A 57,671-nucleotide genomic window follows, 5' to 3' on the forward strand; every position below is an offset into this window, starting at 1 on the left:
TTCAAAAGCATCAACGACCGGTACGGGCATCACTATGGCGACATGGCGTTGCAGCATATTGTGAGTGTGTGCAGCAGGCATTTGCGGGAGGGGGATATTTTCGGACGGTACGGGGGCGAAGAATTTGTCCTGTGTCTCCCGGGGACTCCATTGAAGCAGGCTGCTGCGCTCTCCGAGACCATTCGCGGGGATATAGAGCGCAGCCCGCTCCAGACCATTTCCGGGGCAATAAATGTAACTGCAAGCTTTGGGGCCGGGGAAGCCTTTCGCAAGAACATCTCACTCGAAGAGCTGCTCTCCGAAGCGGATCATGCGCTCTACACCTCGAAGCGTAATGGACGCAATGCCGTGCATATTTCCAGCGGCTCGTCGATCACTCACTACACACCAGTATGATTCGAAAAAAACAGCCCCGCTCCAAAAGGCCTCAGGCCGAATGGAAACGGGGCTTTTCTTAAATTCACTTGCCTGTTCACTTGCTGCCGGCCATAAAATATTCCACGCCCCGCAGCAGGTCGCCCGGCAGCTCTTCAAGCTGCATATAGTCCTTCAGCTCCAGCACTACCCGTTCCCGGTTGTGTCCGAACACGTCCACGATCCGGGCCAGCCGCTCCCACGGAGCCAGATCCTCCCGGAATTCCGCCGCGCTCATCGGCACACCGTGCGACTCCACGTACCACTGTGCCTCGTAGCCGTAGGCAAGCCCCAGCATTTTGAGGAAGCCGGTGCTGCTGTATTGCTGCGGGCCGCCATAGACGGAAGGACCCAGGGCATCGCCCAGAAACAGAACATTGTCTTCCTTAACGAACAGAACGCAGGAGTCTGCCGAATGGTCGCCGCCCACATGGGTCAGCTCACAGGTCACTCCCCCCAGATCTATGGAGATGGAACCCGTGAATACAATATCCGGCTTCACCACCGTTACCGCACTGGTATCGCCGTATTCCAGGCGGATATGCTGCGCGCTCGCCTCACTGAGGGTGCCAGCGCAGACAAGCGCCCGCAGCTCCTCCTCAGACCAGCCCAGACCGCTCAGTCCCGCAAGCGCTTCTGCCGTTCCCTCATGGGCAATTGCAGGCACATTCCAGGCGGACATGCCAAAGCTGTGATCCCAATGCCAATGGGTCAAGACCAGGATATCTGGCTGCCTGTAGCCTCGTCGTTCCAGCTCCTCCCGGAACAGCCCGGCATGGGCAGGCGAATTCCCGGCATCCATTAGCAGCGTGCGCCGCTCCCCCATAATGGCCGCCAGGATGGGACGGTCGGTTTCATGCTCCGCGTGCATGATCAGAATATGCGGACTAAGCTGCTGATATTTATGCTCCATATGTAGCTCCCTTCCCGTATGTAAAGCCCCAAGTGCTGGATAAAGATCGTATAGCAACGTATATCTGCTGCTTTTTTGGGTCATAACAGCACCCATAGCCGCTCGTTAAGGCTACCGCTGCACTTTTCATGTTGCAACAATTCCATGCATTAATCAACTGCCTTTGTTTGCGGATATCAGGTTTCAGTTTATATAGGGCATATATGAAGGAGGCCAACCAAAATGAAGAGAAATCATACGATGATGCAATTCTTTGAGTGGCATATCGCAGCAGACGGGGAGCACTGGAAGCGGCTGTCCGCCATGGCCGCGGAGCTGAAAGCCATCGGTATTGATACCGTGTGGATTCCTCCGGTAGCCAAGGCCGTCTCCGCCGAAGATACAGGGTATGGCGTGTACGATCTGTACGATCTTGGAGAGTTCGATCAAAAAGGGACCGTACGCACGAAGTACGGCACGAAGCAGGAGCTTATCGACGCTATCGCCGAGTGTCAGAAGCACGGCATCGCCGTGTACGTTGACCTCGTCATGAATCATAAGGCGGGAGCGGATGAGACAGAGATTTTCAAGGTGGTTGAGGTTGACCCGCACGACCGCAACAGGGAAATCTCGCAGCCGTTCGAAATCGAAGGCTGGACCAAGTTTTCTTTTCCGGGACGCGGGGGTGCGCACTCCTCCTTCAAATGGAACCATGACCACTTCAACGGCACCGATTTCGATGCCAAGGTGGGGCGCAGCGGCGTATTCCGGATTATCGGGGAGAATAAGACCTGGAATCAGAACGTGGATAACGAATTCGGAAACTATGATTATCTGATGTTCGCCAACATTGATTACAGCCATCAGGATGTCAGAACCGAAATGCTGGAGTGGGGCAAATGGCTGGTGGATACCCTGCAATGCAGCGGCTACCGCCTTGATGCCATCAAGCATATCAATCATGAGTTTATCAAGGCATTCGCGGCGGAAATGAGCAAAAAGCGCGGCGAGGATTTTTATATGGTCGGTGAATTCTGGAACCCGAATCTCGAAGCCTGCCGAAAGTTTCTGGATACGGTTGACTATCAAATTGATCTGTTCGATGTGTCGCTGCATTATAAGTTCTACGCGGCCGCGCTTGGGGGCAGGAACTTTGATCTGACGCATATTTTTGACGACACTCTGGTTCAGACCCATCCCGGGAATACGGTAACCTTCGTGGACAACCATGACTCACAGCCGCGTGAAGCGCTGGAATCCTGGGTCGGCGACTGGTTCAAGCAGAGCGCTTACGCCCTGATCCTGCTTCGGCGCGACGGGTATCCTGTTATCTTCTACGGGGATTATTACGGCATAGGCGGCCCGGACCCGATTGGCGGCAAAAAAGATGCTATCAATCCCCTGCTCTATGCCCGCCATCACAAAGCCTACGGAGAGCAGAATGATTATTTCGATCACGCCAATACCATCGGCTGGGTGCGCCGCGGTGTGCCTGAGATTGCAGACTCCGGCTGTGCGGTCGTAATCTCTAACGGAGACAATGGAGAGAAAAGGATGTTTGTCGGAGAAAATCGCGCCGGAGAGGTGTGGACAGATTTCACTCATAACCGCGGGGAATCCATCACGATTGGCGGGGACGGCTGGGCGGTTTTCACGGTCAACGGCGGAAGTGTGTCCGTCTGGGCGCTCCCGAATTCGGAGGCTGTAGAAGAAGATCGGCCCTGAAGCTGCCAGTCCTGCAGATTGTCAGTTTATCAAATAAATACCGGCATATTAAAGAGGTGAACCCTGGCCATCGGCTGCGGATTCACCTCTTTGCTGTATAACGCAAGCTGTCTTAAGACATTATTAACGGCCAACCGCCGAATTGTTCCCATCCGCCCAGACGCCATTGTCGCTGTTCAGGATGCGCTCGATCGGATATACCCGCCACACGGCAGTTACAACGCCCGCACATAACACCGCTTTGATCAGGTCCCCCGGAATGAAAGGCCACATGCCTGCGGTCAATGCCTTGGACAGAGAGGTCATGCCCGTGGAATGGGCCAGCCACCATACACCGCCAGGATACACCAGGAGTACTCCGCAGATGATATTCACCGCCAGCAGCTTCACGAACGTATATTTATTCTGCCCTATGCGCTCGGCGAACAGGCCGATCAGATAAGCCACCACCGGCCAGGAGAAGATATATCCTGCGGTAGGTCCAACCAGCACCGACAAGCCGCCGCTCCCTCCCAGCACCGGGAATCCGGCAGCCGTCAGACCGATCACAATAAGCACAGCCAGACTGCCGTAGCGTGCTCCGAGAAGAGAGCCGGCCAGCATGACCGCCAGTGTCTGCATAGTAATAGGCACGGTAGAGAAAGGCAGAGAGATTCTTAGAAAACTTAAGGCTATAATGACTGCGGCAAACAATGCACTGAAGATCAGACCGCGAGTCGTCCATTTTTTCATGAGCAGGATTACCTCCCAATTTTTTAGGATCACTATACCATTCCGCACCAGATACATCAATCTTTAAATGTCTGCTATAATGGGTAACGATTATTGACTACATTTGTTCGGGAAGCAGGCATGTAATGATCAGGGCCAATAATTTAACCTTATCCTTACGGGACGGCCAGCGCAAGCTGCCGATATTGCAGGAAATTTCAATACATATCGGGCGGGGTGAATGGGTGGCCCTTACCGGAGCCAACGGCTGCGGCAAATCATCTCTGATCCGCACGCTAATCGGTCTGAACCTTCCTACGGGGGGCAGTCTGTCCGTTGCCGGTCTGGATCTGCGCTCACCGGAGAACCGTACAGCCGTTAAGCGGCATATCCAGCTCGTATTTCAGAATCCCGAAGCGCAGACTGTCGGGTCTACGCCTTTTGAGGATGTTGCGTTTGGGCTGGAGAACCGTGGACTAAGCCGAAGCAGTATGTTAGCCCGGATTGCGACCGTTCTTCAGCAAGTAGGGCTGGCCCACAAGGTGGAAGCGGACGTCTCCACTCTGTCAGGCGGAGAACGCCAGCGCCTGGCGGTCGCCTGCTGTCTGGCGCTTGCGCCGGAAATGATTATTTTTGATGAGGCGACCTCTATGCTGGACCCTGCCGGGCGGAGGGACATCTTCAGGCTGGCCCAAAGATTGTGGCGGCAGGGGACCACCGTGCTCTGGGTAACCCAGCGGATGGAGGAGCTGGCGGAAAGCCCGCGGATCGCTGTCATGGAGGAAGGCAGAATGCTGTACGACGGCGATCCACGCACCCTTTTCTATCAGAATGAGCTTCCGGAGCGTCTCGGCTGGGAGCCTGCTCCGGTTATCCGCATTGGACATCTGCTGCAGTCGCAGGGCTGGCCGCTCCACCGCCTGCCGCTTACCGAGCAGGAATTGGAGGCCGCCCTATGAGGCTTCAGGCAGAAGGCGTATCCTTCCAGTATGATAAGTCCCCCGCTCTCACGGATATCCATCTGGATATCCGCGAAGGCACACTGACGCTCCTGTGCGGGGTCACCGGCAGCGGCAAATCCACGCTGCTGCGCCTGCTGTCAGGACTTGCGAAGCCTGCCTCAGGCAAGGTTTCCTACGACGGAGGGGAGATGCCTCCCGGGGCAGTCGCTATGGTCTTTCAGCAGCCGGAGACACAACTGTTCGCAGGCAGCGTACACAAGGATATGGAGTACGGCCTGGAGCAGCGCGGAGTGCCGAAGCATCAGCGGCTGGAGCTGATCCGCAGCGCATTATCCGAGGTAGGACTGCCCTATGAAGAATTCGGCAGCCGTTCTCCCTTTCTGCTCAGCGGAGGGGAGAAACGCCGGCTCTGCATCGCCGGGGCCATCGCCGCCCGCCCCGGTCTGCTTATTCTCGACGAGCCGACGGCAGGACTTGATCCGAAGGCGGCCCGGAGCCTGCTGGACATGCTGCGCGGACTGCGCCGCAGCGGACTGACCCTGATCATCGGCACGCATGATCTGGACAGCTTCCTGCCGCTGGCAGACGAAGTGATTATTATGTCGCAGGGCTCCATCAGCTATAACGGACCGGCTGCTTCGCTCGCCGCCGATCCCCGGCCGCTCAGCTCCGCCGGCCTTACGCCGCCCGCCTACACGCGGATCGGACAGAGGCTCCGGCAGCAGGGGCTGTTCGATGTCCTGCCCGACAGTCTGGAGACTCTGCTGGAGGAGCTGGGCAAGCGTCCCCTGCCCGTTCCGCCGGAGGAAGGAATGTTAATTCCCGGAGAGGGCCAGCACAGCAACAGCAGACAGGACGAGCTTGCTCCTGTTGAAGCAGATTCCACCGAAGCCGGAAATGTAGAAACAGCCTCCACACGGCGATTGTGGCAGAAGCTGGACCCGCGCGTTAAATGGCTGGGGATGGTGCTGGGCACGCTGGTTATTCTGGGCATGGACTCACTTGTTCCGCTGCTGATCTCAGCAGGCCTAATTACCGGGATGATCATTTCCGCCGGCATCCCCTGGAGAAGAACGGTCCGCTTCTTCCGCCCGTTTCTCCTCATGTTCCTGTTCCTCTGGCTGCTGTCCGCACTCAGTTGGGAATTGCCGGACTACACGCTCGGTCCCATCGGCTTCAGTCTGGCGGGTATTGCGCGGGGCGGCCTGAATGTGCTCCGCTTTCTGCTGCTTATCGCCCTTGGCTTCCTGTTCACAGAGACAACTACAGGCGCGCCCTTGCGCGAAGGGCTGGAATGGGGCATTGCTCCGCTCAAAAAGCTGAGCATCCGTACCCGCAACTGGTCGCTGGCGGTATCGGTCACCCTGCAGTTCGTGCCGTGGATTATCGGCAAGCTGGCCCAGCTTCAGCTCGCACTAAGCTCACGCGGCAGAAGAACAAAGGGCCTTAGCCGCTGGACGCCACGGCAGATGGCCCTGCTGATTGTGCCGCTGCTGATTCTGGTCATCGGGATGGGCGATGAGCTGGCAACCGCTATAGAGGCACGCGGCTATGACCCCGGCAAGGAGCGCACGCCTTCCTACCAGCTGGCCTGGCAGCAACACGATACACTCGCTCTGCTCTGTATCCTGCTGGCAGCGTCCTTCTTATGGGGAGTGTCGCAGTTTACCTGAGAAGGTTGGCCTGAGCCGCTTACTCGAGCTTATAGCTCAGCATGTATTCCGTAAGCGGGCTCGGAACGTTCAGCTGGGGATCTTCCTCCGTCCAGACACCGGAAATCCCCAGCTCCCGGCAGGCCAGCTCAAAGCTGCAGGCGGCAATGCCCATGTCGATCCGCTGCATCTCAAAGCCCAGCCTGTTGCCGCTGTAATTCGGCGTAGACTGCAGATAGAAATGCACCTGCTGCAGATCCCGGGACAAAACCGCTCTCCAAGGCTGCTTGTTGGAGGCCGACGGGCCCAGCCGGAGCATCTCCAGCGGCACATCCAGCTTCCCGGCTGCTTCGCGGGTTAGCACGCGGCCGAATTCGGCATCATAGAACAGCTCCTCCCAAGGTTTCCTCTGATCCGACTTAGCGACAAAACGCATAGTGGAATCTAGCAGCCGCTGCTTTTCCCTTGGGTATCCCAGGGGTGTAATGCAGGGGATGATCTCTCCCGGCGCAAGCTCCATCTCGCGGGAGAAGGACTTGCGGCTGAACGTTCCGCCAATCCAGCAGGTTCCGAGGCCCAGGCCCGTGGCATACAGGATCAGCTTATGAAAAATATAACCAAACTCCAGCAGCGCCGTCTTCTCGTTCTGCACCGCGCCGACCAGGTAAGCCTGCGGGTTTTTGACAACTCCGTAGGTGCCAAGCTTAACGCTCTTACCTTCCGCCGCCCCGCCATCAGCCCACATCCATTCAACCTTGGCCTTACCGCCAAAAGGTCCGCGCAAATTCTCCTCCTGCGCCAGGTAATCCATCACTGCAGCATGGTCCGCTTCACTGATCGGTGTCGACTCATACGTGCGCACAGATTTGCGTCTCTCCATAATCTCGATTACCGTATTCCCCATAGTAACCCTTCTCCCCTCATATTTGGCGGACAGCTCAGAACCTAGCAAACTTGTCGTCCTTGCTCTAACAACGGCATTTTTGCCGTTGTTTCCACGCTAACCCGCCGATCCTACTTCAACAACGGCATTTCTGCTGTTATTTCCAGCCTAACTGGCCGCCCTCGCTCCAACAACGGCATTTCTGCCGTTATTTCCACGCTAACCCGCCGATCCCGCTCTAACAACGGCATTTCTGCCGTTGTTTCTGCTCAATAGCCACGACGAAAGAAAATCACAATCCCCTAAACAATCAAAAAATGGCGCCTGCACAGAACAGGAGCCATTCCAAAGTTGATGTAAATCTGGTTGCCAATTCTGCGGTTTAGATAATGGCAGATTGTATGTCTGTAACCTTTTATGTTGTGGATGGACATAGTATTACCGATTTCCGCCCAACCGTCTAGTATGTATCTCACCGGCGCCATAGCAGTCCCCACATAGTAGTCCGCGGCTACTCCTTCCCTTCCGGGTGGCGGGAGACGAGCCTTACCAGGTCAAGCGTCAGAATCGACAGCGTCATCGAAGCGGGGTAGGCAAGATAGCGCGGCTCCCACTCCGGGCTGAACTTCTCCTTGTACATCCGCAGGCCGGCGAACCCGTACCAGTGTCCGCCGCGCACAAATACCAGATGGGCCAGCTTCTCCTCCCGCAGCGCTCCGGAATTCTGGCCGACACTGGACAGAGGGGCATTGCCAAGGTTGAACCGGCGGTAGCCCTGTTCCTTCGCCCACTCCAGCAGGCGGACAAACAAATAGTCCATGGTTCCGTTCGGTGTTTTTTTTCGGTGGCGCATGAGGTCAACTGAAATCGTAACTCCCTTGTCATACCCCGGTGCAATGGAGGCAAAAGCCAGCACCTTGCCTGCCGCATCCCGCAGCAGCGCTACCTGTGCCAGCTGCAGATAAGACGGCTTGAACCAGCCGAGCGAAAAACCTTTTTCGCTGCGTCCGCTTAGCCACTCCCCGGAAACCCGGCGCAGCTCCTCAAGCAGCTCTGGGGAATGCGGCGCTTCCGCTATCTCGAACCTGTAATCCTCACGTTCGAAGCGGTTTTTCACACTCCGCAGATCTGAATTTTTTTTGCCGCTAAGTGTAAAATCAGCAAGAGAGATCATCGCCTCCTCACCGAGCTTGAAGAAGCGGTAGCCCTGCTCATGATAGACCGGCAGAAAGTCCGGGGTAGCCTGATAGAACACCACAGACAGACCGTATAAATCCGCAGCCTGCCGGAATTCGCTGATCGCTTCGCCTACTAGGGCACGGGGTCCCAGCGGATCACCCAGCACCACCAGCTTGTCCCGCGCTCTGGCAAAAGCAATCAGCACCTTGCCGCCCTGGGCCCAATAGAAGCTTTTGTCGCCCAGAAACAGCATATGGGTCAAGGCATTCCCCTCATTTCCCTCAAGAAATTGGCTTAGCCGCTTCATATCCTTGTCCGCCAGCAGTTCCTCCATCTTGTGCTGGGGCCGGAGGACTACCAGCATCGTCATCAGCAGCCAGGAGAGCACCAGCCCGCTGACCGCTGTAACCGCTACATTGCTGTGCCGGTGCAGCCACTCCGGGGGAATACCTACGGGAAGATGCTTCGGAAAGCCATGATGCACGTAACTGCCCAGCAGGAAGTAAATAAACGCAATGGAAGAAGTCAGCACCAGCCACCAGATCGTGCTTTGCTTGCTGAACGGTACGCTGATCCGGTTGAAGCGGGCCCTGGATATCCAGAGGATGAGCGCTACAACCAGCAGAAATAACGCTTCCTCGTAATCAAAGCCTTTCGTAAAGGTGAACACCGCCCCGCCAAACAGCAGCGCGCAGGTCAAGATATACGCCCGGTGGACACGCAGCGAAATCCCGCGCGACAGAAGAATAAGCATGAAGCCGATCAGAACGGATACATGATGTGAAATTCGCATCACCGGCAGAGAGAGCAGCTCCTCCGTTAACCGCAGCCGGTACAGCAGCTCAGGCGTCGCCGCCGACAGCAGCAGGATCAGACCGCTGGCCAGCACCAGCTTGCCGAGCGCCCATATGCCAAGATCGCTCAAGAATGTGTATTGGCCCGGCCAGCCCCAGATTTTCTGCCATAGATTAAGCGAAGGCTCGATGCCCACATTACTCCGGTCAGAGCTTTTTTTACTCTGCAGTCCAATTTCCAGTGCAGCCATCACAAGGCCGATCAGCCACGGAATGAGATAATAGAACAGTCTGTAAATAACCAGAACAGCCATAGCCTTATCGCTTCCATAGCCTAGCTGCGAAAGTCCGAGCAAGGCGATCAGGTCGAAGGCGCCGATGCCCCCGGGGGCCATACTCAGGATGCCTGCTATCGCAGCGATGACATAGATGCTGAAGACCGTAATGTAGCTGGCGCAGCCAAGCAGATGACTCGCAATGATGCAGAACGTGATTCCGGCGAACAGCCATTCCAGAAGCGATGCGCCGACCGAAGCCGCCACGGTGGTCCAAGGTGTTCGGCCCTGCCCCCGGTTAATCCATTTGGCAAACAGCGACGAGCGCTGGATGATGATAAAAAGCGGCAAATAAAGCGCCATACCCCACACCGCAAACACCAGCCAACGGTGCGCGCGGAGCAGCTCAGCGGCCGGAAAAAATCCGAAAATATTGCCCCAGGATAGCAGCGACAGCCCCGTGATCATAAGCGGCGAGAGAAACACTATAGCCGGGGTCAGGACGGCAGTAGGCACACCGCTTTTTTTGTAGAGGAGCGTCCGCAGCCCAACCCCCGCCAGACCGGCAAAGCCGATCAGATTATTGAAGGTATTAGCAATCCACGAATAGCGGAACGTGCTCCAGTGGCTTATCTTCAAACGAAAATGCTGGCGGATCAAATAGTCATAAGCGCTCATCACAGCCACAGCGAGCAGGGCTGCCCCCATCATCTGTGCAATGGCCGCTGCGGGTACATGCTTCAGCTCGCGGATAATCAGACGGAGGTGTACCTTCTTCAGCTCATGCTGCCCCTCCAGATATACAAAGACTATAATAACCAGCGGAAAAAGCGCTCTGACCGCCCGCAGCCGGTAGATGGATATAATCAGCCTTACAATTTTGAAGCGTTCGAGCGATTGTTTTATCGAATGCATGACTTCTTTCTCCTGCCTTTACTGCCGGCTTGCCCCTTGTCCGGAGCAACTTGCCGTGTCATTCCTCCATTATACCAACACTATGAACAGAAGGCCCGTATAATGATCATCACTTAGGTTAGACACCCGGCAAAGGGCAATTCCCTGCAGCAGCCCGAAAAAAAGAAGACCCTGAACTATTGAACCAGAGCAATAAAAAAAGGACAGTCACCACGGCAAATGGCTGTCCTTTTTCTATGTACGCTGTGCCCGGGGTTACACCCGGATGTCAAATCTGCCTTCGCTGTTCGTGGTGGCAGTAGCGATCTCCTGCGCGCTGGCTGGAGCAAGCGCATTGTCGTTAGCCGGCTTCTCAGGCGGCGGCGCACTGCTGCCTGCCGCAGAGGAACCGCTGCTGCTCTGCGATTTCTGCGCAATTTGCGCTTCGATCTGCTTGATCTGCTGCTGAAGCTGCTTGGTTTTGGTTTCCTTCGTTTTCTCGTCGTCCTTGCTGGATTGTACTTTCTCCAGGTCGGCTTCCAGCTTCGCTTTTTGCTTCTCCAGGGCGGCGGTATCGGTTGCGCTGGAGGAGGTGTACGAAGTGGAAGAGGCCGATGATACGGATGATATACTCATGCTCGTCCCTCCTTTCAAATCCAATATAACCCTTTTGAAGGAGCGGAACGTTAATTTGCGCTGAAAGTTTGCTGAAAGAACCGGGCCAATCCTTATGTACAAAAAGGAAGCGCCAGGCCAAGCTGTATAAGTTGAACTTTAGATTTTCATATTGGGCCCTGGTCGTAACTCCGGGGAATGTTTGGACTTCCGGCCGCTGTTGTTCACAGATTTCCTGATTTGAGACCGCTGCTAGCGGTTGAAATCTGTGAACAAAGGCGGACGCTATCGCTCCTACAGTTCCAAACTTCCCCTCCGCACTCCTGCCTTTTTTATGATTTTTTTAAGTTCGATTTATATAGCATCAGCAGAATGCCTGGGCTTAACAGCTCATTTGCCTTTTTTCCCGCTGCAGAGCAGCAGATAGGCCAGTATAGAGCAGATGCCCGCTGACGCGATGACTACCGCCATCGGAAGCGCGGTTTTATCGCCGCCCAGTCCGACCAGCGGAGCCACGCAGCTGCCAAGCAGCAGCGGCAGAAGTCCCAGCAGTGCCGAGGCGCTGCCTGCGGAATCCCCCTGATCCTGCATAGCCAGGGAGAAGCTGGTTGTGCCAACCATACCAACGCTTGAGACAACGGCAAACAGGCAGATCAGGATCGGCAGCAGACCGCCGCCTGTCAGCACAGTCAGCAGCAGCAGAGCGCCGCCCGCCGTACACAGCAGCAGGCCGCTGACCAGCAGCTTGCGCTCACCGACTCTTCCGGCCAATCTGCCGGCCACTTGTCCTGAGATAATAATCCCCAGACCGTTCACGGCAAAGATCAGGCTGTACATTTGCGGGGAGACGCCAAAAATATTCTGCAGCACAAACGAGGAGCCCGAAATATAAGCGAACATAGCCGCCGTAACCAATCCTTGAGTAAGCGCATAGCCCATGAACCGCCCGTTACGAAGCAGGATGCCGAAGGTGCGCAAGGTTCCTTTCAGCCCGCTCTTGGAACGCCGCTCTTTAGGCAAGGTCTCAGGAAGCCGCAGCAGAATCGTGGCAAAAAAGATCAGCCCGGCGGCAAACAGCACCACGAACACTCCCTGCCATGTTGTGAATCGCAGAAGCTGGCCTCCGATGACCGGGGCCAGAATCGGCCCCAACCCGTTGACAATCATCAGCAAGGAGAAGAATTTGGTTAATTCGGAGCCGCTGTAGAGGTCACGAACTGCCGCCCGCGAGATCACTACACCTACGGAACCGGCTATCCCCTGGACAAACCGCAGCACGATTAAAAGCCCGATTGAAGGGCTGAACGCGCACAGCAATGAGGAAACCGCATAAACGATCATACCGATGAGCAGCGGTGTACGGCGGCCATACACATCGCTTAGCGGCCCCGCCACCAGTTGCCCCGAGGCCAATCCGAGCAAAAAGAAGGTGAGGCTAAGCTGCGCCAGCGCAGCCCCGGCCCCAAAATGCACCCCAAGCTCGGGAAGCGCCGGCAAATACATATCAATGGACAACGGTCCAATCGCGGAAATGGCTCCCAGAATGACGGCGATTTGCAGCCGCTGCTTCCGCGATGGCCCCCCTGCCTCCAGCATGCGACTATCTGTTTTTGTGATCATGATAAATGACGCCAACCTTTCTGTTAACAACCCTTAGGCTCAGTATTGTGTATCCTTCATACTACCTGATGGCTGCCGGATTGTTCAATGCTTTTGTCACAGCTACGGTTACTGGTTGCACAAGAAGAAACGGCTTTGCCGTCCTCTGAAAGAGGTGGCGTCCGTTTCTCCAGAAAGATAAGGATAATTTGTAGCGTGAAACATATAAATTCTTATCTTTGCAAAAAACCGTCCGCAAGAGCTTCTAAGCGACATATATAGTCACTTATCGGCGGTCCTGCGGACGGCTGTATGATTAAGCTTTGCCTGGTGTACCCCGCCCCTGCAGCCAATCTCTGGCGGCTTCGGCTTCAGCCGCGCTCAAGCGGTGGCCCTGGTTGCCCCAGTGGGTGGTTACTTCAGCGTCAGCACCCTGCAGAAGCGACTCCAGCTCCCGGGTCTCCTCCACCCGGACGATCGGATCATTGGTCCCCGCCCCAATGAAGACTGGGACTCCCTTCAGCGAAGGCAGCTTCAGGCCACGCAGCGGAACCATCGGGTGCAGCAGCACCGCCGAGCGGAAAATTCCGCCGTAATGGAACAACAGGCTGCCGGCGATATTCGCACCGTTGGAGTAGCCTACCGCCACCAGATTACCGGGATCGAAGCCGTACTTGGCAGCAGCCTCATCCAGAAACCCTTTAAGCTCATGGGTGCGGAAGACTAGGTCCTCTTCATCGAAGATGCCTTCAGCCAGCCGCCGGAAGAAGCGCGGCATGCCGTTCTCGAGTACATTTCCCCGGATGCCCAGCACTGAAGCGCCGGGAGCGAGAAGTTCGGCCAGCGGCAGCAGATCACGCTCGTTGCCGCCGGTTCCGTGGAACAGGACAAGTGTCGGCAGACTTTCATCCGTACCCTTGCGGAAGATATGGATCATCCCTGCTTCACCTCGATTTCACGAATTTCAAAAGGAGTCAGATTTTCTTCAATCAACGCGCGGTGCGGCTCGAACCAGGCCGGAAGCATCAGCTTTTGACCGAGGGCATCCGGAGCTTCATCACGGGCAAAGCCTGGAGGATCGGTTGCGATCTCGAAGAGAATTCCGCCTTCTTCCCGGAAGTAAATAGCGTTGAAGTATTGGCGGTCCTGAACCGGAGTCGGCTGATAGCCATGACTCTGGACGCGGCGGCCCCAATCCAGCTGCTCGGCATCGTCTTTGGCCCGCCAAGCAATGTGGTGGACGGTACCCGAGCCTCCGGTGCCATGCGGAACCGGCGTTGCCTTCAGGTCAATGATATTGCCAATGTCGCTAGTGGATCTGTAGCGGATATAACCGTCACCTTCAGCAATACGTTCGAGGCCCAGCGTGCGGGACAGGGTATCTGCTGTTTTGTCCGGATCTGTGCTGTAGAGAACGGCACCTCCGAAGCCTTTGATGGCATGCTCAGCCGTAACTCCGCCGAAGGACCATGTGCTCAGCGGACCATCGGCACGTTCCACAAGCTCAATCCGCAGCCCGTCGAAATCAGCGAATGAGAGATAGTTTTCTCCAATCCGGCTTACATGGGTAACCGGAATCTGGTAAGCGGCAAGCCGCTGCTCCCAGAATCCCAAAGAGCCAACCGGCACCGCATAGGTGGTTACGCCAACCTGGCCTCCGCCGATACGGCCTTTGCGTCCTGCCGCAAATGGGAAGAAGGTAATAATCGTTCCCGGCGCACCCTGCTCATTCCCGAAATAGAGATGGTAGACCTCTGGAGCGTCGAAGTTCACTGTTTTTTTCACAAGCCGCAGCCCGAGAATTCCGGCATAGAAATCGGCATTGCGCTGCACATCTCCAACAAAAGCGGTAATATGGTGAATCCCTTGAGTTTGCATAGTCATTAGTATAACCTCCTAAGTGTGGTGCGGCAGCTTGCCGCCCTAGATAAGACCAGAACAACCTTTTTTATATTTAAGCCAAGTTATCAGTTGAAAAAGAGTGCGTCGAGCGATATCGAACCCGGACCCGCGATTGCCACGCCTACAGCTACCACCAGCAGCGTCAGAGGGAACTCAACTCCGTTAGCTGTGGACCAGAATCCGTTGGGAGCATGCACCTTAACGATAGCGCCAAGCATGGCTCCGGCAATCAGTACTGCCGCTACCGGCGTCAGCAGCCCGGCTGCGAACAGCAGGCCTCCGACAAGCTCCATCAGTCCCGCCAGCACCGCCATGAATACGCCCGGTTTAATGCCGATGGATTCCATCCAGCCGCCGGTTCCTTTCGGACCGTAGCCCCCGAACCAGCCGAACAGCTTCTGTGAACCATGCCCGATGAACGCAACCCCGATAAACAATCTCATCAATAACAATCCTACACTAACCATTTTGAACACTCTCCATTCTCTTGATTTTAATTATCTTAACCTTAAGATATTAGGTAAAAAAATTTTGGACTTCCTGTGATTTGTTTGACTCCAGTTCTTAGCTGGCAGGTCTTGGGTGATCCCCTGCGTAAATCCCATTAGGCTTCCGCTTCCCGGCTCCCCGCTGCTTTGCTTTTGACCTTCGCGGGAAGCCTTATTCTACACGCCTTTGCCCAGCTTCTTCAGCAATTCAATCGCCTGGCTCTTCTCTTGCTTATTCAAACCGCCCATCAAACTATGAATGGAGCTTGCATGACGGGGGAAAATATCATCGAACAGCTCGCGGCCCGCTTCCGTGATCTCCGCATAGGTTACCCGGCGGTCTTCATTGCATGGAACGCGTCTCAGCAATCCCCGCTTCTCCAGCTTGTCGATGTTGTAGGTGATGCTTCCGCTGGTAACAAGAATCTTCCCGCCGATCTGCTGCAGCGGAATCCGGTTCCTATGGTAGAGCACCTCCAGCACCATAAATTCAGCCGAAGCGAGTCCATGACTCTTCATATCCTTCACCGCCTGATCCATCAGGCTTCGGTATGCCTTGGACAAAACCACAAACAATTTCAGTGATGTTGCCTGATCCTCATCAGCCTGGCTGTCGGCAACCGTGCTTGCTGCCTCTTTATATTCACTCATCCTGCTCACCTCCCATTCGTTTTTTCATTTGTCTTTAAGTTAATTATCTTTAAGTTAAGATAAATATAATCCATCCTTTATCCATTGTCAACACTTTCTTTAAAATTAAACAACTTTACCGTCCTCCGAAAGAGGCGGCATTCGTTTCTCCAACAATAGAAGGATAAAGGATATGTGAAACCCATGCTTTCTTCAACTTCAAAAAAATTCGCCCGGTTTGACCTGACTTCTAAAACGGCGTATCCTTTTCCTTGGAAATGCAAGATACCTTGCCCGGAGAATGCGCGCTGGCTTAACAATATTCTGCGCCAAATGAAGGGCTGACAACGCAGATTTATTGGTAAGCGGGACGCGGCTGTAAATGAAGATGCCGGCTCCAGGGCGATAGCGGATCTGCTGCATTTTGTACAGCAGAATTCCTTCAACAAAGGGCAAAATGCGGTTCTATTGCACTTTGTACAATCAAAGTTCGCGAAAAGCTTCCTTTTTACGATGATTCATTGATTCTATCCTGAAATAACGATGTCCGAACAGAGGACATTGTTATGGAAGCCTCGAATTTGGCGAAGCCAAATTGAGGGCCTTCTATGAAATTTCATCGTCTGAAGTGCCGCGAAAGAGCGGCATGGCTGTCTATTGTATGATCTGCAGCAGATTGCTTTCTTTGGGGTTTCTGGGGCTTATCTGCTGCATGTTCTGCAATAGATTTCTTTCCCTGCCCCCGCACTCAATCTTATGTAAGTCTACATAGTAGCATTGCAAGGTCACATTAGTCGGAATTCCACACTATTACACTGGAAAATCTTCGTACAAACAAGCGATATACGTACATGAGCACATTTATATAGAAGGAGGCTGAATGATGGAAGCATTCAATAGACAAGCTCCAGGTCCGCGAGGGGAAGCGGGGGAAATGCCGCAGGCGCCGCACGTCCTGATCGTAACGGCTGTCGCGGCGGAGCGGGACGCGGTCCTGCGCGGCCTGAAGGGCAGCGGCAGGTTCAACGTCATTGCGGCGGGCGCCGGTACCGCCGCAGCGGCGGCGGGAACCGCCGCGGCACTGGCAGCCGGCTCCTACGGCTGCGTCATCAGCGCCGGGATCGGCGGCGGCTTCCCGGGCCGCGCGCCCGTAGGCTCGCTGGTCGTCGCCAGCGAGATGATTGACGCGGCCCTCGGCGCAGAGACGCCGGAGGGCTTCCGCAGCGCTGCCGAGCTCGGCTTCGGCAGCGTGTCCGTGCCGGCGGAGCGCGGCACGGTGCAGGCCCTTGCGGCCGCGCTCGCAGCGGCCGGGCTTGCGGTAAGCACGGGGCCCGTGCTTACCGTGTCGACGGCGACCGGCACCGCCGGGACGGCCGCCGCTCTCGCCGCCCGCCACCCGGAGGCGGCGGCGGAGGCGATGGAAGGCCACGGGGTTGCCGTGGCCGCCCAGGCGCTGGGGATCGCGGCGCTGGAGCTGCGCGCGATCTCGAACCCGGTCGGCCCGCGCGACCGGGCCGCATGGAAAATCAATGAAGCCTTGGACATACTCGCGGCGGCAGCCGCTATACTTCAGGAGGTGCTGTAATGACAACAGGGCTGAATATTGCCTTTTCCCCTTGTCCTAATGATACATTTATTTTTCATGCCTGGGCTCACGGCCTTGTGCCGGGCGCGCCCAAGCTGAATGTGACCTTTGCCGATATTGATATTACCAATAGTCTGGCTGCGGACGGTTCCGGACCCGAAGTGCTCAAAATCTCCTACGCCGCCCTGCCCTGGGTGCTGCAGCGGTACAAGCTTCTGCCCTGCGGCGGCGCGCTCGGACGGGGCTGCGGCCCGCTGGTGCTGACCCGCAAGGGAGCGGGCGCCATCAAGCATCCGGGTGATCTGTCCGGGCGGCGGATTGCCGTTCCCAGCGAGCGCTCCACCGCGTATCTGCTGTTCCGCCTATGGGCGGCTCAGCAGGTGCCTGGCGGTCCTGCCGAAATCGTCGTCCTGCCCTTTGATGAGATCATGCCCGCGGTACGCGACGGGCAGATTGATGCGGGGCTGGTCATTCATGAAGCCCGCTTCACCTATCCCTCCTATGGCCTTAACCTGCTGACCGATCTGGGCAGCTGGTGGGAGGGCGACACCGGGCTGCCGATACCGCTCGGCGCGATTATCGCCCGCCGCGACCTCGACCACGAGGCCATTTCCGGCTGGATTCGCAGCTCGCTCCAATACGCCTGGGATCACCGGCATGATTCGCGGGAATATGTGATGGACCACGCTCAGGAGCTGTCACCGGAGGTTGCCAAATCGCACATTGATCTGTACGTCAATGAATTCTCGATGAATCTGGGCGAAGACGGCTATGCCGCCATCTCCGCCCTCCTGAACCGGGCCGCCGCTGAAGGCCTTGTTCCGCCTATAGATCCGGCGCTGCTACGGTAGCGCAGCAAGCCTATTCGAATATCAACGGCTCCTGGATAAGCTGCAACCAATCCCCGGGAGCCGGATTCTTTTACAGCAAATCTCATAGCTCAACGTTATGAAATCTACTCTATGATCCTGAACATCCATTCCCTCGTTATGCCTTAAGCCATGCTTATTTTTGGCGGCACATATTTATTTTTCCACCTTATTTATTGAATCATGCTTACTCACAAGGACAATGCTCAGTATCCGTTATCCGCTCATTAAACGCTCTTTCCCATTAAAATTTGGTACCGGGCTTCAGACCACATACAATAGACAGCCATGCCGCTCTTTCGCGGCACTTCAGACGATGAAATTTCATAGATGGCCCTTGGGTTTGGCTTCACCAAATTCGAGGCTTCCATAACAATGTCCTCTGTTCGGACATCGTTATTTCAGGATAGAAAGTAGACTAATACTCGTGAGGAGGATGTGTTGTGATTCCTAACGGCAACAGCAAGCCGAATATTGAACGCTTTTTGGGCTTTCAGGACGAATATGACCGTTACCGGCCCGAGGCTCCGCCTATGGTTATTGAATTGCTGACCACATATCTGGGCCGCAGGCCTTCCCTGGTTGCCGATGTAGGCTGTGGCACCGGCCTATCCACCTTTTTGTGGAAGGATGCAGCGGATGCTGTAACCGGAGTTGAGCCTAACCCCGATATGCTGGGCAAAGCGCTTGATAAGCTGCGTCTTCTGGAGGATTCGGGGCAATCGCTATCCTTTGTGCAGGGTTATTCGAACCAGCTTCCTTTTGCAGGGGAAAGCGTGGATATCATCACCTGCTCGCAGTCCTTCCACTGGATGGACCCGGTCAGCACGCTGCAGGAAATATCCCGCTGCCTGCGCCCTGGCGGAGTGTTCGCCGCCTATGATTGCGACTGGCCGCTGGTACTGCAGCCGGATATTGAAGCCCGCTACAATAGGCTGATCGCTGGCGCGGATGATCTGCTTGCCGGGCTCCAGCCAGTTTCCGAGCAGGCTCACAAATGGGACAAAGAAGGGCATTTAGCCAGAATAAAGGCCAGCGGGCTATTTTCTTACGCACGGGAAATTGTGTTTCATCATACAGAGAGCTGCGACGCGCAGCGTTATGTCGGACTGATGCTCAGCCAAGGCGGAATCCAGACCGTGCTGAAGCTCGCTCCCGCCGCGCTGGAACAGGACATTGCCGGATTTACGGCAGACGTTGAACAGTTCTTTCAAGGCCGGACCCTGCCAGTTGTGATCAGCTACCGGATGAGAATTGGTGTTAAGTAGCCATTTTATAGCCGGCATATCTATCCATCCAGCAATATTTACTCTATACTAAAAGCAACGAGACGAAGAACGTCCCGGTTGCCCTCCGAGAGGGAAGCCGGGGCGTTTTCTATTTTTCCGGGGAGGTTGAGAACTTGGAATTTGAAGAAGCACATAAGCAATTTATAGACGGACATTTGGCTGGCAGACCTGCGGGAGAGCGGCGGGGACGGCTGGAGAGAGGGCATCAGCATGCCGAGACTTTGTTTCTGCGCAATATCTGGTGGCCGCTGCGGGGGCATTTTACCGGGCTTCATCCTGAGTATGAGGTAACCGACTGGCGGGGAAGATCCTATTTCGCCGACTTCGCCTGGCTGCCCGGGTATGTAAAGCTGCTCATCGAGATCAAAGGCTATGCCTCACATGTACGCGATATGGACCGGCAAAAATACTGCAGCGAGCTGAACCGCGAAACCTTCCTGTATGCAATGGGTTATCATGTTATTTCGTTTGCCTACGATGATGTAGAGCAGCGGCCTGAGCTCTGCATGACCTTGCTGCGTATGGTACTTGGCAGATATCAGCCCGCTGATGCGCCTGTGTCACGCCTTCAGCTTATGGAGCAAGAATTAATCAGACTGGCCATTCAATTGGCGCGGCCCATCCGCCCGTTGGATATTGAGCAGCATTTCGAAATCACCTACAAAACAGCCATCCGCCTCCTTCGAGGTCTGACTGAAAAAGGCTGGCTGCTCCCTGCCACAGACGCTAAACAGCAGAGAATCGTCCGATATGAGCTGGCACGCGGGGTTTTGGAGTATTTTAGTTGATCCTAATAAGCAAAGCTGGCAGACCTGTGGCGGAAAGCATCTGCCGTTTGCCAGCTTTCCAGTTTCGTATGCGAGTTGCTGGTTACTCATTTCGTTTGCTGGGCTACCAGTAACACATGCCGATTACTAGCTACTCACTCCAATTGCCGAGTTTCCCAGTCACGCATACCGGTTGCTAGTTCCTCACTCCGATTGCCGGGCTACCAGTCACATGTGCAAGTTACCGCATCAGCAGCCACCAACAGAATTAGGTGGAAAAAGGAAAACTAATTCGTGCGATTTACCGTTTTTTCGATGATTAGGTGGAAAAAGGATACTTAATTCTCTACATTTTCATCAATACAGCGGTTCCGGGGTGATTTAAGTGGAGTTTTTTCCACTAACTACCTCCGGGGAGGTAACTCAGTAGAATTACATGGAGAAAATCCAACTAAGCGTCTCACTCCGATTGCCGAGTTTCCCAGTCACGCATACCGGTTGCTAGTTACTCACTCCAATTGCCGCGCTACCAGTCACATGTGCAAGTTACCGCATCAGCAGCTACTAACAAAATTAAGTGGAAAAAGGAAAACTAATTCGTGCGGTTTACTGTTTTTTCGATGATTAAGTGGAAAAAGGAAACTTAATTCCCTCCACTTTCATCAATTCAGCGGTTCCGGGGTAATTTAAGTGGACTTTTCCCCACTTGCCGGCACCGAGGAGGTTGCTTATCAGAATTACATGGACAAATTCCACCTAAAGTTACCCAGAGAATACCAAAGAGCACCTAAGCGCGGGATGCCCACGCAGAGTGCTCTTCAACCAAGTATTTACACAAAGCCGCCGGAACAGGTGCCCGCCTCACTCCCTGCACTCTCCCCGCTCCCTCACTTCTTGTTCATCTTGAACTTCAGGAACAGCTCGTTGTAGTGGGCGAGCATCCGTTTGCCGAGGTTGTCGTAGACCTCCAGGCGGTCGGTGATGTCCTTGGTCGGGTAGAAGCGGGTGTCGCCGGAGATTTCTTCCGGGAGCAGCTTCAGCGCTGGAACGTTAGGCGTGGAGTAGCCGACATACTCCGCATTTTTGGCTGCCACGTCGGGCCGGAGCATGAAGTTAATGAACTTGTGGGCTCCTTCCACGTTAGCCGCCGTGCGCGGAATGACCATGTTGTCGAACCATATGTTCGAGCCTTCTTCCGGTACCACGTAATCCAGCTTATCGTTATCGTCCATGATTTCCGAGGCATCGCCCGACCACACGATTCCAACTGCCGCCTCTTCGTTCGCGAGCATCATCTTGACCTCATCGCCGACAATCGCCTTTACGTTAGGTGAGAGCTTGTTCAGCTTGGCCAGCGCTTCCTGCAGATGCTCCTCATTCTTGTCGTTGACGGAATAGTGCAGGCTGTTCAGCGCCATGCCCATTACCTCACGGGCTCCGTCCACCAGGAAAATATTATTCTTCAGCCTGCTGTCCCACAGGGAATTCCAACTGCTGAAGTCCATGCCTTTTGTCATTTCCGGGTTGAAAATGATACCGACCGTCCCCCAGAAATAAGGCACCGAGTATTTATTGCCGGGATCAAAAGACAAATCCATAAACTGCTTGCCGATATTGGCCAGGTTCGGAAGCTTGCTTTTATCCAGCGGCAGCAGCAGATTCTCTTCCCGCATTTTGGCAATGGCATAGTCAGACGGAACCACAACATCGAAGGTGGTCCCCCCCTGCTCGACCTTGGTCAGCATGGCCTCATTGGAGTCGAAGGTCTGATAGATGACTGTAATTCCGGTCTCCTTCTCGAACTCCTTCAGCAGCTCAGGCTCAATATAGTCGCCCCAGTTATAGATAGTCAGCGTATTCCCGCCGGTATACCCCTCGGCTAAGTTCAGCCGCGAAGCGAGAAACATCAGCCCGAAGGCAACGATGAGAATCGCCAGAAAAGCATTCACAAGCTGCTTCATCTAGGCACCCCCATTTCAGCGGCGGACTCAGCAAGCGGAGCTGCCGGACGGTGTTTGCGGCGATTCAGGAAATAATACCCGATCACCAGCAGAATTGTGAATAGGAAGATCATGGTTGACAGTGCGTTAATCGACAGCGACACTCCTTGCCGCGCCCGGGAGTAAATCTCCACCGACAGTGTGGAATAGCCGTTGCCCGTAACGAAGAAGGTTACCGCAAAGTCGTCCAGCGAATACGTCAGGGCCATGAAGAAGCCGCTGAATATCCCCGGCTTGATGATCGGCAGAATAACCTTCGTCAGCACATCGCGGCGGCTGGCCCCAAGGTCGCGGGCGGCATCGGTCAGCGTCGGGCTCATCTCCTGCAGATGCGGCAGGATCATCAGCACAGCAATCGGCACACTGAACGCCACATGCGAGAGCAGCACAGAAGTGAAGCCGAGCTTGATGCCGACAATCGTGAACAGGATCAGGAACGAGGCTCCGATAATCACGTCCGGGCTGACGATCAGCACGTTGTTCAGCGAGAGCAGCGTATTTTTCGCGCGGCGGTTGCGGGTGCGCTGGATGGCTAGTGCGCCGATAATCGCAATCAGCGTGGCAATGGCCGAAGACAGCAGCGCAATCACCAGCGTATTAATGACAATAATGATCAGCCGTGTATCCTGAAGGACTTCTCGGTAATAATCCAGCGTGAAGCCTTCAAATTTATGCATCGTGCCCCCGCTGTTGAAGGAGTAGTACATCAGATACAGGATGGGTACGTACAGTACGATGAAGACCAGCACCAGATAGAGATTCGCGAACCCGTTTTTATTCCTCACTGGCGCACCCCTCTCTTCGAGCCGCCCGTCAGCACCATGAACAGCGCCATAATCACGATCAGGAAGACCGCAACCGTAGAGCCCATGCCCCAGTCCTGCGTCACAAGAAAATGTTGCTCAATCGCCGTACCCAGCGTGATGACACGGTTGCCGGCAATGAGGCGTGTGATCATAAACAGTGACAGCGCCGGGATGAACACCGCCATACAGCCGGAGCGCACCCCCGAAATCGTCAGCGGAAAAATCACCCGCCGGAACGTCGTCCACCCGGAAGCGCCCAAATCGCGCGCCGCATCCACCAGCGATAAATTCAGCTCCTCCAGGGCGCTGAAGATCGGCAGAATCATAAACGGAATAAAAATATACACCGATACAAACACAAAGCTGAATCCCGTAAAGAGGATTTGCTGTTCCCCGATGCCGAGCAGATCGAAGAAATTGTTGACCGGCCCGAAGGTGCCGAAGATGCCGATGAAGGCATACGTCTTCAGCAGCAGATTAATCCACGTTGGCAAAATAATCAGCAGCAGCCACAGCTGCTTATGCTTCGTCCGGGTCAGCAGATAGGCCGCCGGATAAGCCACGAGGAGCGAGAACAGAGTGATCAGGAACGCATACCAGAAGGAATTAAGCATCATTCTCATATACACCGGCGTAAAGAAATTCACGTAATTATCCAGTGTTAAATGCCCATCCAGGTCAAACAGGGAGTAATAGATAACGAGCAGCACCGGGGCTATGACGAACAGCGCAATCCATAAGTAATAAGGGATGAGATAATACGACCGGCCCTTATTCTTCATGGCTCTCCACCTCGCCGTAAGCTTCCAGACGTTTGTCGAACTCTTCCTCCGTCTCACCGAAACGCATAACATGAATCGCTTCCGGATCAAAATAAAGCCCGATCTCGCCGCCAACCTCCGCCTTGCGCGTGGAATGCACCAGCCATTCATGGCCGGATTCATCGTAGCAGCTGATCTCGTAATGCACGCCACGGAACAGTTGGGAGTCCACACGCACACGCAGCTTGCCCTGCTCAAGTCCGGTAATCTCCAGGTCCTCAGGGCGAATAACGATTTCTACCGCTTCATTTGGCCTAAGCCCGGCATCCACACATTCAAAGCGGTGTCCATTAAATTCCACCAGATAATCCTCAATCATTACGCCCGGCACAATGTTCGACTCCCCGATGAAGTCGGCCACGAAGCGGTTAATCGGCTCATCATAAATATCATTGGGCGTGCCGCTCTGCTCGATCAGTCCGCCGTTCATGACAAAGATCCAGTCCGACATCGCGAGCGCCTCTTCCTGGTCATGGGTTACGAAGATGAAGGTAATGCCCAGCCGCTGCTGCATTTCCCGCAGGATATACTGCATTTCCGTCCGCAGCTTCAGATCAAGCGCCGACAGAGGCTCGTCCAGCAGCAGCACCTGCGGCTCGTTGACGATGGCACGGGCAATCGCCACACGTTGTCTTTGTCCGCCAGACATTTCGGTGATGGCGCGTTGATCATAGCCGGTCAGGTTGACGAAGCGCAGCGCCTCCTGCACCTTTTGCGCGATTACATCCTTCTTCATCTTCTTGATACGCAGTCCAAAGGCCACATTCTCGAATACGTTCAGGTGCGGAAACAAGGCATAGTCCTGAAAAACCGTATTGACCTGCCGTTCGTTGGCGGGAATGTGGTTGATAAGCTGGCCGTTCATCATAATAGAGCCTTCAGTCGGCTCGGCAAAACCGGCGATCAGCCGCAGAATAGTCGTCTTCCCGCAGCCCGAAGGGCCAAGCAGCGTATAGAATTTACCGCGTTCAATTTCGAAGCTGACTCCCTTTAATACGGGCTCTTCGTCATCATATTGCTTAATAACCTTATCAAATGAAATAATAGTGCCTTCCGGGGTAGCTATAGCTAACAACCTCCCTTGTCATATGTAGTTTGATCTATTTTATCCGCTCCTTGCGGGAGATCATCCGAATGATGAACATGTCCAGCGCGTGCAAGTGACAATTCCTTCCTTGCTTCGACATTCTTTCATATTATACAGCATAAAGGTTTAGCCCCATATATGCGATAACATACTTTGTAAAAAGCCGTAGCGTAAACTTAACAAGTTCGTAAAAATTAGTGCTCTCCAGCCCTATTTTGCGGTGCTATAATGAAAACGTCTGAAAAAGAGTTTCATTTTTCTTTACAATTCCGAAATTTTCTTAATATTCCGAAAGAAGATGACGTCCATGAACGAAGGCTTACAGGACCGCCTGGAGAAATTCGGCCTGTCTTTATATGTGATACGTGTTACAGTGGCTGCCTCACTTTCCTGGCTCACCGTAAATACCCTCTATCACGACAGCTACTTATATTTCGCCCCGCTGGCCGCGATTCTGATTACGCAGGGGAGCGTCAAGGCCTCCTTTGAAAAGGGCGTTTACCGCATGACCGGCGTTGTGCTCGGCGGAATCGTCAGCATGATTGTGGGCCGCTTCTTCCATGTTAGCGCACTCTCCATTCTGCTGATGCTGCTGATCGGGATCGGGGTTGCCACAGCGTGCCGGATCAATATTCAGGCCATCTCCCAGGTCGGCGTAACTTCTGTTCTGGCACTTACCTTCTATAATGGTCATTATATCGAGTGGCGTGTAGCCGAAACGCTGATTGGAGTAGCAATTGCTCTGATCATCAATATGATTATCGTTCCGCCCAAGGGGTTCGTCAAGGTAAAAAGCTTGGCACTGGAAGCAAGCCTGCTGCTGGCAGATGCCTTGAGCGGCCAGGCGGATGGCGGAAGGGAATCAGCTCAGGCTTCAGACGCGCTGGGACGCTCCGCAACACTGCTGGGCAAGAGTGAACAGCAGCAGAAGGAGCTTCATTTTACTATTACCCATTATCAGTGCCGCAGCGAGCTGCGCGGACTATCACAGGCAACCAGGCATCTCAAGAAAATTCATTCCTATGTAAAAGAAATCCGCACAGACATCACGCTGCTGCCTTCGCATTATGCCGCAGCCGATTGGATGGCTGCGGTCGTAACAGCCACCGCAGACTGCATCGCCCTCTATGGCTCCAAGACCTTGTCGGATGCCGAATGCCAGCGTTCACTTCCCGAAGCGCTGCACAAGGCCCGCGATCTTCAGCTCTCCTGTTTCTCCGAACTGCAGGGGCAATGCTCCCTGACCACCCTGCGCGATCTGGGTGCGGTCTTCTCCCACCTGAACCGGGTGCTGGAAGAAATTGAGCAGGCTGACTATCTGGTGATGTCGGCCGCACCGGTGAAAGCCAAGTCTGAAGCCGCACAAGCCGTGCGTTTCACACAAAAGGGACTCTCCCACAAGCTGTAAGCTTAGGGAGCGTCCTTTTTTTCTTTTCCCCCCAGCTTCCTCCACCCTCCTAATTTATGTCAATAAATCAACAATTATCTGCATTTTTCATAATTTATGTCCGGATTCTATTATTTCAGTTGAAAAATAGCTACTTTAGTACTAGAATTAATGTTGTTTGAAGAAGTTATTTTTGAACTCAATACCAGTATTGACCACTTTTGTCGATAACAGTCGATTTAGTTTGCCTCATGTTGAGTGTATATCATTGATCTATTCCTAAAAGCAAACTGCCCGAAAGGACAGGACGCAAAGCTATGGGCTTAAGAATGCATCAACACTGCATTTATGGTCGCCAGGCTGCCAATAGAGACACCATCAGGTCGGCTTCACGGCTCCATGATGTTCTTTTCTGTACAGATGACATTGATTATACGAAAAGCGAGGTTACACGAATGGCGCAGCATATTATGGAACGGTCACGGTATGAGTTCTTTGCTTCCATGCTGCTTGGGAGGCCCGATCTCCTGAAACTTTACTCTGTGGATGCTCAGGCATTTACCGGGACAGACAGAGATAAGAACGGTGTCATCATCATCCAGAACAACGAAATTTTTATCACCTCACCTCTGCCTGGCGGCAAGCCGGCTGTAATCTCCGCTCTCCATCCTGTAATCTTGAAGATAAACCAGCAGACAATAACAGCTCCAACTCAAGTCACCGCCTGCGATCAAATAAGCTGGGATATTTGCGAGAAGCCGCAATACCAGATTACCGTATCCGATGACAAGCTCAAAGTATACTTTACACTTTACCGTGCTGAAAAGTACGCCTGGAACCTGGTCAACACCCCTGCCTCAGCCAATGTTACTGTGCGGGCCGAACTGAACCGTGATGTGGTGCTGTCCACACTTTCAATAGAACAGATTATAGCCGGCTTTGAGAAAAGCCCCCTCATAGGCAATCTTAACATTCCGGCACTTTACGAAGAGCTGAATAACCCTACATATCTTCCTGTATGCATTGCCGAAGGCAAAGCTCCCGTTCCCGGCACGGATGCCAGTCTCGAGCTGCTGTTCCCGGAGAACCTGGCGAATGAATTCAACCGGGGAGAGCAGACGGCAAAAGAAACCGGACACCAAGGATCACCCGCTATCCGGGAAGGTGAGGTGTTCGCCCGGAAACTGCCTCCGCAGGAGGGGTTGCCTGGCTTTGACGTGTTCGGATATGTGCTGCCGCCACCGCCGCCGCAGGACATTACACTTATAGCCGGAGCATATGCATCGCTGCAGCCAAGCGGTGAGATTACTGCCCAACGTAATGGCAGACCGCGCATAACGGGAAGCGGAAGCTTCGTCAAAACCATTGATTTTCCCGAAGCTCATATTATCCCTGAGGATGGCGAGCCTGCGGCCGGCACAATTATGTTCCCCGGTGATGTGGTTGTGCTCAGAGACATAGAACAACATACAGTGATTGAAGCGTTGGGAAACGTCTACATATATGGTAATGTTATTGGTTCTACAATCACTGCGACGGGCAGCATTTTGGTCCGGGGGAAGGTTGTGGACAGCGGGCTGTATGCAGGGGCGTTCGGTGTAATCCACAACCGCCTGTGCAGCTTCTCCAAGCTGCTCATGCAAGAGGTCGGCGGGCTTAGAGAAGCTGCCCGGATGCTGGCGGAGACCGTCGAGTCGGTGCAGCGAACCGTGAAATACGGACTGGTCGTCTTGCTCCTGCTGGAGAATAAATACAACCACCTTCCAGCTATGATCAGTAATCTGCAAGAGCTGCTTGCCGGGATGAGCCCTGCCTATCCGCAGGATACCGAACCGCTTAAGCGCATGCTGGATATTTTCCTGCATCCCGGCCGATTTACCAGATTCTTTACGGATAACGTGCTGAGTTCCTTCGAGAAGCTGCTCATGGATTTCTATGACGGAATCGCCTTTTTGCAGGAAGAGAACGTTCGTATTGATATTGCCGGGTCTCATGGCAGCATCATCAAATCCGGCGGCAATCTGCATATTCACGAGGAAGGCATTACGAAGAGCAAGCTGTTCTCCTCCGGCAATATTTATTTCGAGCGGCAAGATTCGGCCTGCGAGTACTCTACCGTGGAAGCAACAGGAGATATCACCGCACAGAGAGTTGGCCAGGATTCGGCTTCTGCATCCGCGCTGCTGGCAGGCGGGAAAATTACAGTCCGCAGAATCTGCAACACCTCAGTAACCGTTGGCGAATATTCTGCAGCGATTACTGCACCGGAGGAGGGGCTTGAGTTCACAGCAGAAAGCCTGCAGCAGAGAAATCAGGCCGACACAGCTTCCCCTGCCGCTGATTGACAAGGCCGCTTTTTCAATATGTGTGGAGGTATTTATAATGAATAATTCATGGTTTACCGTTCAGCAAATTGATGAAGCCACCTTCGCAATTAGTGAATACGGGCATTGGGAGAAGGTGCATTCCTTTCTGCTGCTGGGGCAGGAGAAGGCAGCGCTGATCGACACCGGACTCGGAATCGGCAATATCAGAACCATCACCGACACCTTGACCCGTCTGCCAGTTGAGGTTCTTACAACACATGTACATACGGACCATATTGGGAGTCACGGGGAATTTGAGCGGATTTTTGTTCATGAGGGGGATCTCGATTGGCTGATGCACGGCATCAAGGGCCTGTCCATCGAGCAAATCCGCCGGGACATCAGCAGAGATATTACCCAGCCGACGCCAGACGGCTTCGATCCGGAGACCTACAAGCCTTTTCAGGGAGAGCCTGCAGGATTATTGCACGATGGAGACAGGATTGATCTGGGCGGAAGAACCTTGACCGTATATCATACGCCGGGCCATTCTCCGGGTCATGTTGCTTTTTTTGATGAGACTCATGGATTTTTGTTTACAGGCGATCTGCTGTATGACGAGACCCCGATCTATGCTTTTTACCCTTCGACCAGTCCGGTGGATTTGGTTCATTCACTGGAACGAATAGCAGAAATTGAGGGTGTCCGCACAATCTATGGTTCACACAACACCCTTGGCCTTGACCCGGAGATTTTAACGGAAGTGAAGCGGGCGGTGCGGTTGCTGCGGGACAATGATCTGGTCCGTTTCGGTACCGGCCTCCATACATTTAATGGATTCAGCATACAGTTCTGAGTTCGTGCAGGCTCTCTAATACTGCGGTCTATCCATGTCGAACGTCCGGCCGATGGCCGCATAGGTTGCTCCAGCGAGACGGCTGACCGGCTTCAGCTTCGCTGCATCAATCCGCCCGTTATGAATCAGTTCATCCTCCACGTAGAAGCCCAGCACTTCACCGATAATCATATCGCAGTGTCCCAGCTCCACATGCCGCGTGAGGCGGCATTCCATCGCGATTTTGCACTCTGCAACACGCGGAACCTTGACCATTTGCCCCGGAACCGGTGTTAACCCGGCCAGCTTAAGCTCGCTGATGCCTTCCGGCGCGTTAATGGAGGTGTGGTTGATGGCGGCGATATTGTCCTCATCCACGATATGCACCACAAACTCCCCATTGCCAAGAATATTGCTTGCCGTGTGTTTCATCTCTCCACTAGACTTCCGCACACAAGAGAACATAATCATCGGCGGCTCATCGTTCACAATATTAAAAAAACTGAATGGCGCAGCATTCACGACCCCCTGCTCATCTATTGAAGTAACAAAGGCAATCGGTCTTGGGATAATGCTGCCGATCAGCAGCTTGTAATTGTCGTGCGCGGTTTGTTCAGCAGTGCGGATATACATAAAGCACCTCCATTTTAATTGGGTACACGTTTCACCCTTCGGCTTATCCTTACATTAACCAGAATAATGCTGCTCACGATCAGCACCATGCCGATGATCAGATTCAAGGTAATCCGCTCATGCAGCAGGACCACACTTGAACCGATAGAAATCAGCGGAATCAGAAAAGTGAACGAGCCAACCTTCCCCGCTTCTCCCTCCTTGATTAGATTGAAGTATACCATCCAGCCCAGGGCAATGACAAAAACCGAGATGAATAACGTGTTCACAATAAAAGCCATGTTCCAGGTAATCGCCGACCAGTTCTCGGTGGCTGATCCGGCTGCCAGCAGAATGATGCCGCCTATCGTAATCTGCATCGCTGTCATCCACAGCATATCAACCCGTGCGGCATTGCGTTTCGTATAGACAGTCGCCAGAGCCCAGCTTAGCGCGCTCGCCAGAGCCAGCAGAATACCCGGAACCGAGATGCTGCCGGTAAAGCCGCCGATACTGAGCGAAGCCACCCCGAGAAAGCCGAGCAATAGACCCGCCAATTTCAGCCCGTACATGCTCTCGCCCAGCCACATCCAGGCAAAGATGCCCAGCAGCACGGGCTGCAGGAAGACAATGGCCGAGAACAGGCCGGAAGGTACATACTGCAGGCCGATGGTCTGGAAGCCATAATAGAAGACAATACTGAGAAAAGCCGAAATCAAATAAACCGGCCACAGCTTGCTGAAATGCAGCTCCTTCCGCTTCGGAAACGCGGCGGCGATGAGAATCACACCGGCGATAACCGTGCGGATGCCGGCAAACAGCAAGGGCGGGGCGTAATTTAAGGCGATTTTGGAGAGAGGCCAATTGATGCCCCAGACTATGACCAGGAAGATAAGCAAAGCTATGGTTTTCTTCTGCTGCTGCATTGATTCACCTCTTGTTCTATTTTCATACCAATGATACAGTAAATATAATCATAATTGAAATGCATAATACTCATGAGGGGCATACCGAATTCGATATGAATAACAACCAAATTCGTCTGTTTGTCAAAATTGCTGAAACCGGAAGCTTCACCAAAGCCGGGCAGGACATGAATATGACCCAGCCTGCGGTTAGCAGGGCCATTTCTGCGCTCGAAGACGAGCTGGCGGTGAAGCTGCTGCTACGCGACCGTCGCAGCGGCCTTATGCTTACCGATATCGGCAAGCGTATCCTCATTATTTTCCGGGAAATTATCATCGGATATGACAAGGTGGAGCAGGAAATCGCTGCCGAAAAAGGACTGGAGAAGGGAGTGATCCGTATCGGGGCTTTTCCGGTCGCGGCTGCCCAACTGATCCCGAGAATAATCCGCTCAATCAGCGCCAGATACCCCGAGATCGAAATCAGTCTGTCCGAAGGCACGGTCGCCGAGGTGAAGGAGTGGCTGGCAGCGCGTGTGATTGATGTCGGGTTGATTATTCCGCCGGATGACGAGTTCGATACCGTCCCGCTCTTTCGTGAGAAGCTGTACGCTGTGCTTCAGGACGACCACCCGCTCCGGGATAAGCATGTCATCTGCGTGAAGGACCTTGAGGACGAGCCGATGCTGATCTGCCGATCCGGCTACGAGCCTCCGGTCGTGGACTTATTCCGCAGAGGCGGCAGCAGCCTGAAGGTGAAATATGAGGTCAGCAGCTTCCTTACGGCGCTGAATATGATCAAGGAAGGGCTGGCAGTCGGCGTAATGTCCCAGCTCTCGCTGCTCTCCTTGCCGACTAATGTGATCATCCGGGAGCTGTCTCCCTATGCTTACCGGGACATTCATCTTGCCGTTAACTCTCTGGATGAGCTTTCGATAGCCGTCAAGCTGTTCATGGACACCGCTCTGGAGCTTTCCGGGAATCCGGAGACCACCGTACCGTTTGTGACTCAGGCGAAAGACCACTAATTACAGGAAGAGGAGTGCATTCATATGAAATACAATCGTTTGGGCAACAGCGGACTGCAGGTTTCCGCACTTGGACTTGGCACCAATGCCTTTGGCAAAAGAGCCGACGAGCAGACTTCAATTGATATCGTCCATGCCTCGCTGGACCAGGGCATTAACTTTATTGATACGGCTAATATTTATGCCGGCTCCGAATCGGAGAGAATCATCGGGCTGGCGCTTGCAGGCAGACGGCAGGACGCTGTGCTCGCCACCAAAGCAGGACTGCCGAAGCACGCAGGCCCGGGGGGAAGCGGCTCTTCCCGCCACCATCTGATGCTGGAGCTGGAAGGCAGCTTGCGCCGTTTGAAGACAGACTACGTTGATCTGTACCAGATTCATACCTTCGATCCTTATACACCGCTGGAAGAGACGCTGCGCACACTTGACGATATGGTCTCCTCAGGCAAGGTGCGCTACATCGGCGCTTCCAATTACGCAGCCTGGGAGCTGATGAAGGCGCTAGGAATCAGTGAAGCGCGCAACCTGGTCAAATACGTCTCGATTCAATGCAGCTACTCCCTTGCAGACCGCACACCTGAGGTCGAGCTGCTTCCCCTCTGCCTGGACCAGGGCATTGGCATCATTCCCTATTTCCCGCTTGCCGGAGGCATTCTCACCGGCAAATATGCCGGGAACGACGCTCCACCCGCTGGCTCCCGGGCGGATACCGATCCAAGCTTCAACCGGTTCCTCACTCCTGAGCGAATCGAGCTCGGCAACCAGGTAAGTGAAATCGCCGGGGAACTGGATACCTCCCCCACGGCGCTCTCCTTAGCCTGGCTGATGACCAGACCCGCAGTATCCACCGTGATCGTCGGGGCCACACAGGTAGCGCAAGTGCAGCAGAATCTGCAGAGTGTCTCCGTACAGTTGGGTACGCAGACGCTGGACAAGCTGGAAGAGACCAGCCGCAGCTTCCGCAACGGCGAGCCGTTCGCCTTCTACCGGCTGCCGTAAGGGCTGCGGTTGGGGCGACCGGTTGGGCGGGACGGGCGTCAACAACGGCATTTTTGCCGTTGTTCCGTCCGATTCCCGCTGGCGGTGCCCAACAACGGCACTTCTGCCGTTGTTCCGCCCAGTTCCCGTTGGGGGCGCTCCAACAACGGCATTTCTGCCGTTGTTCCGCCCAGTTCCCGTTGGCGGCGCTCCAACAACGGCATTTCTGCCGTTGTTCCGCCCAGTTTCCGCTGGCGGCGCTCCAACAACGGCATTTTTGCCGTTGTTCCGCCCAGTTTCCGCTGGCGGCGCTCCAACAACGGCATTTCTGCCGTTGTTTCCGATCAAACCGGCCAAGCGCGCCCCTAGCCAAAAAAGCGATACCCCAGACAAAGTGGGGTATCGCTTTTGGCTTTTTGGAGATATAAGCTTCTTACACCGCTGCAATAAATTTCTCCATATCCTCTTTTACAGTTGTGATTCCGCTGATGCCGAAGTTGTCTACCAGTACCTTCGCCACGTTCGGGGAGAGGAAGGCTGGAAGGGTAGGGCCGAGATGAATATTTTTCACGCCCAGGTACAGCAGCGCCAGCAGCACAATAACCGCCTTCTGCTCATACCAGGCAATGTTGTAGGAGATCGGCAGATCGTTGATGTCATCCAGCCCGAAAACTTCCTTCAGCTTCAAAGCAATTACGACAAGGGAATAGGAGTCATTGCACTGTCCGGCATCAAGCACACGGGGAATCCCGCCAATATCGCCAAGCGGCAGCTTGTTGTATTTGTACTTCGCGCAGCCCGCCGTAAGGATCACCGTATCTCCCGGCAGCTCCGCGGCAAAATCCGTGTAGTAATTCCGGCTCTTCATCCGACCATCGCAGCCCGCCATTACGAAGAACTGCTTGATCGCACCGCTCTGTACGCCCTCTACTACCTTGTCAGCCACATTCATTACAGCAGCATGTGCGAAGCCGCCGACAATCTCGCCGGTCTCAATTTCAGTTGGAGCTGCGCAGCTCTTGGCTTGCTCGATGATCGCGGAGAAATCCTTCACACCGTCTGCACCTGGTACAATGTGCTGCACCCCTGGGAAGCCGGTATTGCCCGTTGTGTACATGCGTGCTTTATAGCTATCCTTCGGCGGCACAATGCAGTTCGTAGTCATCAGAATCGGGCCGTTAAAGCTCTCGAATTCGCTCGTCTGCTTCCACCAGGCATTGCCGTAGTTGCCTACGAAATGGCTGTACTTTTTGAAAGCCGGATAATAGTGGGCCGGAAGCATCTCACTGTGAGTGTACACATCCACTCCAGTTCCCTCGGTCTGCTTCAGCAGCTCCTCCATATCCTTCAGGTCATGTCCGCTGATCAGAATCCCTGGACGATTCCCTACACCGATATTCACCTTGGTGATCTCCGGATTGCCGTAAGTTGATGTATTCGCACGGTCGAGCAGCTCCATTACAGCAACGCCCAGCTTGCCGCACTCCAGGACGAGGGCTGTCAGCTCATCGCCGCTGAGTGTGTCATCCAGCACTGACGCGAGACCCTTTTCCATAAAAGCGTGCGCGCTAGGCTCATAATATCCCAGCACCGCCGCATGTTCCATATAAGCCGCCATGCCCTTCAGTCCATAGGTCAGCAGCTCGCGCAGGGAGCGGATATCTTCATTCTCGGTGGCGAGAACGCCTACAGTCTCTGCCTTAATGAGCATTTCTTCGTCTGTGCCGGCAGTCCACAGAGCCGCATCATGCCCGGCCAAAGGAATTGCTGTATCCGCAGCCTTCAGCTTGTTTTTCCACTGGTCGCGAAGCGCAAGCCCCTCTCTTATTCTTGCTGTGAAGCTTTCCGGGGTGAAATTCGCATTGGTAATGGTAGCGAACATACTCTCTATAATAAACTTCTCTGTGGCTGAATCCGTGATTCCAAGCTCGCGGCCGCGCCGTGCAAAGATGGAAATGCCTTTTAGCGTATAGAGCATAAGATCCTGGAGATTGGCCACATCGCTCGTTTTACCGCATACACCTTGAATGGTGCAGCCCGTTCCTTTAGCCGCCTCCTGACATTGAAAACAAAACATTTCGCTCATTTCATCACTCCTTAGGATGTAGTCTACCGGGACAGAATGCTTCTTCAGCCCGCCTTTACAGGTACAGCTAATTGTAGTAGACTTTCGCCATACAATCGGTAACGGTTGTTACCGAATAATTAAACTTTGGAGGAAATCTATGAAGCCTGACCCAGCTCAGCTGCATAATTGTTTGATTTTTCGGGGGAAGTCAACGGAAGAGATCGAGGCACTGCTGCAAAAGATGATATACACGGTCAGCAGCTTTCACAAAAATGCCCTAATTATGGCTGAAGGCGACACTGTGGAACGGCTCGGCATAGTGCTCTCCGGGCGGGTTGCGGTACAGAAAAACCATCCAACCGGCACCAGCGTAACCATCGCCCATCTGAGTGAAGGACAGACCATCGGTGAAGCGGTGCTGTTCCGCAGAGAAAATATTGCACCCGCCATAGTAACCGCCTCAGTTCCCTGCACGATGATGTTCATCAGCAAGCAGGAGCTGCTGCGCATGTTCACGCAGGATACAGATATGCTAACCCGTTTTCTTGAGAATCTGTCCGAGCGCCTGGTGCTGGTCAACCGGAAGATTGAGATTCTGTCAGCCGGACCGCTCAGAAGGCGGATCGTGGACTTCCTGCTGGAGCTGGCAGAGCTGCAATCCTCTGACCTGATCCGGCTCCCCTTCAGCCGAAAGGAATGGGCCGAGCATTTGAATACCGCCCGTCCATCGCTATCCCGTGAAATGGGGTACTTGCGCGATCAAGGCTGGCTGCGGTTCAGGGGAAGCGAGATCACTCTGCTCGACCGGGCCAGGATGCAGGATTATATCCGCAGCGTCAATGACACACCCGGCGGCCGGAGCTAAATATGGCGTTAAATCGCTTAGGATGGAGAGGACATTGTGGAACGTAAACAGGTGTTCACGGGTTCGCCTTGGGAGTCCACTGTGGGGTACTGCCGGGCCATCCGTGTCGGAGACCGGATTGAAGTGGCCGGAACAACGGCGATGCAAGGCGGAGAAGTGGTTGGTAAAGGCGATCCGTATGAGCAGACAAGATTCATTTTGCAGCTCATTGAGAAGGCGCTAGGCGAGTTGGGCGCCAGCCTCGCTCATGTTGTAAGAACAAGAATGTTCGTTACAGACATCTCCAGGTGGGAGGAATTCGGGAGAGCCCACGGCGAGTTTTTCAAGGATATTCAGCCTGTTGCGACAATGGTTGAGGTAAAAGCGCTGATCGACCCTGATCTGCTGATCGAAATCGAAGTGGAAGCTGTTGCACCAAGCACAAAAGGATAACTCTACCGAAAAAGCGAGGCAGTCACCTCAATATAAGAGGAGCTACCTCGCTTTAAATTTTAGGGACTTTTTCAGGGGTAGGATCATCTATTATGTACTGGACACCATGTGCACCCATGCGGCGTATAACCGCCCAAGTTTTCTTAAGATCAACGGCAACAATAAGACTAAGACCAAGCCGATGCCGCCTGCTACCCAGGAACGTTCGTAAGGAGACATGTCAGAAAGAAAGTACACCCAAGTGGTATCATATGAGAAAAGCTCAAAGGAGAATAGTCTGTCACTCACCCAATAGGCTAATGGAGACAGTAAAACCCCAAAGGCTGTAGCCGGCAGGACGATAGCAAATGTAAAACCGGCAATCCCTATGGGAAGCTGCGCTATGCTGTAGATGATTCCCCGGTAGGTCTGCCCCTGACCCAGAAGTGTGAATAACGACCGCCAACCGTCCTTGCGCTGAGGTTCTGGATCGTCCGTACGTTCAGGCTGCCCATGATCTCCACGAATCCAGCCCTCCACCACCTGTTCTTCTTGTACCATCATTCTGCGGCACACCGCAAGTGTCGCTGCCAGCAAGGGCAGCCCGATCCATAATATGATCAGCGGTACACTTACACATACACCCGCAACTGCAATAACAAATGCCGCGACCCCTTTCGGAAGAGACATCACAAGCATGGTCCAAGCCTTCATGGAACTTTGTTTTTTCATTAAAATAGCTCCCCTTCACTAATCTCCTTTCAGTATAGTTGCTTACTCTTGTATGAACACTAACCCCTGGTCTGAAATGTCTGCCCGACCTTGGTCCAGTCTTTTGTGCGGAATGGACCGGCTGCCCCGGGATTCCCCAGCTTCCAGCATCAGTATTAGCATCACCCTCAGCCAGCCAGTCTGTCCGCAACCCAGCCGGCAACTTCATTTTCCGGGATCGGTCTGCTGATGAAGTAGCCTTGAATCTTGTCACAGCTTGTACGCTCCAGAAAAGCGAGCTGCTCCGGCGTTTCCACGCCCTCGGCAGTCACATTCAGCCCCATATCATGGCCGATGGTGACAATGGAGCTGGCCAGCGACATATTGTTCGGCGTATCAATACTGTCGATGAAAGACTTGTCAATTTTCAGCGTGGTAATCGGCAACTGCTTCAAATAGCTCAGTGAGGAATAACCTGTCCCGAAGTCGTCCAGGGCGATGCCGATACCTCTCTGCTTCAGCGTTTCCAGCTTGGAGCTGATTGCCTCGAAGGATTCCATAAAGATCGACTCCGTGATCTCCAGCTCCAGATACTCCGGCTCAAGTCCGGTATCTTGCAGCACCCTCAGCACCATGTCCGTGAAGTCATCCAGCATCAGTTGAATTACAGAAATATTGACCGAGATATGATAGCCCTCATGTCCTTGTTCATGCAGCTCTTTCATGAAGCGGCACGCACTGCGCAGCACCCATTCCCCAATGGGAACGATCAGCCGGCAATCCTCAGCGACAGTGATAAAGGAAAACGGCGATACGAACCCAAGCACCGGACTGTTCCAGCGGATCAAGGCCTCGAAGCCCCAAATTTCACCTGATCCGGTATCCACGAGCGGCTGATAATGCAGCGACAGCTCATCGTTCGAAATCGCGTTCCTTAAATGATGTTCAATAATCATCCGTTCATCAAAATGCTGCTGCATCGCCTGCCCATAGACGATATAAGTGCCTTTCCCCGCTTCCTTCGCCTTGTACATTGCAATATCGGCATTTTTTAATAGTTCCTCGGCATTTACCCCATTTTCCGGGTACCGGGCAATACCGATACTGGTTGATATATGTACCGAGCTGGCATTCAGCTCAAAAGGCTCCTTGAAGCCTTGGACCAGCGACTCCGCATATGAGATTACCTCTTCGAACCCTTCAATATTTTTTAGTATAATGACAAATTCATCACCGCCAAAACGGAAATGCTTGCTCCGTCCGTCCGACAATCCCAGAAGGCGCTCACCCACCTTCACCAGCAGCTTATCTCCAAAGGTGTGGCCCATCGTATCATTAATATATTTGAAGTTATCAATATCGAGGAAAAAGAGTGCGGCATGCCCGCCGGAATGCTCCTCAATAAATTTCATCAGCTCTTCGGACAGCGACAGGCGGTTCGGCAGGCCGCTCAAAACATCGTTATACGCCAGCAGCCGGTATTTCTCCTCACTGGCCTGCAGCAGCTCCTGATTCTCCACTACCTTGTTGTACTGTTCCAGCAGCTCATCCTGCAGCGCCGCCAGCTCCTCATAGGTTGACTCCAGCTCCTGATAGCTCATCTGCAGCTTGCTCTCGAAGCCCTTTCTGTCCGTCACATCTATCATGGACCCGGCAAAACGGATATACTCACCGTCCGCATTCCGCAATACTTTGCCCCGGGCCTGGAACCATTTGTATTCTCCCGATTTGCTGCGCATCCGGTATTCAGCGTAGTAATAAGAGGAACGACCTTCCAGATGCTCGGTCCGCTGCCGTTCCTCCTCCCCGGCATCCTCCGGATGGATAATCTCCTTCCACCCCCGGCGGCTCTCCTCAATCTCATCGCGTTGATAGCCAAGCAGCTCATACCAGCTATCCGAAAAATAGTAGATCATAGTGGACATATCCACGTCCCAGATCACCGCATCCGAGCCGTAGGTCGCTAAGCTGAACCGCTCATTGCTTTTTTCCAGGTTTCTTCTGATCCGTTTCACTAATTGCACATAGAATAACAGAATGAGGATAAAGGCTACCAGGACGGCAAAGGCCGCAATAATGCTCAGCACCAGCGCCTTGTAGGTCTGATAGAAGGAAAAAGGCTTGTTGATAATTTCGCTGCCCGCAGGCAGCTTGCTCTGGGAGATACCAAAGCGCTGCAGCTCATTATAATCAAACACATTGCGCACGGTGCTGTCCGTAACAATCGGAATGTTATCTGCACGTTCCCCCTGCAATATGCGCAGAGCGAATCCGGCTGCGATCCGGCCTTGAATTTTACCGCTGATCAGGCTTCCGCCAAAGGCCCCGTTGTTCAGGGCAAAATCGTACGTATGATATACCGGAACGCTGCTGCTTCTGCCCAGCTCACTCGCAAATCGCTCAAATTCGGTAATTTTCCCGGTGGAGTCGCTATAGTATGTAGTCATGAGAGCAATGCTGTCTGAAGAAAGTGTGGACGCGGTTGCTATAATTTGTTCATTGGAGAGTTGATTCATAGGGATGACCTCAAGCCCCAGCTTCAGCGCGGAAATTTGGTCCATCACCATTTTGCCCGTAGAGAGTCCGCTCTCCGAGTTGTCAAATATGACGTAGACCTTACGGATAGACGGATTGATCTCCATAGCCATTTGTATCGTTCGGGTAGGGTCAATCTTCTCGATAACTCCGGTGATGTTGCTCTTGTCCTGAATGCTTTGCACACCCAGTTCATTGACACCGCTGAAGATAATCGGGGCGTTATTCAAAAGCTCCTTACGATACTTCAATGCGAAGTTCGTCGCAGCGTCATCTGTGGTAATTACAGCATCAATCCGGATGTCCCGATATTTGAACCTGATAGTTTCGTAGAAATGCCGGAGGTTTTCCTGATTTGGATAGCGTTTCCAATCCATGTATTCGGTGTAGATTGCTGGGATATTGGGTGCACTTTTGAGCCGTTCCTCAATACCCGCGCTCTGGTCATCCGTCCAGGGAAACCCCTTCTGATAGGAATGCAGCACCAGCACATTATGCGGTGACGCAGCTTCCGCTCCGGCGGACAAAGGCGGATACAAGATCGTGTAAAGCATGACAAACAGAATTAGAGGCACAAACCCGCTTTGTAATTTCCTGAGATGAATTTTTCCGACGCCCATTAGCACACTCCCATTCATCTATCTCCAAGTCATGCTTCTATGCTTTATTTCATTAATTATACGGGGAACGATAATTTTTTTAAATATAAAATAGACAGGAGCGGCTTGCTTTGTGGACAGGGCCCGGCATCCGGGATAGAATGAATTTGCATTAACCCGCTTAGACAGGAGACATAATTATGCCTACAATTAAAGACGTTGCGCTCAAGGCAGGCGTTTCCGCGACAACGGTATCACGGGTGCTGAACAATAGGGGATATTTAAGCGAAGAGCTGAAGAAAAAAGTCTACAGCGCGATGGATGAGCTGAATTATAGGCCGAACGAGCTGGCGCGTTCACTCAGCCGTTCCAGGTCCAACATTATTGGTCTCATTATTCCCCATGTCTCGCTGCCCTTCTTCGGCGAATTAACCAGCCATATTGAGGAGCATGCCTACCAGAACGGGTATAAGCTGCTGCTCTGCAATTCCCAGCAAGACAAACACAAAGAGCTTGAATATATCGATATGCTGCGCTCCAGCCGCGTGGACGGCATCATTATGGGTAGCCATACGCTGGAGGTGGAATCCTACCGGCAAATGAGCCTGCCGCTGGTCACCTTTGACCGGCAAATTTCGCCTGACATTCCTTATGTCTGCTCGGACAACTACGCCGGGGGACAGCTGGCCACTTCATTACTGATTGAAAAAGGCTGCCGGAAGCTGGCCCATATCGGCGGGCATCCGGGACTGAATATATTATCCCACCGGCGGTATGAGGCTTTTGCCGATACCGCCCGTAAGCATGCTGTATGGTTCACTTCGCTGCATACGGACAATAACAGCTTTGATGTCGGGGCATACGAACGGCTGCTGGAGCAGCTATTCCGGGAGCATCCCGAAGTGGACGGCATCTTTGCCGGCAGCGATATGATTGCTGCCTACGCCCTTAAGGCCTGCCGCGAGAGCGGGCGGCGCGTGCCCCAGGACGTGCGGATTGTGGGCTATGACGGAATCGCGGTGCGCAGCCTGTTCCATCCCTCCATCAGCACCATCCGCCAGCCGATGGAGGAGATGGGCAGGCTGGCCGTCGATCTGATCATTAAGCAGGTGGAGGGCGGCACCGTCTCCACGGAGAATATTTTGCCGGTGGAGCTGGAGGAGGGCTCCACGACGTAGGGGCTGGGCCGGGGGCGCAGCCCGGCGGGGGCGCGCACGCACACTGCAGAGACGCGTGGGCGGGGTAGCGCGGGAGAATCGCACGGGCGGCAGCCCGTAGGCGGAGCAGCAAGGCGTGGCGGGAACGCGTGGGGCGAGGGTTCGCCGGCAGGCGCGGGCGGGCGAGCAGCCGGGCCGGGCGGGTGCATTGGTGCGTGGGCGGGGTGCGAACGCACGAGCGGCGGGCACGCACGACGAGGTGGCGCGCGCGCTGGACAGAACGCGTGGGCGGTGAGCCGGGACACAGGCGAGCAGTGCGCAAGGCAGGAACGCGTGAGCAGTGAGCCGGGCCAGGCGGGCGCGGTGGTACGTGGGCGGGGAACGAACACGCGAGCGGCCCGCTGAGCGGAAGTCTGCAAGAGATGGGACACGGCGAGCGGCGAGCCAAATCGTGCGGACACGGTGATGCGCCGGCGGGGCGCAAACGCACGAGCGGTGGACGCGGGCGGTAAGGCAGAATCTCGTTGTTGGGTTGCGCGGGGAGAACTCCGAGCGGCCCGGGCGGCGGCGCGCAAGGTGATGAGCCGACGCTCGGACGCGAGCTCGTCGGGACAACTGCTCAAGCGTGAACCTAGATTAGCGGCTCGGTGTCGAGCGGAGGGCGCTTCTGTAGTTACTGCGACTGTGCCCTCCTGCGGCGTTTGCCCCCTGCTCCTCCCACTCATTAACTCCGGTTCATGCCCCTGCCAGCAGGCTGGACCGAGTGAATCTCTGCGATAGCTGTACTTTATACAACTATTCAGGCCAAATGAGCTGCAAAATGAGCATTAAGTGTACTTCGTACAATTAAAAATTATCATTTTCCGCCCAATCGCCGTTATCGGGGAAAATAACTGCAGAGAATGCAATTAAACCTTCCACCAGCGAAAAATAGTGATTTTTAGTTGTACGAAATACAACTACCCTACAACTGAGACACCCTGCCCAGCAAAAACACACCTCTTTTAGTCCATTATTTCAACATAATACATAATAATCGAAAGGCGATGAGGACCAGTGATCCAGTCCACGATTTCAGCTTTGCAATTACTTTTGAAGGAGGTTCCGTCAGCATTCGCCTCCCTTTCCGACGAAGAAGCGTCAGCCCCGCGCCCGGGAGGTAAATGGTCCAAGCAGCAGTTGCTCGGACATTTATGCGATTCAGCCATCAACAATCTGTCCCGATTCATCAAAGTCCAATACGAAGCGCAGCCGCTGAGTCTGGCCCTGTACGATCAGAACGAGTGGATGGCCGCCCAGCAATACGCCGGTGCTCCGCGTGACGAAATCCTGAACCTGTGGGTAAGTGTCAATCACTCCATCCTTCGGGTCATTTCCAGCCTTACCTCTGACCAGTTGGCCCTTCTCTTCCTGCTGAACAGCGGCGAAACGGTTACCCTGAAGTGGTTGATCGAGGATTATCTGGATCATATGCAGCACCATCTGAGCCAGATCTTCCCGGATCAAAATCTGCTGTAAGCGGCTCAGGCCAGGATCGCAGCAATACCAAATACCCCGCCCGGCTTCATTCCAGGGAAAGAAGCCGGGCGGGGTATTGTTGGTTAGGGTTTGAACAGCACCAGCAGGTCGGCTACGCCAAGCTGCGCTCGTAGCAGTGAACCGTACCACTGTTCAAATGAGCAGCGTAGCCTTCAATGCTCAGCTCAATAATACGGGAATCGGTCACATTAAGCATCGCCCGGTTACGGGAAGAATAACCGTATACCCCTTCGGGAGTATACACCGTCAGCCTTTCACCGATCCGCCCATAAGCCCTCTGACAAAATACTTCTGCAGCAGGAAGAAAATCGCCAGCGGCATCAGCATGGAAATGAACGCAGCCGAAGTCAGCAGATGCCAGTCGTTGCCGCGCGAGCCGACAAGGTCAGCGATTTTCATCGACATAACCTGCACGGAAGGCTGGTTGCCAATAAAGATCAGCGAGACCAGATAATCATTCCATACCCAGAGGAACTGGAAGATTCCGATCGAAGCCAGGGCGGGTACGGACAGCGGCAGAATCAGTCTGCTGAATATCGTGAAATGGCTGGCACCGTCAATAAAGGCCGATTCGAACAGGTCCTTGGGCAACTGGCTTATAAAGTTATACATAAAATACGTAACCAGCGGCAGACCAAACGCGGTATGCGCCAGCCAAATCCCCAGGTAGCTGCCGTTCAGCCCGAGCGCCGTATAATCCTTAAGCACGGGGATCAGTGCCACCTGAATCGGAATCACCAGCATCGCGATAATAATGACGAACAGCGTTTTGCGGCCCGGAAAGCGCAGCCAAGCGAAGGCGTAAGCGGCGAAAGAGGCAATCAGCACCGGAATGACGGTGGCTGGAACAGCAATCGTCAGCGTATTCCAGAAAGCCTGAGATAAGCCTGTGCCCTTTTGCACCGTTTCACTGCCGTCGGCCTCCCTCAGTTTGTACTCCTTGCCCGACAGCACATTGTTATAATTGTCGAGCGTAAGATCCGGCACGGTTTTCCAGCCCTGCTCCTGCACGTTGATTGTGCGCGCTCTGCGGTTCTCCCACATCAGGCGGCTGTCATCAGCCTTAACGCCCGCCTTCAACTGGTCGTCCGTATAGGTTTTGCCGTTTACTTCAATCGGCTCCCTCAGGTCCACATCCTTGGACAATTGCAGGGTCTCGCCCGCCTTCCACTCCTGATGGGGAAATACCTTCCACCAGCCGGTCTGCAAAATATCCGCCGCAGGACGGAAGGAGGAAATGAATAGGCCGAGTGTCGGAAGCAGCCAGAGAAAGCAGATCACACCAAGTACGAGATTAACGATGGTCTTGCTGCCTTTTCTTTTCTTTTTGCCGGCCATTAGAATCCCCCCTGCTTGCGGAACTGACGCAGATTAATAAAGATTACAGGCAATACCGCGATCAAAAGAACGATAGCCAGCGTCGAGCCGTAGCCGAAATTGCGGTACATAAAGAACTGCCGGTAGAACTGTGTCGCTACCACTTCTGTATCGTATTGACCTCCCGTCATCACCATGACGACGTCAAATATTTTCAGCGTAAAGACAATAATGGTTGTTGTCACTGTCAGGATTGTGGCGGAAATGAACGGAATCATAATGCCGAAAAAAATCTTCACCTCACCGGCGCCATCCACACGCGCGGCTTCCAGGATGTCATCGGGAACCCCTTTGATCGCTGCGGAGAAGATAACCATTGCAAACCCGGTTTGCATCCAGATCAGAATAATAATGAGGAAAAAGTTATTCCAGGGCTGCAGCATACTCGCCCAAGCCTGCGGTTCGCCGCCAAAATAAGTCACAATCGCATTCAGCAGCCCGATTTGCTCGTCGCCAGGCTGATAGTAATAGACAAATTTCCAGATTACACCCGCAGCCACAAAAGAAATAGCCATTGGCATGAAAATGATCGACTTGGCGATTTTTTCATAGCTGCTGCGGTCGGCTAAAATAGCAATAAGCAGCCCGAAAGCGACGCACGCCAAGGTCCCTACGAACACCCACAGCAGATTGTTGCGCAGCGCTATCGCCATAAGATGGTCACTGAAGATCGCGGCATAGTTGCTGAGTCCGACAAATTTTTCCGAAGAAGCGTTGAAAAAGCTTAAATACAGCGTCCGCAGCGCGGGCAGTATCAGCAGCCAGCCGAGAACAATCACCGCCGGGCCAATGAACACATAAGGCTGGATCCTTCTGCGGACATGATCGGGATACTGCTCCACCGCCCAGTTCAGGGTATAGTAGATCAGATAAACGCCCAGCACACCCCACAGCACGGCAAAAACTGCGGTCAGCAGCGGATTCAGCGTAGAATCACGGAAAAACAAGAAGATCAATCCGTTGATCACGACGTTGGCTGCAATTACGCCAAGAGATAGCAGCAATGCTCTGACGCTGATTTTTGGCTTTGCTTGTACATCCATTATTAGCTCCTCCTTAAGTTTTGCGGAGCAAAACTCTCTTCGTAAGCATCCCCTTAAAAAAACAAAAAGAGAGGCAGGTTATCCGCACTGCTAACTGCCCCTCTTTTGACCACTAGCGTGTTATCTCAGGCCTGTTCCTATTAATTCTTCCAGCCGGACTGAATCTGCTCCAGCGCCTGATCCAGTGTGGCTGTTCCGCTCACATAGTCGGTCATGCCTTTCCAGAAGGTGCCCGCGCCTACTTTACCAGGCATAAGGTCAGAGCCATCAAAACGTAAAGTAGACGCATCCTGTACCAGCTTTGCCATACGACGGTCGGACTCAGATTTGTACCAGTCAAGGGAAGCATCGTTCATCGGAGCAATCACGCCGCCGGATTGAACCCAGGTTTTAATAGATTCGCCTGTAGTGAAGAATTCCATAACCGCACGTACTTCAGGACGGTCGTTGAACATAGCGTAAATGTCCCCTGCTACAAGCACCGGCTTGCCGTATTTCTGATCAATCGGCGGAAGGTAGAACCAGTCATAGTCGGTATCGACCTTGGCAGTTTCCGGGAAGAAGCTGGTAATAAAATTGCCCATCAGGTTAAACCAGGCTTTGGGCGGATTCTCAAACATCGGTTTTGGAGCATCGCCGAAGGCGGTAGTTACGATTGATTTAGTGCCGCCGTAGACATAATCTTTGTTCAGCCAGATTTTAGACATTACTTCCACTGCATGTTTAACTTCCGGAGAGGTAAAAGGCAGCTCGCCCTTGACCCATTTGTCATAGTTCTCAGGTGTAGTCGTACGCAGCATGATGTTTTCCACCCAGTCTGTAGCCGGCCAGCCGGTGGCAGCACCACTCTCAATGCCGATCGCCCATGCCGGGTCACCGTCTTTGGCGATTTGTTCCGTCAAAGCCATCAGATCATCCCATGTTTCCGGAACCTTGTAGCCTGCTTCATCAAACTGCTTCTTCGGATACCAGACCAGGCTCTTTACATTGCTGCGGTTCCAGATCCCGGCCATAATTTTGCCGTCTTTGCCGTCCATTGTGGACATATCGAGCCAGCTCTTATTGTAGTTGGCCTTCAGCTTCTCCTGATCCAGCACACTGGTCAGATCGACAACCTTGCCGGTTTTGGCGATAGAAGCCAAGAGACCCGGCTGCGGGAAGTCAGCGATATCCGGCGCATTGCCGCCATCCACGCGAATATTAATAGTCGCTTCGAATTCCTTGGAGCCTTCATATTGAATATCAATTCCGGTTTTTTCTTCAAATTCTTTGATGCTTTTCTCGAACTTCACCTGGTCCTCGTCCACGAACGGTCCAAACATCGTTACCTTGGTTCCTTTATATTCACCCTTCATCGCCAAATCGAGCGGTGAGCCTGCAGTAGCGGCCTCTGAAGCTTCTGGTGATGGTTGGTTGTTATCCGCAGTTGGTGCTACTGTTGCTGCTGGTGAATCCGTAGGCGCAGCATTATTGGTATTATTATTTCCGCCGCATCCGCTAAGCAGCATGGTGAAGGATAAACACAGCACCATTGCGAGTGACAGTTTGCGTCCTGGAGCTTTCTTCATCTTTTCATACATCCCCTTTAATTGGTTTAGAGACTGCATTACTTCATCATGTATCCCGGACTTGCATCTATGCCTTTCCAATACCACACATTCCTATGTTCCACATCAATTAATTATTCTTATTTTGTGCCGATCCCCGTATACCCAGCCCCAAAAGGCTTATCAATAGGACTATACTTACTTAAAGTGTGTAAATAATATTATTTCATGTTATAATTGTGAGGTTCATCACTTCTGCTCTGCAAATACTGCCTATAGATATGAAAAAAACTATTTGGGAGGGATTATTCGTGAAAAAACTGCAGGACATTCCGGTTTCCGTGCTGGATCTGGCCCCGATTGTGGAGGGCGGAACAGCGGCGGATTCTTTTCATAACACGCTGGATTTGGCCCGTCATGCCGAAGAGTGGGGCTATCACCGCTACTGGCTCGCTGAGCATCATAATATGCCGGGTATTGCCAGCTCCGCCACCTCGCTTGTGATCGGCCATGTGGCTGCAGGCACCAAGCATATCCGCGTAGGGTCGGGAGGCATCATGCTCTCGAACCATGCACCGCTTATGATTGCCGAGCAATTCGGAACACTCGAATCGCTGTATCCGGGCCGTATCGACCTGGGGCTCGGCAGAGCCCCAGGCTCCGACCAGGCTGCTGCAAGAGCCATGCGCCGCAGTCTCGGCAGCGACGGCAGTGAATTCCCCGAGCAGCTTAGCGAGCTCAGAGCCTATTTCGACCCTAACGGAGCCGGCTCGCGGCCGCTTGGTGTACGCGCGGTTCCAGGCGAAGGGCTGAACGTTCCGATCTGGCTGCTTGGCTCCAGCGGATTCAGCGCCCAGCTTGCGGGCCAGCTCGGTCTGCCGTTCGCTTTTGCCAGCCATTTCGCCCCTGACTATCTGCTGCCGGCTCTGCATTTGTACCGCAGCAACTTCAAGCCGTCAGAAGCGCTCGACAAGCCGCATGTGATGGTCGGACTAGGCATTACAGCTGCGGATACAGCCGCCCAGGCCCGCTGGCTTGCCACCTCGCAGCAGCAGCAATTCCTCAATATCATCCGCGGCCGTACCGGCAAGCTGCAGCCTCCGGTGGACAGCATGGACGGTCTGTGGTCGCCGCAGGAAAAGGCCCTGGTGCAGAGCAAGCAGCTCTACTCCATAGCCGGAGACAAAGATTTGATCAAGGAACGGCTGCTGCAGATTGCACAGGAGACAGATGCCGACGAATTCATTATTGCTTCGCAGATCTATGACCACTCAGCCCGTATCCATTCTTATGAGCTTGTAGCAGAGCTAATCAAGGAAAACTAAACGACAGGGTTAGGGTTGGCTAGATTAAGCAAGATTTAGCTATACAATTGCTTTTACACAGCAAGGAGATTGTAGAGATACGGGAGCGGATTGATTCCTTTCCCGGCTCATAATCTCCTTGCTTTTTTTGTGGGCATAACAATGATAATGTTCTTTATAAAATACGATTATCACCGTCTAAAACGGAGAAATAATAAGGATACAGGAGCTAACCAGAAATAATCTGGTTTCAGATCATATACACGCTTCCTTTTGAGGAATAAGCATGATTTATTCTATTTTTCTTTATCCACAATTTTGATTATACTGTAGTTATTCGTTATAACGAACATAACTGTGAGTGTTTCCTTGCCTTAATTCTTTTTTGGACGCACCAGAGAAATTAGTGGTCCTGCAAAAAACCACTCCATTCGACAGGATGCGAGCAAACAGCCATTTTCAGTGAGGATTATGCCGAAAGTCTGCCGGGTGGCGGAGATACTTCCCAGAAGAAAGGAGCGGGAAAGTGAGTAGAAAATACCACAAGGCTTTTATAGGTTTGTATGTTCTGATCGTTCTGGCGGGAGTCATCTGGCATGCCGGGGGAGTAAGCGCAGAGGATACGATAAAACTTACAGTAAATTCGCATACAACCAGCACCGCGAAAATGCACAATATGCAGCCGGGAGATACAACTACCTCGGAATATACGGTAATTAATGAAGGCAATGAGCAGTTCGACTACTATGTGGACTTCAAATTCCTGTCCGGGGACGAAGAATTGTATAATATTCTGCAAATGACCCTGCAAAAAGAGGGAGTAATCCTCTATTCAGGAGTAATGAGCGAGGCGGAGGGCCGGGTGGCTGTCGGTACGCTGGCCGGAGATGAACAGGAGACCATTCAAATGAATGTAACCTTCCCGTCCGAGGCCGGCAACGAATATCAGGCGAAGACAACCAGTGTAGCCTTTGATTTTTCCGCATCAGCTACACCTGGCCCATCGGCTACACCGGGCGCCACTCCTACGGCTTCAGTTACGCCTGTTCCGTCAGCTTCACCGAGTGCGACTCCAACGGCTTCGGCTACACCTGGGCCGTCGGCTTCACCAAGCGCAGCCCCTACGGCTTCAGCTACGCCTGTTCCGTCGGCTTCACCGGGTGAAACTCCGCCTGCCTCGCCTGCACCAACGGATTCACCGCCTTACAGTCAGGTGCCGGGAACAGCGGTCACACCTTCCGCTTCGCCTGCTGTAACAGCTTCGCCGGGTGCTGAAGTTACCGTAACAGATCCGCCTGTTCCGCTTGGCGGCGATGATCCATCAGCTTCACCGGGTACGGGAGCGGCCACGAACGGCAGCGCGCCTTCACCATCACCGGATAACGGGGTAACCTTGCCCGATGACGAGCTTCCGCTTGCAGCACCAGGGGACGACCGGCTGCCGGATACCGCTGAGCCTTGGTATAACCTGATTCTGCTCAGCTTGGCTGTAGCCATTGTCAGTATCATCGTCTTGCGCAGACTGAACTCCAAGAAGTAAGGCCATTTCATCATAGTTTGGAGGAGAGAGTATGAAGAAGTTTTCCGGTCTGTCCATTGCCGTGAAGCTGATCCTCATACTCTCTTTGTGCTTGCTGCTCTATTCTGTCTTTCAGATCCTCAAAGCTCCTGCCGAAGCCCGCCATGCCCTGCAGGATTGGGAGAAAAAGAGGGAGGAAGCCTCGCGTCTCACCGTCCCGGAAGAAGAAACCCCGCTGCCTGCCGGAATGGTCAGCCCTTCCAAAGAGAAGAATACATCCAAACCAGCCTACACAGAGGGCGAGATTATTGGGGAGATTTATTTTCCCAAGCTGGACCGGAGGATTGCAATTCTGGAGGGAACGGAGCGTCCACAGCTCAAGAAGGGGGCTGGTCATTATGAAGGAAGCGCTGCAATTGGCGCCAAAGGCAACAGCGTGCTGGCCGGTCACCGCGACACCGTATTTCGCGGCCTGGGCGATTTAGTGAAGGATGATCTTATTGAAGTGGAGTCCGCTGAGGGGAAATTCATCTATACCGTTACAGGGAGCGCCATTGTCGACGGGGATGCCAGGGGAGCAATCCGCCAGAGCACCGGGCCCATCCTGACGCTGATTACCTGCTACCCGTTCACTTACATCGGCTCCGCGCCTGACCGCTATCTGCTCACGGCATCTCTGCTCCGCAAGGAGCCACTTTCGGCGTCCCTGCGGCCATAAGCCGTATTTTGCCCAGAATTTGGGGTTAGGGATGAGACATTGAATAGAAAGTGATAATATAGATATACGATGATATTGAGGAGATGACCTGTGATGAGAGAAGAGCTGATAGAACGCTTTATTTCGTATGCAAAGATAGATACCCAATCGAACGAGGATAACGACAACTGTCCCTCCACTCCGGGGCAGATGGATCTGGCCCATAAGCTGGTAGATGAGCTGCAAGCGCTAGGGTTAACAGAAGTTGCGGTGGACGAGCATGCCTATGTCATGGCTACACTGCCCGCCAACACTGACAAGGAGGTTCCGACCATCGGCTTCCTGGCGCATCTGGACACCGCGACTGATTTCACCGGTGCAGGTGTGAAGCCGCAAATTGTCGAGAACTATGACGGCAAGGATATTGTTCTTAATAAGGCGCTGAATATCGTGCTCTCCACGGATAGCTTCCCTGAGCTGCCCCATTATAAAGGACACACGCTGATCACAACAGACGGAACTACTCTGCTGGGTGCGGATAACAAGGCGGGAATTGCCGAGATTATGACTGCTATGGCTTATCTGCTGAAGCATCCGGAAATCAAGCATGGCAAGATCAGAGTCGCTTTTACCCCCGATGAGGAAATCGGACGCGGACCGCATAAATTCGATGTTGCCCGCTTCGGCGCTTCCCACGCATACACCGTTGACGGTGGACCGCTTGGAGAATTGGAGTATGAAAGCTTCAACGCTGCCGGCGTCAAAATCAGCTTCAAAGGCGTAAATGTGCATCCCGGAACCGCCAAAGGCAAAATGATCCACTCCGCCAAAATCGCCATGGCCTTCCATCACAGACTGCCGTCCGGGGAAGCACCGGAATTCACTGACGGCTATGAGGGCTTTTACCATTTGACCTCGATGCAGGGGACGGCGGAGCACAGCAAGCTACAGTATATTATCCGCGACTTTGACCGTGAGTCCTTCGAGAGCCGCAAGGCGTATATCACCGCGATTGTAGAGGAATTCCAGTCTACCTACGGAGCGGAGAATGTAGTGCTGGAAATGAAGGATCAATACTATAACATGCGGGAAAAAATCGAGCCTGTGCGCCATATTGTCACGATCGCCGAGGAAGCAATGAACAATCTCGGCATTACGCCGGTGATTCGCCCGATCCGCGGCGGCACGGATGGCTCGCAGCTATCCTATATGGGACTGCCTACACCGAACATTTTTACCGGGGGCGAAAACTTCCACGGCAAATTTGAATATGCCTCTGTAGATGATATGCTGAAGGCCGTTCAGGTTATTGTCGAGATTGCCAAGCTGACTGAGCAAAAAGCCTAGAACGGACGCTGATGCTGCACTACATGCATAGTAAAAATAAACATCCCCGGCTGGGAGCAAAAAGCTGCCCTCCGGGGATGTTTGCGTTCATTCCGGGCTACTATTTGACAGAGGAAGCCGATGCAGGAGCCTCCGGCGGCTGCGGATGTTCCTTGGAGAACTCCTCCCGGTAAGCTTCTCCCCAGCTTTTGATGTTCAGAAGGGCTGTCTCCAGCCCTCTGCCCCACTCTGTTAGAGAATATTCCACCTTCCGGGAGACCTGCGGATACACCTTGCGGTGAACCAGACCATCGCGCTCCAGATCTCTGAGCTGAATAGCCAGCATCCGCTGGGTAATATCCGGGCACAATCTGCGTATTTCATTGAAGCGCTTCGGACCGCCGATCAGATGATAGAGCAGAACACCTTTCCACTTGCCGCCAATCAGCTCAATGGTATTCTGGAGTGAACTGGGGTTGCCGTTCGGGCCGGATGCTTCGCTTATCCTCTGTGTATTCATAGTCTCCGAACTCCTTTTTCCCTAAATATGTATATCCCTAAATAATACAATTGTATCATACATAATTGGAAACTAAAGAGAAATAACCTCAAATTGCCCTGATTTATCGGCAATCTGAGGTTATTTGTCATGAAATATTCGTTCATTAGAGCAGGCGTTTATCCCTTAGTCGGTATCCAGCCTCCAGTGTGGATCAATGCACCCCATAGCGGATCAGGGATTACAAGAGCGCTTTGGGCGGAAAGGTCGAGCTCGGTCTCAATTTCATCGGCCCGGCCTTCAGTGATCTTCTGCACGAAGTCTGGTTCGATCAGCAACGGGCGGCCCAGAGCCACCAGGCTAATTCCACTATCCAGACTCTTGAGGGCAGCGTCCGCCGTATATAGGGAACCTACCCCAATCACCGGCAGTCCGCTGCCTGCGCGGTCAACGATTTGCTCAATCCGTGGACGGCTGTCCTCAGTCCCGCGCCGGGGCAGTGACCATAGCTCCTGCAGCGAGACATGGAGATAATCAAGACCTTCCTTTTTGAGCGCATCTACAAGCGCAAAGGTTTCGGCCATCGTAATCCCGGGTGTCTCCGGTTCTTCGGGTGAAAAGCGGTAGCCCACAAGAAACGGCGATGCCGCATGTGATTTCACCGCGTCTTTCACTGCACGCAGAACGGCCAGCGGGAACGTCAGGCGCTTCTGCAAATCTCCGCCCCAGCGGTCATCGCGCGTATTGGAATGCGGGGAGAAAAACTGCTGCAGCAGATAGCCGTTCGCACCATGAATCTCCACGCCGTCAAATCCGGCTTCAATCGCCCGGCGTGTGGCCGCAGCGAAATCGGCAATAATGCCTTCGATTTCTTCATTGGTCAGCGCACGCGGAACAGGTCCATTCCCGCCGCCCGGCAGCTCAGCCGGAACATCGCTTGCGCTGACGGTCTGTCCGTCAAGCAGCAGCGCCGGAGGGCACTGGCGTCCACCGTGGAAAATTTGCAGAACTGCCTTCGCACCTTCGCCCTTGATTGCATCGGCTAACTGCCGCAGGCTCGGTATTAGCTCGTCGCGGTCGGCACCGAATTCGCCCGGGAATCCCTTGCCTCCCCGGGATACATATACACAGGCAGTAATCACCATACCGACACCTTTGGAACGGCGGATATAGTAATCCAACTCAGGCCCGGTTACCTCACCTTCCTCATTTGAGGAGAAGTTAGTCATGGGAGCCATAACTACGCGGTTTTTCAAGGAGACTCCGCTTGTGAACCGGAACGAGTCCAGCAGTGGACTATAATCTGTTGTCAACATTGTCTGTAATCCCTCCAAACTGATTATATAGAGCAAACTGAAATGTCTAATATCTTTTAGTAAGTTTCGTACATAGTGTAACCTAGTTGAACACAAAAAGAAAGCAGGCACATTTTTGTAACGTACTTTCCCTGCAGATACTATCTATATAAGCATTGAGGCATCTATTCACTTGCTATCTTTCACTTAGGGGAATGTCCTTCCAGATTACATTCTCGCCGTAGTTTTTGCCCCAGTCGTACATCATGCGCAGCACAGGAAGCAGACTTTGCCCGTACTCCGTCAATGAGTATTCTACTCTCGGCGGAACCTCGGCATACACTTGTCTGGATACAAGCTGGTCTTCCTCCAGCTCACGGAGCTGGTTGGTCAGCATTTTCTGCGTGATATGGGGAATCAGCTTCTTAAGCTCACTGAAGCGTTTGGTCCCTTCCAGGCCCAGATGCCACAAAATAATCAGCTTCCACTTCCCGCCAATGACAGCAAGCGTAAGTTCCTTCTCACAGTTGATTTCCTTCAGGTTAATGCGGTCCTTAATCTCCGTCGCCAATTTAAAGCGGCCCCCTTTCGTTCCTAATCATACTACAGAATGCTCAGGGAACGCACATGGCGCGGATGGCGTTACACCAAGCTTCGCCAAGCGCTGCACACAAACAACGCCTCCCCAGTTCCCCGGAGAGGCGTTGTCTTCGTATTATTCCAGATTGGCATGCTTGCCGAACATCCGCGTGGAGGTCTGGCTGGTCTGCTCCATGATCCGCAGGATCACGGCATCATAGAACAGCAGCAGGGTCTGCTCGAATAGCGACGCCATCGGCTGGATGGTGATCTGGCCGCCGTCCGTCTGTTCTTTGGTCGCGCCCGGCAGCCGGACGATCAGATCAGCCAGCCGTCCTATAGACGACTCCGGGGAAATCGTCACTGCTACAACGGCGGCTCCCACAGCCTTGGCTTTTCTGGCCATGGACAAGAGGCTTGCCGTCTCGCCGGAGCCAGTGCCAAGCACCAGCACATCGCCAGCAGTGATACCGGGTGTCACCGTCTCGCCGACGACGTAGGCCTCCTTCCCGGCATGCATCAGCCGCATGGCGAATGCCCGGCCCATCAGGCCCGAGCGGCCTGCCCCGGCAACGAATATCTTGCCCCCGCGCAGAAGCAGTTCTGCCATCCGCTCTGCCTCCGCTGCGTCAAGCTGCGAGACCGAGCGCTGCAGCTCATTGACAATTTCCTGGGCATATTCCACAGTATCCATGAATTTCTACGCCTGGCTAACAAGGCGTTTCATTTCCGCCGCCGCTGCCTTCTGGTCGCTTTCGCCGGTAATACCGCCGCCTACAATCACCAGATCAGGACCGGCTGCAATGACTTCAGGCAGCGTACCCAGTTTGATGCCGCCTGCAATCGCCGTCTTCGCTTGCTTCACGACGCTCTTGATCGCCTGCAAATCGGCAAAGGAGTTTTTGCCCTCAGCCTGATGGTCGTAACCGGAATGCACACAGATGTAATCCACGCCAAGCGCATCGACTTCAGCCGCTCTGGCCGAAATATCCTTCACGTTGATCAGATCCACCAGAATCTCCCGGCCGCTCTTCTTCGCTTCCTCAACGGCGCCTTTGATTGTCGAGTCATCGGATACGCCGAGTACCGTTACAATATCCGCGCCCGCTTCCGCTGCCTTCATTACCTCATAACCGCCGGCATCCATAATTTTCAGATCGGCCAATACGGCCAGAGAAGGAAAAGCGTCCTTAATCGCCTTAACCGCATGCAGCCCTTCATTAATGACAATCGGAGTTCCAATCTCTACGATATCAATAAATTCGGCGACCTCCGAGACAATTTCCTTTGCTCCGTTAATATCTACAAGATCCAGCGCTAATTGCAGCTTCATCTATACCAGACTCCTTTTTAATATATTTAAGTAAGTGCTGTACATAGTGTAGCGTCCATAGGTTTAATAAGGGAAGTAGGCACTTTATTGTGGTGTAGTCACCGCGAGGATACTATTGTACGTATGTAAGATTTGCTTCAAGCGTATTTTGGAAAAATACACGATGATTTTTTCAGTATTTTCGTAAAATTACTGCAATTTCATAAAAGCTGTGCTAACATACACCTTGTTTAAGGCGATTGGGCAACAAGGAATAACTTGAAGAAGGTGTGTAATGGAGCAGACGAAACATCAGGATTTTAATTTAATTAAGCTGACCTGGCCGATTTTTCTGGAGCTGTTTTTGTTCATGCTTATGGGCAGTGTGGATACATTTATGATCAGCTCCGTATCGGATGATGCGGTATCTGGGGTTGGTGCAGCAAATCAGATCATTACAATGGCTATATTGATACTCAGCGTGATCGGCAACGGCGCAGCGATTGTTGTCTCACAATATCTCGGAGCCAGGAACCCCAAGGAAGCCGCAAAAGTCACCGGCAACGCCGTTACTCTTAATCTGGCTGTAGGCATTATCCTTAGTACAGTGCTGCTGATCTTCGGAGAAGCGCTGCTGCGCATGCTGAACGTTACAGGAGATATTCTGGTTCACGCCAAGGTGTATATTCATATTGTCGGGGGCGGGATTTTTCTGCAGGCGCTGCTGAATGCTCTGGCAACTACCATCCGTACGTACGGCTTCACCAAGCAGACGATGCTGGTGTCCCTGCTGATGAATGTGATTCACGTTGTCGGCAACTATCTGCTGATCTTCGGACATTTCGGCTTGCCGGCGCTGGGCGTAGAGGGTGCTGCGATTTCCACGATAGCCAGCCGGCTGATCTGCCTCGTGATCTTCTTCCTGCTGCTCTACAGCATTATGGAAGTACGGGTCAAATGGACCTATTACATTCACCTTTCCAAAAAATATGTGCTGCAAATTCTCAGAATCGGCATCCCGTCCGCCTTTGAATCGGTTATTTATCAATCCTGCCAGCTGGTGTTCACCTTATATATTACGTATTTGGGTGCTGAGGCAATGGCTACCCGCCAGTATGCACTGAATATTTCCAACTATATTTATCTTTTCAGCGTTGCGGTGTCCATGGGTACCTCGATTATCGTGGGGCATCTCGTCGGAGCAAAACGGCCGGAGGAGGCCTACAAGCGGGTGTTCGACAGTGTGAAGTGGGCGCTGCTCGTTACGGTCATTATAGACGCCGCCGTCATTTTCTTCCGTGTGCCGCTAATGGGGCTGTTCACGGATAATATGGAGATTGTCGCCTTGGGTGCACAGGTGATTCTGCTCAGTATCTTTCTGGAGACAGGCCGCACCTGCAACCTCGTTATTATCAACTCGCTGCGCGCCTCCGGCGATGCCAAATTCCCCGTCTATATGGGGCTTATTTCGATGGTCTGCCTTAGCCTGCCGCTCGGTTATGTGCTGGTGTTCCAGCTTAATCTGGGTCTGGCCGGGGTCTGGCTGGCTACCGCTTTTGACGAATGGCTCCGGGCGGTCATCATGTATTTCCGATGGAGAAGCAGAGCCTGGGAGAAGCACGGCCTGATCAAGCACGATGCGGCAGAGCCTGCCGGCCATTCCGCTGCCCCAGCGAACTGACGTATAATGAATAAGCGGTTCAACGAGATCCTTGAAGATCCGGTGAACCGCTTTTTTATACATGGCATAATCCAATTTACAACAAATAAGGAGGAAGTTTGCGATGACAATGAATGATCGGAAAGAAATAGAAACTGAGCGGTTCAATACCCTCGCCCCTGTCTGGAGCAACAACGATGAAGCGATTGGGCAGGCGGAAAAGGCCGTGGGCGCCCTCGGCATACAAAGCGGACAGAGTCTCCTGGACGTGGCGTCCGGCAGCGGCGTCATTCTCCATGCACTGAAGAAGCGGCAGATTGCTCCCCGGCGCTACTTGGCGATGGACATTTCCCTGGCCATGCTGGAGGAACTGCGCAGATGCTTCCCTGAGGCGGAGACGGACTGCGCCGATTTCGAGAGCCCGCTCGCTTACCGTCCGGGCTTTGACTGTGTGCTGATCTATAACAGCATCCCCCATTTTTCCGATCTGGACATGCTGTTCGCCAACGCGCAGCGCAGCCTGCTTCCTGGCGGCACTTTTATGATTGCCCACTCCAGAACACGGCAGGGTCTGAAGGAGCATCATCAGCGCATCGGTTACACCAGTGAACGCCCACCTATTCCTGCCAATGAAGAGCTTGCCCGCCTGGCAGCCAAATATGCTTTTGACCATGTTGTGACCGCGGATGATGAATTTTTCTATTTCTCTTGCCGCAGCAAGGGGTGAATCTCTTCTTC

At 53.4% G+C, this 57,671-nt stretch carries 51 protein-coding genes and 1 riboswitch (1 of these 52 only partly in view); of the genes, 23 read left to right on the forward strand and 28 right to left on the reverse strand.

The features are described from left to right. On the forward strand, nucleotides 1-396 hold the final stretch of the coding sequence (locus tag AC0LWN_RS12220) for a histidine kinase N-terminal 7TM domain-containing diguanylate cyclase (RefSeq protein ID WP_474665601.1). The gene continues 1,197 nt to the left of window position 1, outside the view; the window shows 396 of its 1,593 coding nt (coding positions 1,198-1,593); the start codon falls outside the window, past its left edge; it ends in the stop codon at nucleotides 394-396. Nucleotides 397-472: 76 nt separating this feature from the next. On the opposite strand, the gene AC0LWN_RS12225 is transcribed toward AC0LWN_RS12220, so the two are convergent. Then, a complete protein-coding gene (locus tag AC0LWN_RS12225) occupies nucleotides 473-1,327 on the reverse strand; it encodes an MBL fold metallo-hydrolase (protein WP_474665603.1) in 855 nt (284 codons plus the stop codon). A 222-nt stretch (nucleotides 1,328-1,549) separates the two neighbouring features. On the opposite strand from AC0LWN_RS12225, the gene AC0LWN_RS12230 reads away from it, so the two are divergent. Then, entirely contained in the window at nucleotides 1,550-3,031 is a 1,482-nt protein-coding gene (locus tag AC0LWN_RS12230; RefSeq protein ID WP_474665605.1) for an alpha-amylase, read from the forward strand. Nucleotides 3,032-3,154: 123 nt separating this feature from the next. Here the strand turns inward: AC0LWN_RS12230 and AC0LWN_RS12235 are convergent, their stop codons facing one another. Then, the gene (locus AC0LWN_RS12235) at nucleotides 3,155-3,763 is read right to left on the reverse strand and encodes a biotin transporter BioY (RefSeq protein WP_474665607.1); all 609 of its coding nucleotides are present in this window, start codon (nucleotides 3,761-3,763) and stop codon (nucleotides 3,155-3,157) included. A 125-nt stretch (nucleotides 3,764-3,888) separates the two neighbouring features. Here AC0LWN_RS12235 and AC0LWN_RS12240 point away from each other — a divergent pair, with 125 nt between their 5' ends. Both AC0LWN_RS12240 and AC0LWN_RS12245 read left to right on the forward strand, forming a co-directional pair. Next, a complete protein-coding gene (locus AC0LWN_RS12240) occupies nucleotides 3,889-4,701 on the forward strand; it encodes an ATP-binding cassette domain-containing protein (RefSeq protein ID WP_474665609.1) in 813 nt (270 codons plus the stop codon). After that, nucleotides 4,698-6,377, forward strand: a complete 1,680-nt coding sequence (locus AC0LWN_RS12245) for an ATP-binding cassette domain-containing protein (RefSeq protein WP_474665611.1) — start codon at nucleotides 4,698-4,700, stop codon at nucleotides 6,375-6,377. Before AC0LWN_RS12240 ends, AC0LWN_RS12245 begins: the two co-directional genes overlap by 4 nt. Before the next feature lie 19 nt (nucleotides 6,378-6,396). Here AC0LWN_RS12245 and AC0LWN_RS12250 read toward each other — a convergent pair whose 3' ends face one another. The 8 genes from AC0LWN_RS12250 to AC0LWN_RS12285 form a co-directional block, all read right to left on the reverse strand. Beyond that, the gene (locus AC0LWN_RS12250) at nucleotides 6,397-7,260 is read right to left on the reverse strand and encodes a nitroreductase family protein (protein ID WP_474665613.1); all 864 of its coding nucleotides are present in this window, start codon (nucleotides 7,258-7,260) and stop codon (nucleotides 6,397-6,399) included. A gap of 490 nt (nucleotides 7,261-7,750) precedes the next feature. After that, nucleotides 7,751-10,402, reverse strand: coding sequence for a bifunctional lysylphosphatidylglycerol flippase/synthetase MprF (mprF, locus tag AC0LWN_RS12255; protein ID WP_474665615.1), 2,652 nt, complete (start codon nucleotides 10,400-10,402; stop codon nucleotides 7,751-7,753). Nucleotides 10,403-10,657: 255 nt separating this feature from the next. Then, a complete protein-coding gene (locus tag AC0LWN_RS12260; protein WP_474665617.1) occupies nucleotides 10,658-11,017 on the reverse strand; it encodes a FlxA-like family protein in 360 nt (119 codons plus the stop codon). 369 nt (nucleotides 11,018-11,386) lie between these two features. After that, nucleotides 11,387-12,616, reverse strand: a complete 1,230-nt coding sequence (locus AC0LWN_RS12265) for a multidrug effflux MFS transporter (protein WP_474665619.1) — start codon at nucleotides 12,614-12,616, stop codon at nucleotides 11,387-11,389. A 295-nt stretch (nucleotides 12,617-12,911) separates the two neighbouring features. Next, nucleotides 12,912-13,532, reverse strand: coding sequence for an alpha/beta hydrolase (locus AC0LWN_RS12270; protein ID WP_474665621.1), 621 nt, complete (start codon nucleotides 13,530-13,532; stop codon nucleotides 12,912-12,914). Continuing rightward, nucleotides 13,529-14,479 carry a ring-cleaving dioxygenase gene (locus tag AC0LWN_RS12275; RefSeq protein ID WP_474665623.1) on the reverse strand — a complete coding sequence of 317 codons (951 nt, stop codon included), beginning with the start codon at nucleotides 14,477-14,479 and terminating at the stop codon, nucleotides 13,529-13,531. Before AC0LWN_RS12275 ends, AC0LWN_RS12270 begins: the two co-directional genes overlap by 4 nt. An 83-nt stretch (nucleotides 14,480-14,562) precedes the next feature. Then, nucleotides 14,563-14,964, reverse strand: coding sequence for a DoxX family protein (locus tag AC0LWN_RS12280; RefSeq protein WP_474666064.1), 402 nt, complete (start codon nucleotides 14,962-14,964; stop codon nucleotides 14,563-14,565). A gap of 198 nt (nucleotides 14,965-15,162) precedes the next feature. Then, nucleotides 15,163-15,636 (reverse strand): MarR family winged helix-turn-helix transcriptional regulator, encoded by a 474-nt coding sequence (locus AC0LWN_RS12285; protein ID WP_474665625.1) that lies wholly within the window; start codon nucleotides 15,634-15,636, stop codon nucleotides 15,163-15,165. Between the two features lie 913 nt (nucleotides 15,637-16,549). Between AC0LWN_RS12285 and AC0LWN_RS12290 the strand changes: the two genes are divergently transcribed. The 4 genes from AC0LWN_RS12290 (at nucleotide 16,550) to AC0LWN_RS12305 (ending at nucleotide 20,146) form a co-directional block, all read left to right on the forward strand. After that, complete coding sequence (locus AC0LWN_RS12290; protein WP_474665627.1) at nucleotides 16,550-17,200, forward strand: futalosine hydrolase; 651 nt, start codon at nucleotides 16,550-16,552, stop codon at nucleotides 17,198-17,200. An 11-nt stretch (nucleotides 17,201-17,211) separates the two neighbouring features. Then, nucleotides 17,212-18,051 carry a 1,4-dihydroxy-6-naphtoate synthase gene (locus tag AC0LWN_RS12295; RefSeq protein ID WP_474666066.1) on the forward strand — a complete coding sequence of 280 codons (840 nt, stop codon included), beginning with the start codon at nucleotides 17,212-17,214 and terminating at the stop codon, nucleotides 18,049-18,051. Between the two features lie 461 nt (nucleotides 18,052-18,512). Beyond that, on the forward strand, nucleotides 18,513-19,337 hold the full coding sequence (locus AC0LWN_RS12300; protein ID WP_474665629.1) for a class I SAM-dependent methyltransferase: 825 nt from the start codon (nucleotides 18,513-18,515) through the stop codon (nucleotides 19,335-19,337). Between the two features lie 134 nt (nucleotides 19,338-19,471). Beyond that, complete coding sequence (locus tag AC0LWN_RS12305; RefSeq protein ID WP_474665631.1) at nucleotides 19,472-20,146, forward strand: hypothetical protein; 675 nt, start codon at nucleotides 19,472-19,474, stop codon at nucleotides 20,144-20,146. A gap of 866 nt (nucleotides 20,147-21,012) precedes the next feature. Here the strand turns inward: AC0LWN_RS12305 and AC0LWN_RS12310 are convergent. The 4 genes from AC0LWN_RS12310 to AC0LWN_RS12325 are packed head-to-tail and all read right to left on the reverse strand — an operon-like array spanning nucleotide 21,013 to nucleotide 24,827. Next, nucleotides 21,013-22,086 (reverse strand): ABC transporter substrate-binding protein, encoded by a 1,074-nt coding sequence (locus tag AC0LWN_RS12310; RefSeq protein ID WP_474665633.1) that lies wholly within the window; start codon nucleotides 22,084-22,086, stop codon nucleotides 21,013-21,015. Continuing rightward, a complete protein-coding gene (locus AC0LWN_RS12315; protein ID WP_474665635.1) occupies nucleotides 22,083-22,910 on the reverse strand; it encodes an ABC transporter permease in 828 nt (275 codons plus the stop codon). Before AC0LWN_RS12315 ends, AC0LWN_RS12310 begins: the two co-directional genes overlap by 4 nt. After that, nucleotides 22,907-23,713: an ABC transporter permease gene (locus tag AC0LWN_RS12320; protein ID WP_458965173.1), complete on the reverse strand. Its 807-nt coding sequence runs from the start codon at nucleotides 23,711-23,713 to the stop codon at nucleotides 22,907-22,909. Before AC0LWN_RS12320 ends, AC0LWN_RS12315 begins: the two co-directional genes overlap by 4 nt. Beyond that, complete coding sequence (locus AC0LWN_RS12325) at nucleotides 23,703-24,827, reverse strand: ABC transporter ATP-binding protein (RefSeq protein ID WP_474665638.1); 1,125 nt, start codon at nucleotides 24,825-24,827, stop codon at nucleotides 23,703-23,705. The genes AC0LWN_RS12320 and AC0LWN_RS12325 overlap by 11 nt, the downstream gene beginning before the upstream one ends. Nucleotides 24,828-25,146: 319 nt before the next feature. Here AC0LWN_RS12325 and AC0LWN_RS12330 point away from each other — a divergent pair, with 319 nt between their 5' ends. The 3 genes from AC0LWN_RS12330 (at nucleotide 25,147) to AC0LWN_RS12340 (ending at nucleotide 29,388) form a co-directional block, all read left to right on the forward strand. Next, a complete protein-coding gene (locus tag AC0LWN_RS12330; RefSeq protein WP_474665640.1) occupies nucleotides 25,147-26,247 on the forward strand; it encodes an FUSC family protein in 1,101 nt (366 codons plus the stop codon). Nucleotides 26,248-26,500: 253 nt separating this feature from the next. Then, nucleotides 26,501-26,594, forward strand: a riboswitch (cyclic di-GMP riboswitch). 87 nt (nucleotides 26,595-26,681) lie between these two features. Next, nucleotides 26,682-28,571, forward strand: a complete 1,890-nt coding sequence (locus AC0LWN_RS12335; protein ID WP_474665642.1) for a flagellar assembly protein A — start codon at nucleotides 26,682-26,684, stop codon at nucleotides 28,569-28,571. A gap of 37 nt (nucleotides 28,572-28,608) precedes the next feature. Next, entirely contained in the window at nucleotides 28,609-29,388 is a 780-nt protein-coding gene (locus AC0LWN_RS12340) for an MBL fold metallo-hydrolase (RefSeq protein WP_474665644.1), read from the forward strand. A gap of 15 nt (nucleotides 29,389-29,403) precedes the next feature. Here AC0LWN_RS12340 and AC0LWN_RS12345 read toward each other — a convergent pair whose 3' ends face one another. After that, a complete protein-coding gene (locus tag AC0LWN_RS12345) occupies nucleotides 29,404-30,000 on the reverse strand; it encodes a flavin reductase family protein (RefSeq protein WP_458965168.1) in 597 nt (198 codons plus the stop codon). Between the two features lie 14 nt (nucleotides 30,001-30,014). Beyond that, nucleotides 30,015-30,905 (reverse strand): DMT family transporter, encoded by an 891-nt coding sequence (locus tag AC0LWN_RS12350; RefSeq protein WP_474665646.1) that lies wholly within the window; start codon nucleotides 30,903-30,905, stop codon nucleotides 30,015-30,017. A gap of 95 nt (nucleotides 30,906-31,000) precedes the next feature. Between AC0LWN_RS12350 and AC0LWN_RS12355 the strand changes: the two genes are divergently transcribed. After that, complete coding sequence (locus AC0LWN_RS12355; protein ID WP_474665648.1) at nucleotides 31,001-31,912, forward strand: LysR family transcriptional regulator; 912 nt, start codon at nucleotides 31,001-31,003, stop codon at nucleotides 31,910-31,912. Nucleotides 31,913-31,936: 24 nt separating this feature from the next. Beyond that, nucleotides 31,937-32,911: an aldo/keto reductase gene (locus AC0LWN_RS12360; protein WP_474665650.1), complete on the forward strand. Its 975-nt coding sequence runs from the start codon at nucleotides 31,937-31,939 to the stop codon at nucleotides 32,909-32,911. A gap of 412 nt (nucleotides 32,912-33,323) precedes the next feature. Here the strand turns inward: AC0LWN_RS12360 and hcp are convergent, their stop codons facing one another. Beyond that, the gene (hcp, locus tag AC0LWN_RS12365) at nucleotides 33,324-34,976 is read right to left on the reverse strand and encodes a hydroxylamine reductase (RefSeq protein ID WP_474665652.1); all 1,653 of its coding nucleotides are present in this window, start codon (nucleotides 34,974-34,976) and stop codon (nucleotides 33,324-33,326) included. 139 nt (nucleotides 34,977-35,115) lie between these two features. Here hcp and AC0LWN_RS12370 point away from each other — a divergent pair, with 139 nt between their 5' ends. Then, nucleotides 35,116-35,823, forward strand: a complete 708-nt coding sequence (locus AC0LWN_RS12370; protein ID WP_474665654.1) for a Crp/Fnr family transcriptional regulator — start codon at nucleotides 35,116-35,118, stop codon at nucleotides 35,821-35,823. Nucleotides 35,824-35,859: 36 nt separating this feature from the next. Beyond that, nucleotides 35,860-36,255, forward strand: coding sequence for a RidA family protein (locus AC0LWN_RS12375; protein WP_474665656.1), 396 nt, complete (start codon nucleotides 35,860-35,862; stop codon nucleotides 36,253-36,255). Nucleotides 36,256-36,345: 90 nt separating this feature from the next. On the opposite strand, the gene AC0LWN_RS12380 is transcribed toward AC0LWN_RS12375, so the two are convergent. Both AC0LWN_RS12380 and AC0LWN_RS12385 read right to left on the reverse strand, forming a co-directional pair. Further along, a complete protein-coding gene (locus AC0LWN_RS12380; protein ID WP_474665658.1) occupies nucleotides 36,346-36,966 on the reverse strand; it encodes a sensor domain-containing protein in 621 nt (206 codons plus the stop codon). A 167-nt stretch (nucleotides 36,967-37,133) separates the two neighbouring features. After that, nucleotides 37,134-40,100: an ABC transporter substrate binding protein gene (locus tag AC0LWN_RS12385; RefSeq protein WP_474665660.1), complete on the reverse strand. Its 2,967-nt coding sequence runs from the start codon at nucleotides 40,098-40,100 to the stop codon at nucleotides 37,134-37,136. A gap of 179 nt (nucleotides 40,101-40,279) precedes the next feature. Between AC0LWN_RS12385 and AC0LWN_RS12390 the strand changes: the two genes are divergently transcribed. Both AC0LWN_RS12390 and AC0LWN_RS12395 read left to right on the forward strand, forming a co-directional pair. Then, nucleotides 40,280-41,257 (forward strand): LacI family DNA-binding transcriptional regulator, encoded by a 978-nt coding sequence (locus tag AC0LWN_RS12390; protein ID WP_474665662.1) that lies wholly within the window; start codon nucleotides 40,280-40,282, stop codon nucleotides 41,255-41,257. A 1,035-nt stretch (nucleotides 41,258-42,292) separates the two neighbouring features. Further along, on the forward strand, nucleotides 42,293-42,754 hold the full coding sequence (locus tag AC0LWN_RS12395; RefSeq protein WP_474665664.1) for a DinB family protein: 462 nt from the start codon (nucleotides 42,293-42,295) through the stop codon (nucleotides 42,752-42,754). A 112-nt stretch (nucleotides 42,755-42,866) separates the two neighbouring features. Here the strand turns inward: AC0LWN_RS12395 and AC0LWN_RS12400 are convergent, their stop codons facing one another. From AC0LWN_RS12400 to AC0LWN_RS12415, 4 genes are all read right to left on the reverse strand, one after another. Continuing rightward, nucleotides 42,867-43,019, reverse strand: a complete 153-nt coding sequence (locus tag AC0LWN_RS12400; RefSeq protein WP_474665666.1) for a hypothetical protein — start codon at nucleotides 43,017-43,019, stop codon at nucleotides 42,867-42,869. Nucleotides 43,020-43,021: 2 nt separating this feature from the next. Next, nucleotides 43,022-44,113, reverse strand: coding sequence for a carbohydrate ABC transporter permease (locus AC0LWN_RS12405; RefSeq protein ID WP_474665668.1), 1,092 nt, complete (start codon nucleotides 44,111-44,113; stop codon nucleotides 43,022-43,024). Then, nucleotides 44,113-45,195, reverse strand: coding sequence for a carbohydrate ABC transporter permease (locus AC0LWN_RS12410; RefSeq protein WP_474665669.1), 1,083 nt, complete (start codon nucleotides 45,193-45,195; stop codon nucleotides 44,113-44,115). Before AC0LWN_RS12410 ends, AC0LWN_RS12405 begins: the two co-directional genes overlap by 1 nt. A gap of 140 nt (nucleotides 45,196-45,335) precedes the next feature. Next, a complete protein-coding gene (locus AC0LWN_RS12415) occupies nucleotides 45,336-46,763 on the reverse strand; it encodes an ABC transporter substrate-binding protein (protein ID WP_474665670.1) in 1,428 nt (475 codons plus the stop codon). A gap of 260 nt (nucleotides 46,764-47,023) precedes the next feature. On the opposite strand from AC0LWN_RS12415, the gene AC0LWN_RS12420 reads away from it, so the two are divergent. The 4 genes from AC0LWN_RS12420 (at nucleotide 47,024) to pepT (ending at nucleotide 51,609) form a co-directional block, all read left to right on the forward strand. Next, nucleotides 47,024-48,067 carry an LLM class flavin-dependent oxidoreductase gene (locus AC0LWN_RS12420; protein ID WP_474665671.1) on the forward strand — a complete coding sequence of 348 codons (1,044 nt, stop codon included), beginning with the start codon at nucleotides 47,024-47,026 and terminating at the stop codon, nucleotides 48,065-48,067. A gap of 505 nt (nucleotides 48,068-48,572) precedes the next feature. Further along, nucleotides 48,573-49,586, forward strand: a complete 1,014-nt coding sequence (locus AC0LWN_RS12425; RefSeq protein ID WP_474665672.1) for a hypothetical protein — start codon at nucleotides 48,573-48,575, stop codon at nucleotides 49,584-49,586. A 31-nt stretch (nucleotides 49,587-49,617) separates the two neighbouring features. Then, nucleotides 49,618-50,283: a class D sortase gene (locus AC0LWN_RS12430; RefSeq protein WP_474665673.1), complete on the forward strand. Its 666-nt coding sequence runs from the start codon at nucleotides 49,618-49,620 to the stop codon at nucleotides 50,281-50,283. A 93-nt stretch (nucleotides 50,284-50,376) separates the two neighbouring features. Then, a complete protein-coding gene (gene pepT, locus AC0LWN_RS12435) occupies nucleotides 50,377-51,609 on the forward strand; it encodes a peptidase T (protein WP_474665674.1) in 1,233 nt (410 codons plus the stop codon). 100 nt (nucleotides 51,610-51,709) lie between these two features. On the opposite strand, the gene AC0LWN_RS12440 is transcribed toward pepT, so the two are convergent. The 5 genes from AC0LWN_RS12440 to hxlA all read right to left on the reverse strand — a co-directional run bounded on the left by AC0LWN_RS12440 (nucleotide 51,710) and on the right by hxlA (nucleotide 55,294). After that, nucleotides 51,710-52,108: a winged helix-turn-helix transcriptional regulator gene (locus AC0LWN_RS12440; protein WP_474665675.1), complete on the reverse strand. Its 399-nt coding sequence runs from the start codon at nucleotides 52,106-52,108 to the stop codon at nucleotides 51,710-51,712. Between the two features lie 158 nt (nucleotides 52,109-52,266). Further along, a complete protein-coding gene (locus AC0LWN_RS12445; RefSeq protein ID WP_474665677.1) occupies nucleotides 52,267-53,403 on the reverse strand; it encodes an NADH-dependent flavin oxidoreductase in 1,137 nt (378 codons plus the stop codon). Nucleotides 53,404-53,578: 175 nt separating this feature from the next. Beyond that, on the reverse strand, nucleotides 53,579-53,953 hold the full coding sequence (locus AC0LWN_RS12450; RefSeq protein WP_458965149.1) for a winged helix-turn-helix transcriptional regulator: 375 nt from the start codon (nucleotides 53,951-53,953) through the stop codon (nucleotides 53,579-53,581). A 144-nt stretch (nucleotides 53,954-54,097) separates the two neighbouring features. Next, nucleotides 54,098-54,655 (reverse strand): 6-phospho-3-hexuloisomerase, encoded by a 558-nt coding sequence (gene hxlB / locus AC0LWN_RS12455; protein WP_474665679.1) that lies wholly within the window; start codon nucleotides 54,653-54,655, stop codon nucleotides 54,098-54,100. 6 nt (nucleotides 54,656-54,661) lie between these two features. Continuing rightward, nucleotides 54,662-55,294 (reverse strand): 3-hexulose-6-phosphate synthase, encoded by a 633-nt coding sequence (gene hxlA, locus AC0LWN_RS12460; RefSeq protein WP_474665681.1) that lies wholly within the window; start codon nucleotides 55,292-55,294, stop codon nucleotides 54,662-54,664. A 274-nt stretch (nucleotides 55,295-55,568) separates the two neighbouring features. On the opposite strand from hxlA, the gene AC0LWN_RS12465 reads away from it, so the two are divergent. Together AC0LWN_RS12465 and AC0LWN_RS12470 are read left to right on the forward strand one after the other, a co-directional pair. Next, nucleotides 55,569-56,954, forward strand: coding sequence for an MATE family efflux transporter (locus AC0LWN_RS12465; RefSeq protein WP_474665683.1), 1,386 nt, complete (start codon nucleotides 55,569-55,571; stop codon nucleotides 56,952-56,954). Nucleotides 56,955-57,057: 103 nt separating this feature from the next. Next, nucleotides 57,058-57,660 carry a class I SAM-dependent methyltransferase gene (locus AC0LWN_RS12470; protein WP_474665685.1) on the forward strand — a complete coding sequence of 201 codons (603 nt, stop codon included), beginning with the start codon at nucleotides 57,058-57,060 and terminating at the stop codon, nucleotides 57,658-57,660. Nucleotides 57,661-57,671 lie beyond the last annotated feature (11 nt).

The sequence above is a fragment of the Paenibacillus sp. sgz302115 genome (assembly GCF_056120445.1).

What these genes read in the sequence shown, in the direction of transcription:
- AC0LWN_RS12265 (WP_474665619.1), bottom strand. Translation starts at nt 12,616, where the DNA reads ATGATCACAAAAACAGATAGTCGCATGCTGGAGGCAGGGGGGCCATCG.
- AC0LWN_RS12245 (WP_474665611.1), top strand. Translation starts at nt 4,698, where the DNA reads ATGAGGCTTCAGGCAGAAGGCGTATCCTTCCAGTATGATAAGTCCCCC.
- AC0LWN_RS12390 (WP_474665662.1), top strand. Translation starts at nt 40,280, where the DNA reads ATGCCTACAATTAAAGACGTTGCGCTCAAGGCAGGCGTTTCCGCGACA.
- AC0LWN_RS12350 (WP_474665646.1), bottom strand. Translation starts at nt 30,905, where the DNA reads ATGCAGCAGCAGAAGAAAACCATAGCTTTGCTTATCTTCCTGGTCATA.
- AC0LWN_RS12385 (WP_474665660.1), bottom strand. Translation starts at nt 40,100, where the DNA reads ATGGGCGTCGGAAAAATTCATCTCAGGAAATTACAAAGCGGGTTTGTG.
- AC0LWN_RS12260 (WP_474665617.1), bottom strand. Translation starts at nt 11,017, where the DNA reads ATGAGTATATCATCCGTATCATCGGCCTCTTCCACTTCGTACACCTCC.
- AC0LWN_RS12280 (WP_474666064.1), bottom strand. Translation starts at nt 14,964, where the DNA reads ATGGTTAGTGTAGGATTGTTATTGATGAGATTGTTTATCGGGGTTGCG.
- AC0LWN_RS12440 (WP_474665675.1), bottom strand. Translation starts at nt 52,108, where the DNA reads ATGAATACACAGAGGATAAGCGAAGCATCCGGCCCGAACGGCAACCCC.
- AC0LWN_RS12405 (WP_474665668.1), bottom strand. Translation starts at nt 44,113, where the DNA reads ATGGCCGGCAAAAAGAAAAGAAAAGGCAGCAAGACCATCGTTAATCTC.
- AC0LWN_RS12230 (WP_474665605.1), top strand. Translation starts at nt 1,550, where the DNA reads ATGAAGAGAAATCATACGATGATGCAATTCTTTGAGTGGCATATCGCA.
- AC0LWN_RS12355 (WP_474665648.1), top strand. Translation starts at nt 31,001, where the DNA reads ATGAATAACAACCAAATTCGTCTGTTTGTCAAAATTGCTGAAACCGGA.
- AC0LWN_RS12270 (WP_474665621.1), bottom strand. Translation starts at nt 13,532, where the DNA reads ATGATCCATATCTTCCGCAAGGGTACGGATGAAAGTCTGCCGACACTT.
- AC0LWN_RS12470 (WP_474665685.1), top strand. Translation starts at nt 57,058, where the DNA reads ATGACAATGAATGATCGGAAAGAAATAGAAACTGAGCGGTTCAATACC.
- AC0LWN_RS12360 (WP_474665650.1), top strand. Translation starts at nt 31,937, where the DNA reads ATGAAATACAATCGTTTGGGCAACAGCGGACTGCAGGTTTCCGCACTT.
- AC0LWN_RS12410 (WP_474665669.1), bottom strand. Translation starts at nt 45,195, where the DNA reads ATGGATGTACAAGCAAAGCCAAAAATCAGCGTCAGAGCATTGCTGCTA.
- AC0LWN_RS12240 (WP_474665609.1), top strand. Translation starts at nt 3,889, where the DNA reads ATGATCAGGGCCAATAATTTAACCTTATCCTTACGGGACGGCCAGCGC.
- hxlB (WP_474665679.1), bottom strand. Translation starts at nt 54,655, where the DNA reads ATGGATACTGTGGAATATGCCCAGGAAATTGTCAATGAGCTGCAGCGC.
- AC0LWN_RS12345 (WP_458965168.1), bottom strand. Translation starts at nt 30,000, where the DNA reads ATGTATATCCGCACTGCTGAACAAACCGCGCACGACAATTACAAGCTG.
- hcp (WP_474665652.1), bottom strand. Translation starts at nt 34,976, where the DNA reads ATGAGCGAAATGTTTTGTTTTCAATGTCAGGAGGCGGCTAAAGGAACG.
- AC0LWN_RS12330 (WP_474665640.1), top strand. Translation starts at nt 25,147, where the DNA reads ATGAACGAAGGCTTACAGGACCGCCTGGAGAAATTCGGCCTGTCTTTA.
- AC0LWN_RS12235 (WP_474665607.1), bottom strand. Translation starts at nt 3,763, where the DNA reads ATGAAAAAATGGACGACTCGCGGTCTGATCTTCAGTGCATTGTTTGCC.
- AC0LWN_RS12310 (WP_474665633.1), bottom strand. Translation starts at nt 22,086, where the DNA reads ATGAAGCAGCTTGTGAATGCTTTTCTGGCGATTCTCATCGTTGCCTTC.
- AC0LWN_RS12250 (WP_474665613.1), bottom strand. Translation starts at nt 7,260, where the DNA reads ATGGGGAATACGGTAATCGAGATTATGGAGAGACGCAAATCTGTGCGC.
- AC0LWN_RS12335 (WP_474665642.1), top strand. Translation starts at nt 26,682, where the DNA reads ATGGCGCAGCATATTATGGAACGGTCACGGTATGAGTTCTTTGCTTCC.
- AC0LWN_RS12415 (WP_474665670.1), bottom strand. Translation starts at nt 46,763, where the DNA reads ATGAAGAAAGCTCCAGGACGCAAACTGTCACTCGCAATGGTGCTGTGT.
- AC0LWN_RS12290 (WP_474665627.1), top strand. Translation starts at nt 16,550, where the DNA reads ATGCCGCAGGCGCCGCACGTCCTGATCGTAACGGCTGTCGCGGCGGAG.
- mprF (WP_474665615.1), bottom strand. Translation starts at nt 10,402, where the DNA reads ATGCATTCGATAAAACAATCGCTCGAACGCTTCAAAATTGTAAGGCTG.
- AC0LWN_RS12420 (WP_474665671.1), top strand. Translation starts at nt 47,024, where the DNA reads ATGAAAAAAACTATTTGGGAGGGATTATTCGTGAAAAAACTGCAGGAC.
- AC0LWN_RS12430 (WP_474665673.1), top strand. Translation starts at nt 49,618, where the DNA reads ATGAAGAAGTTTTCCGGTCTGTCCATTGCCGTGAAGCTGATCCTCATA.
- hxlA (WP_474665681.1), bottom strand. Translation starts at nt 55,294, where the DNA reads ATGAAGCTGCAATTAGCGCTGGATCTTGTAGATATTAACGGAGCAAAG.
- AC0LWN_RS12225 (WP_474665603.1), bottom strand. Translation starts at nt 1,327, where the DNA reads ATGGAGCATAAATATCAGCAGCTTAGTCCGCATATTCTGATCATGCAC.
- AC0LWN_RS12380 (WP_474665658.1), bottom strand. Translation starts at nt 36,966, where the DNA reads ATGAAAAAACAAAGTTCCATGAAGGCTTGGACCATGCTTGTGATGTCT.
- pepT (WP_474665674.1), top strand. Translation starts at nt 50,377, where the DNA reads ATGAGAGAAGAGCTGATAGAACGCTTTATTTCGTATGCAAAGATAGAT.
- AC0LWN_RS12320 (WP_458965173.1), bottom strand. Translation starts at nt 23,713, where the DNA reads ATGAAGAATAAGGGCCGGTCGTATTATCTCATCCCTTATTACTTATGG.
- AC0LWN_RS12340 (WP_474665644.1), top strand. Translation starts at nt 28,609, where the DNA reads ATGAATAATTCATGGTTTACCGTTCAGCAAATTGATGAAGCCACCTTC.
- AC0LWN_RS12465 (WP_474665683.1), top strand. Translation starts at nt 55,569, where the DNA reads ATGGAGCAGACGAAACATCAGGATTTTAATTTAATTAAGCTGACCTGG.
- AC0LWN_RS12445 (WP_474665677.1), bottom strand. Translation starts at nt 53,403, where the DNA reads ATGTTGACAACAGATTATAGTCCACTGCTGGACTCGTTCCGGTTCACA.
- AC0LWN_RS12285 (WP_474665625.1), bottom strand. Translation starts at nt 15,636, where the DNA reads ATGAGTGAATATAAAGAGGCAGCAAGCACGGTTGCCGACAGCCAGGCT.
- AC0LWN_RS12370 (WP_474665654.1), top strand. Translation starts at nt 35,116, where the DNA reads ATGAAGCCTGACCCAGCTCAGCTGCATAATTGTTTGATTTTTCGGGGG.
- AC0LWN_RS12275 (WP_474665623.1), bottom strand. Translation starts at nt 14,479, where the DNA reads ATGACTATGCAAACTCAAGGGATTCACCATATTACCGCTTTTGTTGGA.